53 protein-coding genes and 3 pseudogenes (1 of these 56 running past the window's edge) are annotated in these 53,888 nt (G+C 72.5%); 28 read left to right on the top strand and 28 right to left on the bottom strand.

Features of this window, described 5'->3' with window-relative positions; all coding sequences use genetic code 11:
* Positions 1-12 precede the first annotated feature (12 nt).
* Positions 13-879, bottom strand: a complete 867-nt coding sequence (locus ACQUSR_RS18975; RefSeq protein WP_431043761.1) for an AraC family transcriptional regulator — start codon at positions 877-879, stop codon at positions 13-15.
* A 262-nt stretch (positions 880-1,141) separates the two neighbouring features.
* Here ACQUSR_RS18975 and ACQUSR_RS18970 point away from each other — a divergent pair, with 262 nt between their 5' ends.
* The 3 genes from ACQUSR_RS18970 (at position 1,142) to ACQUSR_RS18960 (ending at position 4,345) form a co-directional block, all read left to right on the top strand.
* A complete protein-coding gene (locus ACQUSR_RS18970) occupies positions 1,142-2,674 on the top strand; it encodes an alpha/beta hydrolase (RefSeq protein WP_431043760.1) in 1,533 nt (510 codons plus the stop codon).
* Positions 2,671-3,852 carry a serine hydrolase domain-containing protein gene (locus tag ACQUSR_RS18965; RefSeq protein WP_431043759.1) on the top strand — a complete coding sequence of 394 codons (1,182 nt, stop codon included), beginning with the start codon at positions 2,671-2,673 and terminating at the stop codon, positions 3,850-3,852. The genes ACQUSR_RS18970 and ACQUSR_RS18965 overlap by 4 nt, the downstream gene beginning before the upstream one ends.
* Positions 3,853-3,946: 94 nt before the next feature.
* A complete protein-coding gene (locus tag ACQUSR_RS18960) occupies positions 3,947-4,345 on the top strand; it encodes an Ig-like domain-containing protein (protein ID WP_431043758.1) in 399 nt (132 codons plus the stop codon).
* Positions 4,346-4,576: 231 nt separating this feature from the next.
* Here ACQUSR_RS18960 and ACQUSR_RS18955 read toward each other — a convergent pair whose 3' ends face one another.
* Positions 4,577-5,395, bottom strand: a complete 819-nt coding sequence (locus ACQUSR_RS18955; RefSeq protein WP_431043756.1) for an AraC family transcriptional regulator — start codon at positions 5,393-5,395, stop codon at positions 4,577-4,579.
* 49 nt (positions 5,396-5,444) lie between these two features.
* Here ACQUSR_RS18955 and ACQUSR_RS18950 point away from each other — a divergent pair, with 49 nt between their 5' ends.
* A complete protein-coding gene (locus tag ACQUSR_RS18950; protein ID WP_431043755.1) occupies positions 5,445-5,900 on the top strand; it encodes a DUF2000 family protein in 456 nt (151 codons plus the stop codon).
* A 94-nt stretch (positions 5,901-5,994) separates the two neighbouring features.
* Here ACQUSR_RS18950 and ACQUSR_RS18945 read toward each other — a convergent pair whose 3' ends face one another.
* Positions 5,995-6,552: a DUF3291 domain-containing protein gene (locus ACQUSR_RS18945; RefSeq protein WP_431043754.1), complete on the bottom strand. Its 558-nt coding sequence runs from the start codon at positions 6,550-6,552 to the stop codon at positions 5,995-5,997.
* A gap of 277 nt (positions 6,553-6,829) precedes the next feature.
* Between ACQUSR_RS18945 and ACQUSR_RS18940 the strand changes: the two are divergent.
* Positions 6,830-6,964: pseudogene (locus ACQUSR_RS18940) on the top strand (IS5/IS1182 family transposase); the annotation flags it as partial.
* A gap of 42 nt (positions 6,965-7,006) precedes the next feature.
* A complete protein-coding gene (locus tag ACQUSR_RS18935) occupies positions 7,007-7,801 on the top strand; it encodes an SDR family NAD(P)-dependent oxidoreductase (RefSeq protein ID WP_431043753.1) in 795 nt (264 codons plus the stop codon).
* 124 nt (positions 7,802-7,925) lie between these two features.
* Here the strand turns inward: ACQUSR_RS18935 and ACQUSR_RS18930 are convergent, their stop codons facing one another.
* Positions 7,926-8,231: a putative quinol monooxygenase gene (locus ACQUSR_RS18930; protein ID WP_431043752.1), complete on the bottom strand. Its 306-nt coding sequence runs from the start codon at positions 8,229-8,231 to the stop codon at positions 7,926-7,928.
* A gap of 175 nt (positions 8,232-8,406) precedes the next feature.
* Between ACQUSR_RS18930 and ACQUSR_RS18925 the strand changes: the two genes are divergently transcribed.
* Positions 8,407-8,757 (top strand): MerR family transcriptional regulator, encoded by a 351-nt coding sequence (locus tag ACQUSR_RS18925; RefSeq protein ID WP_431043751.1) that lies wholly within the window; start codon positions 8,407-8,409, stop codon positions 8,755-8,757.
* Positions 8,758-8,849: 92 nt separating this feature from the next.
* Here ACQUSR_RS18925 and ACQUSR_RS18920 read toward each other — a convergent pair whose 3' ends face one another.
* Genes ACQUSR_RS18920 through ACQUSR_RS18910 form a run of 3 tightly spaced genes read right to left on the bottom strand, consistent with a single transcriptional unit; the run spans position 8,850 to position 10,172 of the window.
* Positions 8,850-9,008: a hypothetical protein gene (locus tag ACQUSR_RS18920; protein WP_431043750.1), complete on the bottom strand. Its 159-nt coding sequence runs from the start codon at positions 9,006-9,008 to the stop codon at positions 8,850-8,852.
* A gap of 53 nt (positions 9,009-9,061) precedes the next feature.
* A complete protein-coding gene (locus ACQUSR_RS18915) occupies positions 9,062-9,349 on the bottom strand; it encodes a DUF397 domain-containing protein (protein ID WP_431043749.1) in 288 nt (95 codons plus the stop codon).
* Entirely contained in the window at positions 9,318-10,172 is an 855-nt protein-coding gene (locus ACQUSR_RS18910; RefSeq protein ID WP_431043748.1) for a helix-turn-helix domain-containing protein, read from the bottom strand. Before ACQUSR_RS18910 ends, ACQUSR_RS18915 begins: the two co-directional genes overlap by 32 nt.
* Positions 10,173-10,332: 160 nt before the next feature.
* Here ACQUSR_RS18910 and ACQUSR_RS18905 point away from each other — a divergent pair, with 160 nt between their 5' ends.
* The 3 genes from ACQUSR_RS18905 to ACQUSR_RS18895 are packed head-to-tail and all read left to right on the top strand — an operon-like array spanning position 10,333 to position 11,206.
* Positions 10,333-10,491, top strand: a complete 159-nt coding sequence (locus ACQUSR_RS18905) for a hypothetical protein (RefSeq protein ID WP_431043747.1) — start codon at positions 10,333-10,335, stop codon at positions 10,489-10,491.
* Positions 10,488-10,727, top strand: a complete 240-nt coding sequence (locus ACQUSR_RS18900; RefSeq protein WP_431043746.1) for a hypothetical protein — start codon at positions 10,488-10,490, stop codon at positions 10,725-10,727. The genes ACQUSR_RS18905 and ACQUSR_RS18900 overlap by 4 nt, the downstream gene beginning before the upstream one ends.
* Positions 10,724-11,206 (top strand): hypothetical protein, encoded by a 483-nt coding sequence (locus tag ACQUSR_RS18895; RefSeq protein WP_431043745.1) that lies wholly within the window; start codon positions 10,724-10,726, stop codon positions 11,204-11,206. The genes ACQUSR_RS18900 and ACQUSR_RS18895 overlap by 4 nt, the downstream gene beginning before the upstream one ends.
* Before the next feature lie 9 nt (positions 11,207-11,215).
* Here the strand turns inward: ACQUSR_RS18895 and ACQUSR_RS18890 are convergent.
* From ACQUSR_RS18890 to ACQUSR_RS18865, 6 genes and pseudogenes are all read right to left on the bottom strand, one after another.
* Positions 11,216-11,476, bottom strand: a pseudogene (locus ACQUSR_RS18890) (winged helix-turn-helix transcriptional regulator); the annotation flags it as partial.
* 10 nt (positions 11,477-11,486) lie between these two features.
* The gene (locus ACQUSR_RS18885; RefSeq protein WP_431043744.1) at positions 11,487-12,158 is read right to left on the bottom strand and encodes an excalibur calcium-binding domain-containing protein; all 672 of its coding nucleotides are present in this window, start codon (positions 12,156-12,158) and stop codon (positions 11,487-11,489) included.
* A 180-nt stretch (positions 12,159-12,338) separates the two neighbouring features.
* Positions 12,339-12,959, bottom strand: coding sequence for a hypothetical protein (locus ACQUSR_RS18880; RefSeq protein WP_431043743.1), 621 nt, complete (start codon positions 12,957-12,959; stop codon positions 12,339-12,341).
* Positions 12,960-12,978: 19 nt separating this feature from the next.
* A complete protein-coding gene (locus tag ACQUSR_RS18875; RefSeq protein ID WP_431043742.1) occupies positions 12,979-13,452 on the bottom strand; it encodes a hypothetical protein in 474 nt (157 codons plus the stop codon).
* 203 nt (positions 13,453-13,655) lie between these two features.
* Complete coding sequence (locus ACQUSR_RS18870; protein WP_431043741.1) at positions 13,656-16,622, bottom strand: FAD-binding and (Fe-S)-binding domain-containing protein; 2,967 nt, start codon at positions 16,620-16,622, stop codon at positions 13,656-13,658.
* A 23-nt stretch (positions 16,623-16,645) separates the two neighbouring features.
* Positions 16,646-16,870 (bottom strand): hypothetical protein, encoded by a 225-nt coding sequence (locus ACQUSR_RS18865; RefSeq protein ID WP_431043740.1) that lies wholly within the window; start codon positions 16,868-16,870, stop codon positions 16,646-16,648.
* Positions 16,871-17,105: 235 nt separating this feature from the next.
* Between ACQUSR_RS18865 and serC the strand changes: the two genes are divergently transcribed.
* Entirely contained in the window at positions 17,106-18,224 is a 1,119-nt protein-coding gene (gene serC / locus ACQUSR_RS18860) for a phosphoserine transaminase (protein ID WP_431043739.1), read from the top strand.
* 96 nt (positions 18,225-18,320) lie between these two features.
* On the opposite strand, the gene ACQUSR_RS18855 is transcribed toward serC, so the two are convergent.
* Together ACQUSR_RS18855 and ACQUSR_RS18850 are read right to left on the bottom strand one after the other, a co-directional pair.
* The gene (locus tag ACQUSR_RS18855; protein ID WP_431043738.1) at positions 18,321-19,160 is read right to left on the bottom strand and encodes an ABC transporter permease; all 840 of its coding nucleotides are present in this window, start codon (positions 19,158-19,160) and stop codon (positions 18,321-18,323) included.
* Positions 19,157-20,170 (bottom strand): ATP-binding cassette domain-containing protein, encoded by a 1,014-nt coding sequence (locus ACQUSR_RS18850; RefSeq protein ID WP_431043737.1) that lies wholly within the window; start codon positions 20,168-20,170, stop codon positions 19,157-19,159. Before ACQUSR_RS18850 ends, ACQUSR_RS18855 begins: the two co-directional genes overlap by 4 nt.
* A 94-nt stretch (positions 20,171-20,264) precedes the next feature.
* Here ACQUSR_RS18850 and ACQUSR_RS18845 point away from each other — a divergent pair, with 94 nt between their 5' ends.
* The gene (locus tag ACQUSR_RS18845; protein ID WP_431043736.1) at positions 20,265-21,032 is read left to right on the top strand and encodes a TetR/AcrR family transcriptional regulator; all 768 of its coding nucleotides are present in this window, start codon (positions 20,265-20,267) and stop codon (positions 21,030-21,032) included.
* 12 nt (positions 21,033-21,044) lie between these two features.
* The gene (locus ACQUSR_RS18840; protein ID WP_431043735.1) at positions 21,045-21,683 is read left to right on the top strand and encodes a PPOX class F420-dependent oxidoreductase; all 639 of its coding nucleotides are present in this window, start codon (positions 21,045-21,047) and stop codon (positions 21,681-21,683) included.
* A gap of 142 nt (positions 21,684-21,825) precedes the next feature.
* On the opposite strand, the gene ACQUSR_RS18835 is transcribed toward ACQUSR_RS18840, so the two are convergent.
* The gene (locus ACQUSR_RS18835) at positions 21,826-22,896 is read right to left on the bottom strand and encodes a hypothetical protein (protein ID WP_431043734.1); all 1,071 of its coding nucleotides are present in this window, start codon (positions 22,894-22,896) and stop codon (positions 21,826-21,828) included.
* A 151-nt stretch (positions 22,897-23,047) separates the two neighbouring features.
* Between ACQUSR_RS18835 and ACQUSR_RS18830 the strand changes: the two genes are divergently transcribed.
* The 4 genes from ACQUSR_RS18830 (at position 23,048) to ACQUSR_RS18815 (ending at position 26,365) form a co-directional block, all read left to right on the top strand.
* Positions 23,048-23,563: a hypothetical protein gene (locus ACQUSR_RS18830; RefSeq protein WP_431043733.1), complete on the top strand. Its 516-nt coding sequence runs from the start codon at positions 23,048-23,050 to the stop codon at positions 23,561-23,563.
* Between the two features lie 222 nt (positions 23,564-23,785).
* Positions 23,786-24,406 (top strand): Uma2 family endonuclease, encoded by a 621-nt coding sequence (locus ACQUSR_RS18825; RefSeq protein WP_431043732.1) that lies wholly within the window; start codon positions 23,786-23,788, stop codon positions 24,404-24,406.
* Between the two features lie 97 nt (positions 24,407-24,503).
* A complete protein-coding gene (locus tag ACQUSR_RS18820) occupies positions 24,504-25,184 on the top strand; it encodes a GDSL-type esterase/lipase family protein (protein ID WP_431043731.1) in 681 nt (226 codons plus the stop codon).
* 182 nt (positions 25,185-25,366) lie between these two features.
* Complete coding sequence (locus ACQUSR_RS18815; RefSeq protein ID WP_431047683.1) at positions 25,367-26,365, top strand: aldo/keto reductase; 999 nt, start codon at positions 25,367-25,369, stop codon at positions 26,363-26,365.
* Positions 26,366-26,701: 336 nt separating this feature from the next.
* Here ACQUSR_RS18815 and thpR read toward each other — a convergent pair whose 3' ends face one another.
* The 3 genes from thpR to ACQUSR_RS18800 form a co-directional block, all read right to left on the bottom strand.
* A complete protein-coding gene (thpR, locus tag ACQUSR_RS18810) occupies positions 26,702-27,277 on the bottom strand; it encodes an RNA 2',3'-cyclic phosphodiesterase (protein WP_431043730.1) in 576 nt (191 codons plus the stop codon).
* A 65-nt stretch (positions 27,278-27,342) separates the two neighbouring features.
* The gene (locus ACQUSR_RS18805) at positions 27,343-28,707 is read right to left on the bottom strand and encodes an MFS transporter (RefSeq protein ID WP_431047681.1); all 1,365 of its coding nucleotides are present in this window, start codon (positions 28,705-28,707) and stop codon (positions 27,343-27,345) included.
* 326 nt (positions 28,708-29,033) lie between these two features.
* Positions 29,034-29,516, bottom strand: coding sequence for a MarR family winged helix-turn-helix transcriptional regulator (locus ACQUSR_RS18800; RefSeq protein WP_431043728.1), 483 nt, complete (start codon positions 29,514-29,516; stop codon positions 29,034-29,036).
* Between the two features lie 162 nt (positions 29,517-29,678).
* Here ACQUSR_RS18800 and ACQUSR_RS18795 point away from each other — a divergent pair, with 162 nt between their 5' ends.
* Positions 29,679-29,882: a ribbon-helix-helix protein, CopG family gene (locus ACQUSR_RS18795; RefSeq protein ID WP_431043727.1), complete on the top strand. Its 204-nt coding sequence runs from the start codon at positions 29,679-29,681 to the stop codon at positions 29,880-29,882.
* 39 nt (positions 29,883-29,921) lie between these two features.
* Here ACQUSR_RS18795 and ACQUSR_RS18790 read toward each other — a convergent pair whose 3' ends face one another.
* The gene (locus tag ACQUSR_RS18790; protein ID WP_431043726.1) at positions 29,922-31,391 is read right to left on the bottom strand and encodes an NCS2 family permease; all 1,470 of its coding nucleotides are present in this window, start codon (positions 31,389-31,391) and stop codon (positions 29,922-29,924) included.
* A 156-nt stretch (positions 31,392-31,547) separates the two neighbouring features.
* Here ACQUSR_RS18790 and ACQUSR_RS18785 point away from each other — a divergent pair, with 156 nt between their 5' ends.
* Positions 31,548-31,835, top strand: a complete 288-nt coding sequence (locus tag ACQUSR_RS18785) for a DUF2530 domain-containing protein (RefSeq protein WP_431043725.1) — start codon at positions 31,548-31,550, stop codon at positions 31,833-31,835.
* Between the two features lie 22 nt (positions 31,836-31,857).
* Here ACQUSR_RS18785 and ACQUSR_RS18780 read toward each other — a convergent pair whose 3' ends face one another.
* Entirely contained in the window at positions 31,858-32,625 is a 768-nt protein-coding gene (locus ACQUSR_RS18780) for a calcium-binding protein (RefSeq protein WP_431043724.1), read from the bottom strand.
* Positions 32,626-32,822: 197 nt separating this feature from the next.
* Between ACQUSR_RS18780 and ACQUSR_RS18775 the strand changes: the two genes are divergently transcribed.
* Positions 32,823-33,641: an SAM-dependent methyltransferase gene (locus tag ACQUSR_RS18775; protein ID WP_431043723.1), complete on the top strand. Its 819-nt coding sequence runs from the start codon at positions 32,823-32,825 to the stop codon at positions 33,639-33,641.
* 116 nt (positions 33,642-33,757) lie between these two features.
* Here the strand turns inward: ACQUSR_RS18775 and ACQUSR_RS18770 are convergent, their stop codons facing one another.
* The 3 genes from ACQUSR_RS18770 to ACQUSR_RS18760 all read right to left on the bottom strand — a co-directional run bounded on the left by ACQUSR_RS18770 (position 33,758) and on the right by ACQUSR_RS18760 (position 39,646).
* A complete protein-coding gene (locus ACQUSR_RS18770) occupies positions 33,758-34,489 on the bottom strand; it encodes a Clp protease N-terminal domain-containing protein (RefSeq protein WP_431043722.1) in 732 nt (243 codons plus the stop codon).
* Between the two features lie 85 nt (positions 34,490-34,574).
* Positions 34,575-38,015, bottom strand: a complete 3,441-nt coding sequence (locus ACQUSR_RS18765; protein ID WP_431047679.1) for a sacsin N-terminal ATP-binding-like domain-containing protein — start codon at positions 38,013-38,015, stop codon at positions 34,575-34,577.
* Positions 38,016-38,731: 716 nt separating this feature from the next.
* Positions 38,732-39,646 carry a DUF3027 domain-containing protein gene (locus tag ACQUSR_RS18760; protein ID WP_431043721.1) on the bottom strand — a complete coding sequence of 305 codons (915 nt, stop codon included), beginning with the start codon at positions 39,644-39,646 and terminating at the stop codon, positions 38,732-38,734.
* Between the two features lie 503 nt (positions 39,647-40,149).
* Here ACQUSR_RS18760 and ACQUSR_RS18755 point away from each other — a divergent pair.
* From ACQUSR_RS18755 to ACQUSR_RS18740, 4 genes and pseudogenes are all read left to right on the top strand, one after another.
* Positions 40,150-41,631, top strand: a complete 1,482-nt coding sequence (locus ACQUSR_RS18755) for an MFS transporter (protein ID WP_431043720.1) — start codon at positions 40,150-40,152, stop codon at positions 41,629-41,631.
* Between the two features lie 26 nt (positions 41,632-41,657).
* Positions 41,658-42,173, top strand: a complete 516-nt coding sequence (locus ACQUSR_RS18750; protein WP_431043719.1) for a hypothetical protein — start codon at positions 41,658-41,660, stop codon at positions 42,171-42,173.
* A 715-nt stretch (positions 42,174-42,888) separates the two neighbouring features.
* Positions 42,889-43,494 (top strand): annotated as a pseudogene (locus ACQUSR_RS18745) (futalosine hydrolase); the annotation flags it as partial.
* A gap of 226 nt (positions 43,495-43,720) precedes the next feature.
* Positions 43,721-44,575, top strand: coding sequence for a 1,4-dihydroxy-6-naphthoate synthase (locus ACQUSR_RS18740; protein ID WP_431043718.1), 855 nt, complete (start codon positions 43,721-43,723; stop codon positions 44,573-44,575).
* Positions 44,576-44,671: 96 nt separating this feature from the next.
* Here the strand turns inward: ACQUSR_RS18740 and ACQUSR_RS18735 are convergent, their stop codons facing one another.
* The gene (locus ACQUSR_RS18735) at positions 44,672-45,055 is read right to left on the bottom strand and encodes a cold-shock protein (RefSeq protein ID WP_431043717.1); all 384 of its coding nucleotides are present in this window, start codon (positions 45,053-45,055) and stop codon (positions 44,672-44,674) included.
* Between the two features lie 168 nt (positions 45,056-45,223).
* Between ACQUSR_RS18735 and ACQUSR_RS18730 the strand changes: the two genes are divergently transcribed.
* Entirely contained in the window at positions 45,224-45,484 is a 261-nt protein-coding gene (locus ACQUSR_RS18730) for a hypothetical protein (RefSeq protein ID WP_431043716.1), read from the top strand.
* A gap of 118 nt (positions 45,485-45,602) precedes the next feature.
* Here the strand turns inward: ACQUSR_RS18730 and ACQUSR_RS18725 are convergent, their stop codons facing one another.
* Both ACQUSR_RS18725 and ACQUSR_RS18720 read right to left on the bottom strand, forming a co-directional pair.
* Positions 45,603-46,229, bottom strand: a complete 627-nt coding sequence (locus ACQUSR_RS18725) for an HAD family hydrolase (RefSeq protein WP_431043715.1) — start codon at positions 46,227-46,229, stop codon at positions 45,603-45,605.
* A 172-nt stretch (positions 46,230-46,401) separates the two neighbouring features.
* Positions 46,402-47,901 (bottom strand): hypothetical protein, encoded by a 1,500-nt coding sequence (locus ACQUSR_RS18720; protein ID WP_431043714.1) that lies wholly within the window; start codon positions 47,899-47,901, stop codon positions 46,402-46,404.
* Positions 47,902-48,055: 154 nt separating this feature from the next.
* Between ACQUSR_RS18720 and ACQUSR_RS18715 the strand changes: the two genes are divergently transcribed.
* Together ACQUSR_RS18715 and ACQUSR_RS18710 are read left to right on the top strand one after the other, a co-directional pair.
* Positions 48,056-51,352: a helicase-associated domain-containing protein gene (locus ACQUSR_RS18715; protein WP_431043713.1), complete on the top strand. Its 3,297-nt coding sequence runs from the start codon at positions 48,056-48,058 to the stop codon at positions 51,350-51,352.
* Between the two features lie 136 nt (positions 51,353-51,488).
* Entirely contained in the window at positions 51,489-53,141 is a 1,653-nt protein-coding gene (locus ACQUSR_RS18710; protein ID WP_431043712.1) for a DNA repair helicase XPB, read from the top strand.
* Positions 53,142-53,186: 45 nt separating this feature from the next.
* Here ACQUSR_RS18710 and ACQUSR_RS18705 read toward each other — a convergent pair whose 3' ends face one another.
* Complete coding sequence (locus tag ACQUSR_RS18705) at positions 53,187-53,393, bottom strand: hypothetical protein (RefSeq protein ID WP_431043711.1); 207 nt, start codon at positions 53,391-53,393, stop codon at positions 53,187-53,189.
* A gap of 323 nt (positions 53,394-53,716) precedes the next feature.
* On the opposite strand from ACQUSR_RS18705, the gene ACQUSR_RS18700 reads away from it, so the two are divergent.
* Positions 53,717-53,888, top strand: the start of a protein-coding gene (locus ACQUSR_RS18700; RefSeq protein WP_431043710.1) for a HelD family protein. The gene runs 1,934 nt beyond the window's last position; only the first 172 of its 2,106 coding nucleotides appear in the window; it begins with the start codon at positions 53,717-53,719; its stop codon lies off the right edge, out of view.

Here is a 53,888-nt window from a genome sequence, read left to right as displayed (position 1 = left end):
GCGGTTATTCACTCAGACCGCGGTTCGCTCCACGGGGATCCACAGCTCCGCGTCCGCCTGTGCCGCGTCCTGCGACAGCCGGGTCCGCAGGATCTCGGGCCCGGGCCGGCTCCGGTAGGGATTGGACGGGAACCACTGCGTGAACACGTCCCGCCACAGGTGCTGGAGCGCCTGCGGAAACGGTCCGGAACTCTCGAAGACGGCCCACGTCCCGGCCGGGACGGTGAGCGATTCCATGTCCTCGGGCACGGCGGCGCGGGTCACCACCCCGTGGTAGTAGTCGAGTTCGGTTCCCTCCGCCCGACTCGGGTCGAGGTTGTCACTCACCCCCACGATCCCCTCCGGCTCCTGATCGGACAGGCTCTGGATGCGCTGCAGCGTCTCCTGGCCGATGCCCCGGATGAAGTCGGCGATGGCCGGGTTCATCCCCTCGTGCACGAGGGGGACGCGCGCCTTCCTGCCAACCACACGGAACTCGTCCTTCTCCACAATCCGGTATCGCATGCTGCTTCTCCCTTCAACGGTGAGGCGGAAGGACAACCGTGGCTGGGACCGCAGACTCGCACCGGACCGCCTGGCCTCGCCGGGACCGATGCCGTGCATGACGCGGAACGCACGCGCGAACGCCTCCCCCGACGTGTAGCCGTACCGCACCGCGACCTCCAGCAGCGTCCGATCCCCGGCCAGCACCTCGGCACCGGCGACGGTGAGCCGTCGGCGCCGGATGTACTCCGACAGCGGCATCCCCGCCAGCGCGGAGAACAGCCGCCGGAAGTGGTACTCCGACGTCACCGCGATCCGCGCCAGGTCGGCCACCTCGATCCGCTCATCAAGTCGGCACTCGATGTGCTCCATGGCCTGGTTCAGCCGCTCCAGCACCCCGGTCTCCTTCCCTTTCGATCACTCACGTTAGGAAGGACCCACCCTGCCGGACCCGACATCCTGTGCCCGGCCCGATCGGGTACGACGCGAGGAGCGCTCAGGTGGAGAACTCTCCGCGCCTGACGGCGGAGACGACCTCGGCACCCCGGGCGGCGTCCATGGGGAAATCCCCCCTTTCCGCATGCTGCTGGCCGGATGGCCCCTGGTCGGCGATGTTCCTTACGGTCGGACTGTCCGTCACTTCGGCCCTGGGAACCACATGCGCATCACGTCCCTGCTCGCGGCCGGACTCGGCATCGGCGTCCTTCTCGCCGGTGCCGTCCCCGTCGCAGCGCAGCCCGTCACGCCCTCCGCCCTGACGTGGGGCTCCTGCCCCCAGGCACAGAAGGAACTCGTCGAAGCCGGTGCAGAGTGCACCCACTTGACTGTTCCCCTCGACTACGCCGACCCCGGCGGCCGCACCATCCGCATCGCGGTCTCCCGCGTCAAGGCCAAGGACCAGGCGCACCGGCGAGGCATCCTGCTGTCGAATCCCGGCGGGCCGGGAGGGCCGGGGCTGGCCACCACGGTGGGGCTGCGCGCGACGCTGAAGGAGGTGGCCGACAGGTACGACCTGATCGGGTTCGACCCGCGTTTCCTTGGCGAGAGCACCCCGATCCAGTGCGGTCCGGCGGGCGCTCCCGAGCAGCCCCGCACGACGACCTCCCCCCGCCTGGACTTCGAGGACACCGTGCGACGCTCCCGGTCGACGGCCCTGCGCTGCGCGCGACACGACGACAACGCGGCTCTCCTGCCGCATGCTTCGTCCCGCAACGTCGCCCGCGACATGGACGCCATCCGCGCCGCGCTCGGCGAGCGGAAGCTGTCGTACTACGGGGTCTCCTACGGTGCCGACCTGGGCGCCGTCTACACCCAGATGTTCCCCCAGCGGGCCGACCGCATCGTCCTCGACTCCTCCACCGATCCCGACGCCACCCAGTACGAGCTGTTCCGGCGGGCGGGCCGGCCGCTGGAGGAGGGGCTGGACGAGTGGGCGGCCTGGACCGCCCGGCGTGCAGACACCTACCGGCTCGGCCGCACCGGCCCCGAGGTGCGCGCGACGGTGCAGAAGCTGCTCGACGGCGCCGAGCACCGGCCCGTCGGCATCGCCGGCACCCGGCTCGGCGCACCACTGCTGCGCCTGTTCCTACGGCAGTTCGTGCAGCACCAGGAGAACGACGCGGCCCTCGCCCGTACGGTACGGACCCTGGTCGACGCGGCCGCGGGCAAAGAGGTCGAGCCGAATCCGGAACTCGCCGGCATGCTGGACTTCCTCAACTCACCCGACGTCGCCGACTCGATGACCGGCGGAGCCGTCTTCATGTGCGGGGACGCCGGCTGGCCGGCGGGCGGCTGGCCGCGGAACCCGGAGACGTACTGGCGGAACATGGTGCGCAGCCGTGGTGACCAGCCCGTCTTCGGACCGCTCGTCAACGACATGACCGCTCCCTGCGCGTTCTGGCAGACCACGCCCCGGGAGTCCGCAGTCCGTATCGGCAACGACGTGCCTGTGCTCATGCTCCAGGCCCGCAGGGACAACAACGTCCCCTACGACGGGGCCCTCGCGCTGCACCGGAAGCTGCGGGGATCCCGCCTGGTGACGGCGGACATCCGCTCGCACGGCGTCTTCGGACGCGGCGCCGAGGGCCGGACAGCGGTGCCATGCGCCGACCGGGCGGTGGCCGAGTACCTGGGCGGCGGCGCCCTGCCCGTCACCGACTTCACCTGCCCCGCACCCGGCGGGACGCGATGACGCCCAACCGGCGGGCAGTCGTGACGGCGGCGGCCGGTGCCGTTCTCGCGGGCGGTCTCAACACCGATGCGGCGGCCGCGGCTCCGGGTGACGACCGGCTGCAGCGCAGCACCGATGCCATCCGGGACGCCGGTGCCACCGGCGTCCTCACCGTGCTGCGAAACGCACGGCACCGCACCGCGGCCCGCTCCGGAGTGGCGGACCTCCGTGCGGGTGACCCGGTGCCCTGGGACGCGTACTACCGCATCGGGAGCGAGACCAAGACCTTCACCGCCGCACTCGCGCTCCAGCTCGCCGGCGAGGGCAGGATCCGCCTCACGGACACCGTCGAACACTGGCTTCCCGGGCTGGTCCGGGGCAACGGCAACGACGGCCGCCGGATCACCGTCGTCAATCTGCTGCGGCAGACCAGCGGACTCAACAACTACGTCGACCTGTCCGACTTCACCGCCGCGGCCTACCGCGCCACCCGCTTCCGGCCACCGGACACCGCCGAGCAGCAGGTGGCGGCTGCTCTGCGCAAGCCGCCCGCCTGGCTGCCCGGCCGCGACGACCCCGCTGGTGAGCGGCGCTGGGCCTACTCCAACACCAACTACGTCGTCCTCGGCATGCTCTTGGAGAAGGCCGGCGGGCACTCCTGGGCCCAGCTCCTCCACGACCGCGTCATCGAACCCCTCGGCCTGCGCCGTACGTTCACCGCCGGCACCTCGCCGTACGTGCCGCAACCCACCGCCACCGCGTACACCCGCTTCCCCGGCGACCCACGGCCCACCGACACCACTCTCGCCGCAGCGGGAGGAGCCGACGGCGGCATCATCAGCACCCCACACGACCTGACCACCTTCCTGCGAGCCCTGATGGGCGGCCGGCTGCTGGGCCCCGAGCAACTGGCGGCGATGAAGCAGACGGTCCCCGCACCCGGATGGGTCCTCGCCCCCGGCGTCCGATACGGCCTCGGCATCGCCTGGCGCCCGGTTGCCGACAGCGCCTCCGGCATCTGGTTCCACGGCGGCACCCATCTCGGCGTGGTCTCCGAGAGCGGCGTCACCCCGGACGGCGGGCGAGCCGCGGCAGCGGCGGTGTTCACGCTGGATACGGACGAGGCCCGCAGCCGGGCCCAGGCCCTGGCGGGCCTCCGACTGGTGAACGACGCGCTGACCGGCCCCGGGAACGACTAGGGCCAGTCCGGCGGGGAGGGCGCGCCGGCATCGCGCATACCTGCTGCTTGGCTCACCCACGCCACCCGAATCGCTGAAGAAGCAGCTCGGAGAAATGAAGAAGCAGCAGAACCCCTCCGGCCAATCCGGCCAATCCGGCCAGACCGGCCAATCGGCTCAGCCGACCGAAAAGGAAGCCGTCAGGCTCATCGCTCAGGCGGCGAAGGGCTCCGTTGGCGGCCAGGCGAGCGGCACGGCCAAAGCGACCCTCGTCGACAAGGACGGCACGCCGATCGCCGGCGAGACGATCGTGTTCGAGATCGACGGCAGCGAGGTCGGAACCGCCACTACTGATGCCAATGGCGTCGCGGAATGCCCCTCCGGATCCAAGCTTGGGGCCCCCTTGACCTGGGGAAAGGCGGTCGCCAACGGCTATACGGCCACCTATCGCGGCAGTAAGAAGTACAAGCCCGCGAAGGCCAACGCCATCGTCGAACCCGCCGTCTTCGGATAGGCGGGATCCCACGCACGAGGGTGTGTCGCTCGGGGACCAGCACGGACCATCAGTGTGGGAACCGCTCTTGCCGAGCGGGTCATGAACGAAACCAGAGGCGAATGGCCGCGACGGTCAAGGTGCCGTAGAACGCGACTTCATTGCGGCGCGTGTAGATCGTCTTATCAAAGCCGGTGGGCCGACCGTCCGCACTTCCGCGGTGCTGGCGGTTGGCACGCTGGCGGACCGGAATCAGTTGTGGGGTATCGCCCCACTGGCCGGGGGCGAGGCGTAGCGCCCGGGGGTGACGCCCATGAGCCGTTTGAAGTGCCGGGTCAGATGCGACTGGTCGTAGAAGCCGGCCGCGGCCGCCACCTCTGCGGAAGGCCGGCCGTCGAGGAGTAGCCGTCGGGCGCGGTCGACCCGGCGGGCCATCAGGTACTGGTGCGGGGCGATGCCGAAGGCGGCGGTGAACGCCCGCACCAGGTGCGTGGGGTGGGCGTGCACCAGTTTCGCGGCCTCGTCCAGGCTCACGCCGTGGAGCAACCGTTCGTCGAGGAGCTCACGCAGGCTGTGGGCCACGCCGCGGGCGGCCTGCGGTGGGTGGGCGACGAGCCGGGGCCGCAGGTGGCCGCGCAGCCGTTCCCCGATCAGGGCGAGGCGGCTCTCCGCTTCCAGTTCGTCGCCCCTGCGCGACAGGGCCGAGTGCAGTTGCCCGACTCGCCGGCGCAGCAGGGCGTCGATCATGTCGGGGCCATCCACCGCCGGGCCGATGAAGCTCTCGTCCAGCTGGGTCATGTCCAGATAGAGCACCCGCTTGCGGAAGCCCTGGGAGGTGGCCGGTGAGCCGTTGTGCGGTACCTGCGGGGGGAGCAAGGACACCGTGTCATGCGGGGTACCGCGCTCGCGTCGGTTCAAGTCGTAGCGGACCGCACCGTCGTCGACGATCAGCAAGGTCCACACGTCGTGGACGTGCATCGGGTACGCGTGCTCGGTGAAATGGGCGTGGAAGACCTCCACGACACCCGGGATCTGCGGGCGCCACGCGGAAACCTCTTGCGGTGCCACCATGCCAAGAACGTACAAGAAGGTGCGACGGGGTGGTTGGCAGTCTCAAAGCATGACGATCGAGAACTCGCCCGTGAACACGCCCGTAGACACCCCCGTACGCTTCGACACCAAGATCGCCGTTCTGCTGCGCGAGGACCTGGAACCCTGGCAGCGACTGAACGTGACCGCGTTCCTGGTCAGCGGTCTCGGCTCGGAGATCCCTGAGGTCATCGGCGAACCGTACGCCGACGCCGACGGCACCCCGTATCTGCCCATGTTCCGCCAGCCCGTCCTGGTCTTCGAAGGGACGAAGGAGACACTGACCGCCGCACACGGCCGCGCCTTGTCCCGCTCGCTCCCCCGGTCGGTGTTCACCTCCGACCTCTTCGCCACCGGAAACGACCGGGACAACCGCGCGGCGGTACGGGCGGTGCCGAAGGATCAGTTGGATCTGGCGGGTATCGCCGTGTACGGGCCGCGCAACGCGGTCGACAAGGTACTCAAAGGCGCCCGCATGCACCCATGAGCACCGCCGGAACGCGCTGCGGCAGGCGCCAGGGCGGGCAGCGGGCCCGGGGGCGGGAGCCGGCGGGCCGTTGGGAGTCGTTCAGGCTTCCTTGTCAGCGAACCTGGTCGCTCTTCGGCCCGATGCCTTTGATCCTGGTCGGAGTTCCGTCCGGGGCGAACGCGTGGTGGAAGGTGAAGGCGTGCGGTGCGGAGCCGTGGTCGTGGAGGTGTTCCAGCCTGGACACCCCGTCCTGCCAGGTGGGTGTCACGCCGTCGGCGACCCACCAGAAGACGTAACTCGGGTGTCCTGTCCTCTCGAACCAGTCGTAACGCCTGTTCAGCGCCTCTCGGTGCAGACCGGTGTAGATGGCGTCGAAGGCTGGGCTCAGGCCGGTCCAGAGTGAGAGGGTCGCGTCCAGGGCGATGGTTTCCACCGTGCGGCCCTTGCCGTACCAGGTCGGTACGGCGAACTCTCCCCACGCACCCCAGTCCAAGTCGAAGTGTGTGCCCCGGTCGCGGTCTGCCGGTTCGGCACGAGCGAGGTATCCGGGGTGCTGGGTGATCTTCGGGTAGACGGCCTCGCCGGTGTCGTGGAGTTCGCGCGTGAGAGGTGCGGGATCGGCGAGAGGTGACTTCAGGACGCCGAAGGTGTACAGCGCAAGATGGGGCATGCGTCTCTCCCTGGTTGGGGGTGCCTGGGGTGGACCCGGTTCGGCGGCTTGGGCATGGGGCGAGGATTCGTGGGGCGTGACCAGCTCATCCCGTCGCGGGTGGCTCAGCCCGAAGGAACTCCTGTGCGACCGTGGGCGATCGCCGAAGACCAGGTGAAGGTAGCTGCCTCTGCAAGCCCTGTCGAAGTTGCGCTTTCCCTGCCCAAGTGCCCTCTTGCACCGGCCATTTCGGGGGTCAACGCTGCGGCCGGTCCCGCCTCGTTCACACCGCTGCAGGCGGGACCTGCCGCCGCGGTTCGGGAAGTGGAAGACCTGCCATGACCGGCATCGGAGATGATCAGCTGACGGCACATGGGAGAGGGGCCTGCGGGCTGTTCAGGCCGACGCCGATGCGGAGGGCCGGATCGACTGGGCTTGACCTTGACGCCAGCGGCAGGCTTCGACAATCACCGGCATGAAGCACGCCAACGACACCGACAACCAGCAGAACGAGCAGAACGACGGAGCCCTGCACGGCAAGGTCGCCGTGGTCACCGGGGCCGGCACTGGCATCGGCCGGGCCACCGCCCGAGCCCTGGCGCGCGCGGGCGCCAGCGTGGTGGCCGTCGGACGCCGCGCGGAACCGCTGGACGAGACCGCCGCCGGCCACCCGCGCGTTCACCCGCTGCCCGCCGACATCACCGCCGCCAGCGGGCCCGAGGACATCGTCCGGCACACCCTGCACGACCACGGCCGACTCGACATCCTGGTCAACAACGCGGGCATCGTGCGCGGTGGCACGTTCGGCGACGTCACGCGCGAGCTGTTCGAGACCCAGATGGCCACCAACGTGATCGCACCGACCCTGCTGGCCCAGGCCGCGCTCCCCGCGCTGGAGGCCGCGGGCGGCGTGATCGTCAACGTCAGCACGGCGGTGGGGCAGCGCGCCTGGCCGGGCCGCTGGGTCTACGGCTCGACCAAGGCGGCGGTGGACCTGCTCACCCGCAGCTGGGCGGTGGAGCTGGCGCCGCGTGGCGTGCGTGTCGTCGCCGTCGCGCCGGGGGCCGTCGAGACCCCGATCGCCGACCACTCGGGTTTCACTCCCGAGCAGCGGGCCGAGGCCCGGGCCTGGCAGCTTGCGCACACCCCGCTCGGCCGGATCGGCCGCCCCGAGGAGGTGGCCTGGGCCATCACCCAGCTCGCCTCGCCCGGGGCCTCGTTCGTCACCGGGGTGGTGCTGCCGGTCGACGGCGGCGCGGTGGTCGGCTGACCGTTCCGGCGGCGCGTCTGCCAGTGAGCAGCATGCGCTAAAGGACATGCGATGAACTGAGGCGCGTCGCCCCGTTGCTCTCTCGAATCTGCTACGGAGATCTTGGGGTGGTGGGCGGGCGGAGCTACAGCAGGCCCTTGATGGTGTCTCCAGCCGGGAAGGCTTCCATGACAGCGATATCGAGGGGCTCGGCGAGTGCATCGGTGATCGCGGTGGCAATAGCGCCGAGAGCCTGGCCTTCGCTGTGGGCGTCCAGGCTGGCCTGGTCGGCCCACTTCTCCACCACTGTGACTCGGTCTGCTCCGGCGTGGACGGCATACAGCTGACAGCCGTTCTCAGAGTGAACGGCCAGGGAGTGCTCCGCGAACGCGTTCAGAACCTCCTCGCGGCGGCCGGGCTTGGTCTTGATCGTCGCAATGACGACGGGCATACAGTTTCCTCCTGTGCGCTGGGCAGGGAACGTTATGAGAATCCGCTATCGTACCGATCTTCGGCTTTGTTGATCGAACGAGAGTGCCGGTCAATTGTCACGAGGGCGGGGTGCTGGCGCGTCGCCGTGGCCGACCCGCCGGACAGGCCCTAGAACGGGGCGCGGAGGTGGGACGGTGCGCATCGGGGAGCTGGCGCGGGCGACGGGTGCGACGCCGCGCGCCCTGCGCCATTACGAGCAAGCGGGGTTGATCAGCGCCGACCGCGCGCACAACGGCTACCGCGAATACCCGGACGGGGCGGTCCAGCGGGTCCGCAACATCCGCCATCTGCTGGACGCCGGGCTCACACTCGAAGACGTCCGGTGTTTCCTGCCCTGCCTGGACGGTGACCTCACCAGCGCCCCGCCCGGCCCCGCGGGCCTGCGGGTGGCACGCAACCGGCTCGCCGTCCTGGAGGCCCGGATCGCCGCCCAGACGGAGGTACGGGACCGGCTGGCCCACGCCCTGCGCGACTTGGAGCCCTAGGGGGTGTCGGCCGTACCGATCGTCGCCCGGGTCCGCTGCCTACCCGGGATGGGTGAAGCGGACCACGACGTCTGACCCTGCGGGATGACGGGTCAAGGCCTGGCCTTGTCGAGGACTTCGGACACAGGCGGAAGCTCCCGGTACGCCGTGAGCTGCCGGAGCGTCGGCGCGATGCGCTCGCGCGGGCGCACGGACGCCACCCCGGCGGAGAGTTCCAGGATGCGGCGCCGGATGCGCTCGGCGACCGGCATGTACGGGAACGTGGGCAGGCGGCGCGCTCGGGGCGAGAGGGCGCCCGGGCGTCTCAGGCGGCGAACTCTCCGCGCTTGATGGCGGAGACGAACGACGACCAGCCGTCGGCCGAGATGACGAGCGCCGGGCCGTCCGGGTCCTTGCTGTCTCGGACGGGGACGACGCCCTGGGCGTGGGTGAGTGCGCGGGAGAATTCGACGCAATGGCCGCCGTCGCCGTCGCTGTACGACGACTTGACCCAGGTGAAGGTGCGGGAGAACTCGACGCACTCGCCCCCGTCGCCACCGCTGTAGGACGACTTGACCCACTCAGCGCCGCTCAGGTCCAGATCGGTGCTCATTGCGGTATTCCTCCAGCAGGGACTCGATCAGATTCAGCGAACCGTCCGGAGACAGTGCGTGCGCCCTCAGCCGATCATAGATGTCCACGTACGACGCAACTGTCTTGGCAGAGTCGTAGAGTTTGCCGCCCTGCGGCCCATCTGAGTAGAGCACGGTGGGTGAGTCCGTGAACTTCAGCAGCGTGAACGGCATCATGGCATTCGCCACCGGCGCCCCCGCCGAGAACGGCATGACCTGAAGGTCGACGTACGGTGACGCGGACGCCGCCAGCAGGTACTCAAGCTGGCCAGCCATGGTCTCGGCGCCGCCTACGACCGTTCGCAGACATGCCTCATGAAGGATGACCCACAGGAACGGCGGGGTGTCCGACTCGAATACCTCACGCCGACGCAGACGCGCTGCTACCTTGCCCTCGATCGCCTCCGCACTTGCGATGGGGTTGGACACCCGGAAGATGACCCGCGCGTACTCCTCCGTCTGGAGCATGCCCGTCACAAGGTTCGCCGAGTAATTCAGTATCCGCGAGGCCTTCCGCTCCAGATTGAGGTACGGGACGAACCAGCTCGGGTGATCCCCTTCGTCGATCCTCTGAAGGAGCCCCGAGAAGAGCGCGCCCGTCCCGAATGCCAGGTCGCATCCCTCAGCGAACTTCTCGCTGGCCAACAGCTTTCCGGTCTCGACCATGCTGACGTAGCCGTACGAGTACCCCGCGGCCTTGCCGAGGTGCTCCTGCGTGAGCTTGCGGGCCTGACGTACCTGCCGGACGTCACGTCCGAAGCGTTGCAGCGGATTTAAGTGTTCAGGCGGGTTCGACTCATCCACGGCTGCGACCTCCCGTTACCTGAGCACGCGTGACGCAGGGCAGGGTTCTTACCTTCAGCGTCAGCGCTTAAGTATCCCAATCCTACGGGAAGTTGCGTTGTCCTGGTGAGCAGTTGACTACACCCGGTGCCCACCGGGCCGAGCCGCACCAGGAGCACAGATGGCAGACCCGACGACGCCCCCACCGCCGCCAAACGTACAACCGCAGACCGGCGGCAGCACGGACCTCACGACCACCGAGGACCTGTTCGGCAGGCACGCCGACGACCTTGCCGCGCAGATCCGCGACCACCTGGCGCGAGGGGAGGCGAGGAAGTGACCCGCGCGACCTACCGGTTCCGTGCGTACACGATCGCACCGGACACCGAGCCCGACGCCGAGCCGCACACGTACGCCATGACGTGCGTCGTATGCGAGGAGATCGGACACCGCAGCGAGGACGCCGACGACGCGCACGACTGGGTCGTCCGGCATCTCAAGGCCAACCCCGAGCACCTCTCCTACCGGGAGCACGTCACCCGCCCGTACCGCGCCATCCCCGGGGAGTGGCTGTGAGCACTCCGCCGATCGCCAAGGGCGCCGACTGGATGCTGAGCGCGGAGACCGCGGAAGGGGCGCCGGAAGGGATCTTCGGGGCGCAGTGCCTGCGGTGCGGGGACGAGTGCTGGCTGGACGACGACCGGCGGCCGGTCGAGGCGTGGATGATCGACCACACGCGGACCGACCCGGCGCATCACCAGTTCCGGTTCACCGCCGAGCGCTTCTGCCGGGTGGGCCCCGTGCCGCCTCCCCGGCACGGGGCGACGCAGGTGGTGCCCGCGGTTCCCGCCCACCGTCAGGTGGCGACCGCTCCCATGAGCCGCCTGCCGGCGGGCACCCCCGCCCACGCGCGTCCGCGGGCCCCTCGACGCGCCGCGAAAGCCATCAGGCGCGCCCTGGCCCGCGTCGGGCGTTGCGCGGGCCCGCTGTTCCTCGTATTGCTCACCATCGGGTCCACCGCCATCGGCGCCCTCTTCGCCAACGGCAGCCGCTGAACCGCGTCCTCACCCGCGAGCGGCGTCGTACCGCTCGCGCGCCCGCCTGCACCCGTCCGACGTTCTCCTGGCTCCAGTGGGCCAGCCGCCCGCACGTGCCGGGCGGCCTCCTCGCCGAGCGGGGTCAGGGAATAGTCGACGCGGGGCGGGATCACCGGGTGCGCGTCCCGGTGGACGAAGCCGTCGCGCTCCAGGGTCTGCAAGGGTCTGGGCGAGCGTCTTCTCGCTGACGCCGCCGACCTTCCGGCGCAGCTCACTGAAGCGGTGCGTGCCGCCTCGTTCAATTCTCCTCGCAGCCGATGCCGTCACCGTCGGCGTCGAGCCGGTGCGGGTCGTTGTCGCCGACCCAGACGGGGCCGTCGAGGTCGTCGCAGTCGACGTCGGGCATGCCCGCGGGCGGTCCCGGCGGATACGTGGTGCCGGGCGGTGGGGGCTCTGTCGGACTGGTCGCCTCTCGTATGTCGGCGGCGACGATGACGCCGGCCCTGACCGTGTACGTGCCCCCGAACGACCGTATGGTGCCGTCCCTCTCATGGGCGTCGAGGGTGACCGTGACGGTGTCGCCGCGGACGTCGACGATGTGGACGGTGTCCCGGACCGTGTCGGCGAATCCCTCCTTGAAGGAGGTGTACGTGCCGCCGCTCAGGTTCTTGCCGCCTAGGTCCCACGCCCGGCGGTAGTCGCGCGCGTTGATGGCGTCGAAGTACGCCTCGACGGTGGACCGGGCGTCAGGCGTCGGCGTCGCCGTCTGCTTCGGCGGAGGCGAAGGGCGCGTGGGAGAGGGGGTCGGCTCCGCGGTCGTCGTGGTGACCGTCTGGGTGCTCGTGACCGTCTTCCGCGTCTCCTCCGGCTTCCCCTCGCCGTCGGAACCGCAGCCGCTCACCCCTGCCACCGCCACCGCCATGGTCCCCGCCAGGACGCATGCCCGGCTTACGGAGAGGATCCTGCTCATCGGCATCACCTCGCGGAACGAGATTCGCGCTCCCTGACAGTGTGCGCGGCCCGGTCCGGGAGCGCTCGTGGATCACCAGGGCGTAACGCTCGGAGCCCAACCGGTTCCGACCGCGCGGCCCCCATCGGTGCCGCACTCGCGATGCGGGAACGGCCGCGCGGGCTTGCGCGGCCAGGCTCCCTACGAGCGAGCGGGTTCGGCCGAGGAGACCAGCGGGCCGATCTTCTTCCGGACGCTGTCCGGCCCTACGACCATCGATACGGACTTTCGGTTACGCGATGTCTTGGCCACCGAAATCGCACCACGGACGTTCGTGGCGGATTCTGCGCTCTGCGACGTGTATTCAACGACCATCGCGTCCTTTCCACAGGAAAGAGACGCCCATGGTCGGGACGCGCCCGAGCCGGCAGCGGACGCCATCGCGTACGGGCCGAACGGAAGCTCGGACGAACCCGCCGCGTCATCCGTCTTCGGCCACGCAGCGAGAACCTGAAGCGAGGTCCTCTCACCTTCCGAGGAGACAACCGAAAGGCCGCATTTCTCCCCTTGGGTGTACACGATGATCCGGTCGGGCCCCTTATGGAACTCGGCGAGTGCGTGCAATTTCTCCGACGGAACGCCAATGTCCTGTCCCGCCAAGGGGTCACCACTAAGAGCAATCTCAGGACTGCTCTGAAGTCGCGACGACCGCTCCAGCGAAGGTGGAGCGGAACTGTCCGTCCCGCTCTCACCGGATGTGCAGGCGAGGCAAGAAAATCCGAGAACGGTGCCGATGGCCGCGAATCGCAGCATCCTGCTCATCAGCTGACTCCCGAGCTACCTACTTCGCCCACTGATTGAAGCACACCCCGACAGGCTTCATCGCGTACCCGTCCCCCTTCTTCTTGCCGTCCTTGTAGACCTTGAAGGTGTACTGGTCATACAGGGGGTAGGCCTCGACGTAGCCGTACTTGCCCTTGGGCACCTCGAAACGGGTCTGGTTCTCCACGGTGTAAGTGCGGTTCACCTTGAAGCCGACACCAGCGGAGACCACTCCGACTTCCACCTTCACGTCAGCGCTCACCTCGGCCGATACGGCCTTGGAGACGGTCAGCACCAGGGTGGTCTTCCCCTGGCCGCTCGTCTTTCCAATCTTCGTCAGACCGCAACGCTCGCCGACGTATTCGACGTTCTTGAGCTTCGTCCCGCTCGCCCTCGCTACGGTGCTGGAGTCAGCCGGGGCTGCCACGGCCGCCGGGCCAAGGCCCAGAGATACCGCACACGCCAGCCCACCGACGACAGTTGTCCGGTTCATGAACTTTCCCCCAAAAAATCAGCCCTCTCCTGGTCAGGGAGCGGGCCGGTAAGTAGTGGCTGCGGAAAGTTATGACGAAATCCCGGCAGACGTCAATCCGCGATTCCCAAAGACGTCACCAATTCGCTTTCACTGGTGCGACGTTGGAGAGTTCTGCCACGGAGGGAAGGCGCGCCCCGGCCCCGGGATTCCCGTTCCGGACTTCAGCCGAGCCCCTCGGCCAGCAGCTCCGCGAGATGGCGCGCCCGCCGTCCACCCGCCAGGTGCTCGATCTGCGTACGGCACGAGAAGCCGTCCGCGAGGACCTCCGCCTCGGTCGGCGCGCTCCGTACGGACGGCAGCAGCTGCTCCTCCCCGCAGGCCACCGACACCTCGTAATGTCCGTGCTCGAAGCCGAAGTTCCCCGCCAGGCCGCAGCAACCGCCGCTCAACTCACCCACCAGACCCGCCCGTTCGCGCAGTCTGCGCTCCGCGGCGTCGCCGAGCACCGCGTGCTGGTGGCAGTGCGTCTGACCGACGACCGGGCGGTCCAGGCGCGGCGGCCGCCACCCCGGCGCGCAGTCCTCCAGCGTCTGCGCGAAGGTCCTTACGGACGCGGCGAGTCGGGCGGCGCGCGGGGCGTCGGTGCCCAGCAGTTCCGGCAGGTCCGTCCGCAGCGCGGCGGTGCAGCTTGGCTCCAGGCCGACGATCGGCAGGCCCGCGTCCAGGGCCGGTGCCATGGTGTCGAGGGTGCGCCGCATGACCTTGCGGGCGCGGTCCAGCTGTCCTGTCGAGACCCAGGTCAGGCCGCAGCACACGGCCTTGGGGGGTAGGACGACCCGTAGGCCCGCGTCCTCCAGTACGGCGACCGCCGCCCGGCCGACCCGCGGGGACAGGTACGTGGTGAACGTGTCCGGCCACAGGACGACGGTGGGCGCCCCTGCCCCCACTCCCGCTCCCACTCCCGCTCCTGCCCTCGCCGCCGCGGCCCGCGTGCGCCACCACCTTGTCAACGGTTCCCGCGCCAGCTCCGGAATCGGGCGTTCCGGTGTGATGCCGGCGATCCGTTTCGCCAGGGCCGCCGCCGGGCCCACGCCCGCCGCCGCGTTCACCACCGGAGCCATCCGGGCGGCGGCCGCGGCCCGCAGCCACACCGGCAGCCAGCCCAGCGCGTAGTGCGCGGCCGGGCGGAGCCGTCCCCGGTAGTAGTGGTGCTGGAACTCGGCCTTGTACGTGGCCATGTCCACCTCCACCGGGCAGTCGCTGCGGCAGCCCTTGCAGGACAGGCACAGGTCGAGCGCCTCCCGTACCTCCTCCGCGCGCCAGCCGCCGGTGACCACCTCGCCCGCGAGCATCTCGTGCAGCAGCCGGGCCCGGCCGCGCGTCGAGTGCCGCTCCTCGCCGGTCACCCGGTACGAGGGGCACATCACGCCACCACCGGCCGCCGCCGTCGTCGTACGGCACTTGGCGACTCCCACGCAGCGCCGCACCGCCGCCGAGAAGTCCCCGCCGTCGCGCGGGTAGCCGAACGCCACCTCCACCGGCTTCCCCGGCAGCACCGCGAAGCGCAGGTTCTCGTCCAGCGGGCGCGGGCGGACCAGCACTCCGGGGTTGAGGCCGCCCGCCGGGTCCCACAGGTCCTTGACGTGCTCGAAGAGTCGGACCAGCTCGGGGCCGTACATCCGCGGCAGCAGTTCGGCGCGGGCCAGCCCGTCGCCGTGCTCCCCGGACAGCGAGCCGCCGTGCGCGACGACCAGGTCCGCGACGTCGCCCGAGAAGGCGCGGAAGCGGGCGACGCCGTCCGGGCTCAGCAGATCGAAGTCGATACGGACATGGACGCAGCCGTCGCCGAAGTGCCCGTACGGGATGCCGTGCAGCCCGTACTCGGCCAGCAGCGCCCGGAAGTCCCGCAGATACACGCCGAGCCTGGCGGGCGGCACGGCGCAGTCCTCCCAGCCGGGCCACGCCTCTCCCCCGTACTCGGCTCCCCCGCCGTCCGGGCCCCGGGCCGCGCCGTCCGGGACCCGGGTCGCGGTCCCGGCGGCGTCCTCCCGTACCCGCCACAGAGCGCGCTGCCCCGCCGGGTCGGTGACGACCGCGACGCCCGTCGTGCCGTCGACGCAGGCCCGCACCAGCTCCTCCGCGCGGGCGCGCGCCGCGGCCGGGCTGTCGCCGCCGACCTCCACGAACAGCCAGGCGCCGCCGTCCGGCAGGCCCGCGGCCCCGGCGACCAGCTCGGTGACCAGGTCGGCGGCCATGCCCTCGACGGTCAGCGGGCCGTACGGCAGCAGGGTGGACGCGGCGTCGGCGGCCGCGCCCTCGTCGGGGTAGCCGAGCACGGCCAGCGCCCGGGCGCGCGGCGCGTCCACCAGGGTCACGACGGCTTCGGTGAGCACGCCGAGCGTGCCCTCGCTGCCGGTGAACAGGCGCGCCACGTCCGCGCCCCGCTCGGGCAGCAGGGCGTCGAGGGCGTAACCGGAGATACGGCGCGGCAGTTCGGGGAAGCCGGTGCGCAGCAGGGCGAGGTGGCGGTCGGTGAGGGCGCGCAGGCCGTCGCGCAGCCGGGGCGGCAGACCGTCGAGTCCACGGGCCAGGGCGAGCCGTTCGCCGCCGTACGTGAGGACGTCGAGCGCGCGCACGTTGTCGGCGGTGGTGCCCCAGGCCACCGAGTGGGAGCCGCAGGCGTTGTTGCCGATCATGCCGCCGAGCGTGCAGCGGCTGTGGGTGGACGGGTCGGGGCCGAAGGTCAGCCCGTGGGCGCCCGCCGCCGCCCGCAGCGTGTCCAGGACGAGGCCGGGCTGGACGACGGCCGTACGGGCGGCCGGGTCGAGGTCGAGCAGGCGGTTCATGTGCCGGGTGAAGTCGAGGACGACGCCGACGCCGGTGGCCTGCCCGGCGATCGACGTACCGCCGCCGCGCGGCACCACCGGCACGGCGTACTCCCGGCACACGGCCAGGGCCGCCGCGACGTCGTCGGCGTCCCGGGGCGCGACGACGCCGTCCGGCACCCGGCGGTAGTTGGACGCGTCCATGGTCACCAGCGCCCGGTCGGCGGCGGCGAAGGAGACCTCGCCGCGCACGGCCCGCCGCAGCGCCCGCTCCAGCTCGCGCCGCCGCCCGTCGCGCTTGCCTTGGCCCTTGCCCTCGCCGCCCTCGCCGCCCTCGCCCTTGCCTTCGCTCAGCTGTGCCATGGCTCCAGCGTGCCCCGCCGGGGTCACCCCCGGCTGTGGGAACCGCCGAACTGCCCGAAGTGCTGCAACACGTCCTCGGCCGGGTCGTCGATCTGACCGGTGTTGACCAGCGTGAAACGCGAACCGTTGTGCGAGTGCTGCGGGGACTCGTCGGCCTGCGCCGATCCCGCGGGCAGGGCGAGGCCCGCCGTCATGGCCGCGGCGGTGACCGCCCACCTGGCCGGGGTCCGGAACCGCTTACCGTTCATCGTGCGCACTCCCTTGCGTCTCCCGCACGGCCCGTGCCGCGCATCGGTCTGGTTATCGATCTGTACGGCAAGAAGTCACGGCAGATCATCCGACCCGGCTGTACGGGAGGAGTCGCGGCAGGTCATCCGATCCGGCGCCACCCGCGGCCCGGACACACCGCCCGCAGCCCGGACACACCGTCTCAGCCGCTGGACCGTCGGCCATGCCACGAGGTGCGGCGGATAGGCTTCCGCCGTGGCTGAGATCCGGATTCCCGCTGACATCAAGCCCGCCGACGGTCGCTTCGGCTCGGGCCCCTCGAAGGTGCGGACAGAGGCGCTCAGCGCCCTGGCCGCCACCGGCACCTCCCTGCTGGGCACCTCCCACCGCCAGGCCCCGGTCAAGGACCTGGTCGGCAAGGTGCGGGACGGCGTGAGCTCGCTCTTCTCGCTCCCCGAGGGCTACGAGGTGGTGCTGGGCAACGGCGGCTCCACCGCCTTCTGGGACGTCGCGACGCACGGCCTGATCGAGAACAAGTCGCAGCACCTGTCCTTCGGCGAGTTCTCCTCGAAGTTCGCCAAGGCCGCGAAGCTCGCGCCCTGGCTGGCCGAGCCGACCGTGATCTCCTCCGAGCCCGGTACGCACCCGGAGCCGGCCGCCGAGGCGGGCGTGGACTCCTACGCCCTCACCCACAACGAGACCTCGACCGGTGTCGCGCTGCCGCTGAAGCGGGTGGCGGGCGCCGACGAGGGCTCGCTGGTGCTGGTGGACGCGACGTCCGGCGCGGGCGGGCTGCCCGTGGACATCGCCGAGACCGACGTCTACTACTTCGCGCCGCAGAAGTCCTTCGCCGCCGACGGCGGCCTGTGGCTCGCGGTCTTCTCGCCCGCCGCCCTGGAGCGCGCGGCCCGGATCCACGCGTCCGGCCGGCATATCCCGGAGTTCTTCTCGCTGCCGACCGCCATCGACAACTCGCGGAAGAACCAGACGTACAACACCCCGGCACTGGCGACGCTCTTCCTCCTCAACGAGCAGCTGGAGTGGCTCAACGGGCAGGGCGGCCTGGACTGGGCGGTGCGCCGCACCGCGACCTCCGCCCGCGCCCTGTACGGCTGGGCCGAGGAGTCCAAGTACGCCACGCCGTTCGTCGCCGACCCGGCCAAGCGGTCGCAGGTCGTCGGCACGATCGACTTCGTCGACGAGATCGACGCCGCCGCGATCGCCAAGGCGCTGCGCGCCAACGGCATCGTGGACACCGAGCCGTACCGCAAGCTGGGCCGCAACCAGCTGCGCGTGGCGATGTTCCCGGCCGTCGACCCGGCGGACGTCGAGGCGCTGACGGCCTGCGTCGACTACGTCATCGAGCGGCTCTAGTCCGCACCGGTCCCCCACTTCCAACGGCGGGCGGGCGCGCACCTGTGTGGTGCGCGCCCGCCCGCCGTGCGCATACGGCACGCCGGCTGCCGCGAGTCAGCGGCTCTGGCGCTGGAAGCGGCGCACCGCCAGCGGCAGGAACACCGCCGTGATCGCCAGCGGCCAGACGACCGCCATCAGCAGCGCGTGGCCCTCCACCCAACCGCCGCCGCCCGGCTGGGGGTTCCCGAACAGGCCGCGTACCGCGTTCGCCGTCGACGAGACGGGGTTCCACACGGCGACGGCGCCCAGCCAGTCCGGCATCTTCGACGGCGGGGTGAAGACGCTGGAGATCATCCCGAACGGGAACGCCACCGCGAAGAGATTGCCCGCGGTCTCCTGATTGGGCACCAGTAGGCCGAGGTAGACCCCGACCCAGGTCAGCGCCGAGCGCAGCAGGAGCAGCAGGCCGAAGGCGGCCAGGGCGGCGAGCGGACCGCGGTCGGGCCGCCAGCCGACGGCCAGGGCGATGGCCGCCAGGACGGCCAGGTCCACGGCGGCGCCGAGGACATCCGCCACGCCGCGCCCGCTGACCACGGCGGACGGCGCCATCGGCAGGGAGCGGAAGCGGTCCATCACGCCCCGTTCCCTGGTGACGGCGACGACCACAGCGGTGCTCATGAAGCCGTTGGCCATCGTCATGGCGAACATGCCGGGCAGCGCGTAGTCCTTGTAGTCGACGTCGGTGCCCTCGGCGACCGTCATGGCGCTGCCGAAGACGTAGACGAAGAGCAGCACCATCACCACCGGGGTGCCCAGTTGCCATGCGATGCCCGAGGGCTGGCGCACGAGGTGGGTGAGTTCACCGCGGACGACGGTCAGGCAGTCGGCGACCGCCCAGTAGGCGCGGCGCTCGCGGCCGTCGACGGCGTCCCGCAGGTCCAGTGCGCTGCTCATGCGGCGGCCTCCTTCCTGCTGTACGAGGGTTCGTGGTGCGGGGCTTCGTCGTCCGGGTCGGCGCGGCGGCCGGTCAGCCGCAGGAAGACCTCGTCCAGGGTCGGGCGGCGCAGCCCGATGTCCTCCAGGGCCACCCCCTCGTCCCGGAGGGTCCGCGCCACGTCGATGAGGGCGTCGACCGGCGCGGCCACCGGTGCCGACACCCGCCGGGCCGCTCCGTCCGGCTCCGGTTCGGCGCCGCCGTCCGCCACCCGCGCCACGGCCCTGACGGCGGCCGGCATGTCGGCCGCGTCCCGCACGATCACCTGCACCTGGTCGCCCCCGACGGCCCGTTTGAGCGCGTGCGGGGTGTCGTCGGCGATCTTCCGGCCGCGTTCGACGACCGCGATACGGTCCGCGAGCTGGTCGGCCTCGTCCAGGTACTGGGTGGTGAGCAGGACGGTGGTGCCGCCCGCGACGAGCGAGCGCACCGCCTCCCACACCTCGTTGCGGCCGCGCGGGTCCAGTCCGGTGGTCGGTTCGTCCAGGAACAGCACCTCGGGGGCGAGGATCATGCTCACCGCGAGGTCCAGCCGCCGTCTCATGCCGCCGCTGAACTCCTTGACGCCCCGGTCGGCGGCCTCCGCCAGCCCGAACCGGTCCAGCAGTTCGGCGGCCCGCCGCCGCGCCCCCCGCTGGTCGAGGTGGTACAGCCGCCCGAACTGCGTCAGGTTCTGGCGGGCGGTCAGCCCCTCGCTGAGCGCGGCGTACTGGCCGGCAAGACCGATCCTGCGGCGCACCCGGCGGGGCGCGCGCGCCACGTCGAAGCCCGCGACCTCGGCGCGGCCGCCGTCCGGCCGGACGAGGGTGGACAGGATGCGCACCGCCGTGGTCTTGCCCGCGCCGTTGGGCCCGAGCAGCCCGTACACGGTGCCGCGCGGGACGGCCAGGTCGAGGCCGTCCAGGGCGCTGTGGTCTCCGTACCGCTTGCGCAGCCCTTCGGCGAGGACCGCGGATCCGGGCGAGCTCACAAGAGCCTCCCTCTCAACTGAGTACAGTGTATGCAGATTCCGAGCAGCGTACACCGTACCCAGTTTTTGTCCAGGGCGTTACGATGACCGGGAGATGACCACCGAACACAGCGGCAGCGGAGATGTGTCCCGCAGCCTGGAGCTGCTCTGGGGCATGGCGCAGCGGCCCAGCCGCGGCCCCAAGCCCGGCCTGGCACTCGACCGCATCGTGGCCACCGCCGTCCGGATCGCCGACGCGGAGGGACTGGCCGCCGTCTCGATGCGCCGGCTCTCCACCGAACTCGGCGTCGGCACCATGTCGCTGTACCGCTACGTCCCCGGCAAGGCCGAACTGCTCGACCTGATGCTGGACCACGTCAACGGCCTCGACGCCGACGCCCATGCCCCCGGGCTCGGCTGGCGCGCGGTGCTGGAGCGGGTGGCGCGCGGAACCTGGGAGCTGCACGGGCGCCACCCCTGGCTGCTCCACGTCGACCAGGGCCGCCCCATCCTGGGGCCCAACGCCATGGCGGGGCTGGAGTTCGCGCTGCGGGGCCTGGACGGCCTGGGCCTGTCCGACCGCGAGATGATCAACGTGCTCGTCGCGGTCGACGGCTACGTCACCGGCACCGCGCGCAGCCACCTCAACGCCGTACTGGCCGAGAAGCGCACCGGCGTCAGCAACGAGGACTTCTGGAACGCGCAGGCACCGGTCCTGGAGAAGGCCATCGCCAGCGGCCGCTTCCCCACCCAGGCGAAGATGAGCATGGACGCCTTCTCGGGGACGGGCGAGGAGATCTTCGAACTGGGGCTGACGAGCCTGCTGGACGGGCTGGAGAAGTTCATCGAGGCCCGCCGGAGTGACGAATCGGGCGTTGTGTGACTCCATGGAGGTATGACGACTCCGGCACACCCTGAACCCGGAGCGGGCCCCGAGCACGGCCACCCACAGCACGCCTCACCGGGCCCGGTCCCGTCCGAGCTCAGCATCTCTCGGTTCACCAAGCAGTGGGCCGTCCTGCTCACGACCTACAAGCGGGACGGCACCCCGGTCGGCACCCCGGTCAACATCGCGGTCGAGGGCGACCACGGCTATTTCCGCACCTACGGCAAGTCGGGCAAGGCGAAGCGGCTGCGCCGCGACCCCGACGTGGAGATCGCGCCGTGCACCGTACGCGGCAAGCCGACCGGCCCCGGGGTGAAGGCCCATACGCATCTGCTCGACCAGGGCGGCGGCGAGGACAAGCACGCGGCCAGGCTGCTGACCCGCAAGCATCCGCTCGTGCACGGCGCACTCGTGCCGCTCGCGCACAAGCTCCAACGGGACCGGACGCTGCACTACGAGCTGCGGCTGGTCGCCGAGGACGAGATGGCGGCCGGAGGCCATGTCATGACCTCCGAAGGCCAGATCCTGGGCGAGGCGGACGGCCCCGGCGAGGGCGCGCCCGGCGCCCATGGGGAGGGAGGCTCCACGCGGGGCGGTGGCGCGCCCGGCGAGGACACGGACCGGGACCGCGGCGCGAGCGGAACCTGACGGGGCACAGGGAACGGGCGCGTGCCGTATCGGGCACACGGCCCGTGGGCGCGCGCGTAGCAGTCAAACGGCACGTGAGCTCGCGCCGCCGCGAGGCCAAGGCCCCGCGCGCCGAAGCCAAGCCAAGGCCCCGAGGGGCGCGTCAGCCGCGTCGCCTGCTCCCACCGCCCCGCTTGCCCCGCATCCCCAGGAGCACCAGTGCCACCAGGCCCACCGCCGCCGCTCCGACCAGGATGTCCCGGCTGCTGCCCCAGTCCTCGCCCGCGCCGCCGCCCTCGTCCTCGACGGACGCGCCGCCGCCTTCGAGGCCCTTGTCGTCGCCGTTCTGCCGCTGCTTCGCCGTGGCGTCCGGAAGCAGGTCGCCGTCCAGCCGCACCGCGGTGACCCGGCTGCCGCCGCCCTCCGTGCCGTACATCAAGGTGCCGCCGTCGGGGGTGAAGGCGACCGCCTCACCCTGCCTTTGCAGCGGCATGCCCGGCTCGTCGTCCAGCTTCCCGCCCAGGCCCTTCGCGCCCCACCGGTACTCCGACACCGAGAAGTAGCCGCGGAGCACCAGACGGCTGGCGTCGGGCGCGAAGGCCCCGTCGGTGACCTCCATGTCGAGATCGGCGACCCGCTTGAAGACGTTCACGCCCGACGGCGACAGCGTCGCCGGGGCCTCGTACAGCCCGGGGTCCTCCTGGCTCTTGCTCGCGATGTAGACCCGGCCGGTCCTCGGATGGACCATCATCGCCTCGGCGTTGCGCGGGCCGCCCTCGTACTGGACGGTGAACTGGGCCGTGTCGACCGCCATGTCCCGCAGCTTCTCCGGTTCCGGGAAGCGGTAGATCCACACCTTGGGCCACTTGCCGCCCATGTTGTCGCCGATGTCGCCGACGTAGACGTTGCCGTCCGGACCGACGGAGACCGCCTCCACGTCCCGCGGGTCGCCGATGCCGCGCAGGGTGACGGTCGCGACCGTGCGCCCGGTCCTGCTGTCCACGGCGTAGACATACGGACCGTCGTCGCTGTCGTTGTGCGTCCAGTAGACGCCGGGGTGGGCCCGGCTGGCCGCGAGCCCGCTGGACTCGGTGATCCGCTCGTCCTCGATCGTGAAGGAGGACGGCTCGTGGTCGTCGGCGGCGGCCGGGGCGGCGGTGGACACGGCGATGGCCACGGCGGCGGGGAGGGCGATCAGCGCGGCGGCGCGGAGCGCGCGGGGAAGCGAACGCATGGGGGCAAGCCTGCCATATCGGCAAAACGAAATAATCCCCGGATTAGGAGACCTGATCCGGGGATTATTTGCGGGAAATTAATCGGGCAATGGCGGCATAGTGGATAGCGTCGTTGCGGGAATTCACGCCACCCCTCTACGGTCTCTGCTCATGAGCGATTACAGCCAAACCTCCTACCCGTCGGGGGCGCCCGCCGGACATTCCGCCGGGGCGGACGACAAGAAGATGGTGATCATCGCGATCGTCGGTGCGGCGATCGCACTGATCGGCTCGCTGATCAACTGGTCGGTGACGGACAAGGCCACCGGCGATATCGGCGGCGTCAAGGGCACCGATGGCGACGGCGTGATCTCGCTGATCACCGCCCTGGCCGCCGCGGCGCTCTTCATCGGCGCCATGGTCGCGAAGAAGCACATACTCCACGCCGTCGGCGCGGTGGTGTCGCTGGTGACGCTGGTCATCGGCGGCATCGCCATGGCCAACCCCGACCGCGTGGTCGTGTCCTACTTCATGGACGAGGGTGCGCCCAACGAGAAGGCAGCCGAGAAGGTCGCCGAGCAGCTCGAGTTCTCCGCGGGCCCGGGCGTCTACATGGTCCTGGTCGGCGCGCTGCTGAGCCTGGTCTGCGGCTTCCTCGCGTTCAAGAAGGCCAACTCCGGCCGCTAATTCCACATTCGGGCGGCATCTGCCCGTTTCCCCGGAATCCGGTGGCTCGCATTCTTAGCCCATTACGTGGCGAAGAATACGGGCCACCGGATTTCTCCATTCTTCACCGCACCCACCCACCGCGTTCACATGACGTGAACGGTCCGGCGAACTTCACCCTTCGGAGGGATGACAGCGCAAACCCGCCCGGTAGGCTGGCTTGGTCGGCAAGTATCCCGCCCCATGGCGACGTCAATGATCTTCGGACGCGATCCCGAGTGGACTCCGCCCAAGGAGTGGCCGATCCCGCCCGTAGGCGGATACACCGCCGATGACCTGGACCGGCTCCCGAACCTGCCTCGGCACACAGAGCTGATCGACGGGAGCCTCGTCTTCGCGAGCCCGCAGACGGTGTTCCACATGCGCGCCATCCGATTGCTACAGGCATCCCTCCTGCACGCGACACCGCCTGCACTGGACGTGTACAGCAGGATGACGGTCACCCTCGGCCCGCGTAACCGGCCGGAGCCAGACGTGCTCGTAGTGGAGAGCGAGGCGTGCACGGAGCTCAAGGAAACTACTTTCCAGCCCGAGGACGTCGTCCTCGCTGTCGAGGTGGTCTCGGAAGACTCCGAGGCGCGGGATCGCGACACCAAGCCACTCAAGTACGCCGAAGCGCGAATCCCCCACTTCTGGCGCGTCGAATTGGACGAGGAAACGGAGCTCCCGGTCGTCCACGTCTTCGAGCTGGAGCCCACCACCAAGGCTTACGTAGCGACCGGCATCCACCGCGAGCAGCTCAAGGTCTCCGTCCCCTTCCCCGTCAAGATCGACCTGACGGCCATCAACCGCCGCCAGCCGTGACCCGCGGGGGCGCGCTCGCCCCCGGCCAGCCGGAAAGCCGCGCCCAGCCCCGAGCCCCGCGTCCGTGTCCCCGTCCGCCCGCGTGCATACTTCACCGATGCGCATCATGTTCGTCGGTGACTCGATGACCATCGGCAGTGCCGGCGACTTCACCTGGCGCTACCGCATGTGGGAGCACCTCAACGCCACCTTCGGCGGCCCGTACAAGATCGTCGGGCCGCGCTGCGAGGTGTACGACAAGCACGCCGACGCCCCCGTCTCGCACGACTACGGCGACCCGGCCTTTCCCGCCCGCGCCCGCCGCCACCTCGCCGGATGGGGCGAGGGCTGGCTCCATATGGCACCTCTCATAGGGGACGCCATACGCGACCACCGCGCCGACACGCTCCTGATCTCCCTCGGCCTGATCGACCTGGGCTTCTACACCGACGCGGAGCAGACGGCCGCCAACGCGCGCCGCTTCCTCACCGAGGCGCGCACCGCCAACCCCGGCATCCAGGCCGTGCTGCTCCCGGTCATCCCGAACATCCGGGCCGAGGCCGACGCGTTCTTCGCCGCCGAGTGCGCCCGTCTCAACGAACTCCTCGCCAAGGCGGTCGCCGATCTCGACTCCCCGGCCTCCCCGCTGCTGCTGGCCTCGCGCCCGTCCGCGTACGACATCCACCGCGACACCTACGACGGCACGCACCCCAACGCGAGCGGGGAACGGCGGATCGCGGGCGCCTTCGCCGAGGCGATGCACCAGGCGTGGGACGTGGGCGCGCCGTACGCGTCCTGAACCTGCCGGTCTGAGCCCTGCCGGTCCCGACCGAGCCGGTCCCAGCCGCACCGGTCCCAGCCGCACCGGTCCCAGCCGCACCGGTCCCAGCCGTGCTGCCCCTGCGCGGTGCGTCCATCGTGCGAGCACCCTGCCCCGTGGACCTTGCCTAGAGCCCACTCCAAGGCGTTGGCTGGATGACCATGAAGTACACGCAGCTCGGACGCACCGGACTCAAGGTCAGCCGACTGGTCCTCGGCACCATGAACTTCGGCCCGCAGACGAATGAGGCCGACAGCCACTCGATCATGGACGCCGCGCTCGACGCGGGCGTCAACTTCTTCGACACCGCCAACGTGTACGGCTGGGGCGAGAACAAGGGCCGCACGGAGGAGATCCTCGGCTCGTGGTTCGCCAAGGGCGGCGGACGCCGCGACAAGACCGTGCTGGCGACCAAGGTCTACGGCCACATGAGTGGCGATGACGAGTCGCCCTGGCCCAACGAGGACAAGCTCTCCGCGCTCAACATCCGCCGCGCCGTCGAGGCCAGTCTCAAGCGGCTCGGTACGGACTACATCGACCTCTACCAGTTCCACCACGTGGACCGGGACACGCCGTGGGACGAGATCTGGCAGGCGGTCGACGTCCTGGTGACGCAGGGCAAGATCCTGTACGCCGGATCGTCCAACCACGCGGGCTGGCACATCGCGCAGGCCAACGAGACGGCCCGGCGGCGCGGTTCGTACGGGCTGGTCAGCGAGCAGTGCCTGTACAACCTGGCCGAGCGGCGCGCGGAGATGGAGGTCATCCCGGCCGCGCAGGACTACGGCCTCGGCGTCATCCCCTGGTCCCCGCTGCACGGCGGACTGCTCGGCGGCGCGATCCGCAAGGAGCAGGCGGGCGGGGCGGCCCGTACCGCGTCCGGGCGGAGCGGCGACGCGCTGCGGGACTCCGCGATCAGGGACAGGGTGCAGGCGTACGAGGATCTGCTCGACAAGCACGGGCTGCAGCCCGGCGAGGTGGCGCTGGCCTGGCTGCTGACCCGGCCCGGGGTGACGGGGCCCATCGTGGGGCCGCGCACGGCGGAGCAACTGGAGTCGGCGCTGCGGGCGGTGGAGCTGGAACTGAGCGAGGAGCTGCTGGCGGGGCTGGACGAGATCTTCCCGGGCCCGGGTCCGTCGCCGGAGGCGTTCGCCTGGTGACCGTGCGTTCGCGACGACGGTGACGTCCTCGCGTCGACGTCGACGTCCGCGTACGGCGGCCGCGCTCCGGGCACACGCTCAGCGGAGGGCGGCCGCCACGGCGACGACAACGAGGATGACGGCGAACGCGCCACGCAAGATCAGGGTTCGGGTCCTGGGGTCCACCCTCGAAGGTTAACCGGGGCGCTCGGCGGCGAGGGCGGCGGCCCGGCAGCTGGGCTGCCAGGTGCCGGGTGCCGGGGTCCGCGCGGCCGACGACTCCGTGCCGTCGGCGACCCGGCGGCTGCCCGGCCGCCGACGGTCCCGCCGCCTGCCCGGCGGTGAGTGGCCCGGTGGTCAGTGGCCGAGCGGCCAGCGCCCGACCGCCTCGTAGCGCGGCTGCGCCCCGGGCACGCCCGCCTCCGGCGGATGGCTGCGCATCAAGGTCAGCTCACCGGCCGTCCACGTGACGCTCGTGAACTCGGCGAGGGCGGTGACGAACGGCACCAGATCCACTTCCGGCCTGCGGCCACGGCTGCGGGCGATGGTCAGATGCGGGGTGTCGTACGGGCGCTGGTCCTCCATCGCCACCCCGGCCCGCCGCGCCCCGGCCGCCGCCGAGTCGGCGAGCGACCGCATCGTGGTGCGGTCGCCTTCGGCGCCGACCCACATCACGCGGTGGCCGAACCGCCCACCACGCGCCAGGCACAGCTCGTAGGGGTCGTGGCGCCGCGCGGCACGGGCGAGCCGCTCATGCAGTCCGGGGAGCAGTTCCTCGGCGACCTCGCCGTAGAACGCCAGCGTGAAGTGCCAGCCCGTCCGGTCGGCCCACCGCAGGCGCTCCGCCCCGGGGATCCGGTGCAGCGGGTCGACGGCCGTGCCGAGCTCGGCGAGGACGTCGGCCGGAGGCAGCACGGCGGCGAACAGTCTCATACAACGAGTCTCCCTCTCGAACGACTCTCCCTCTCGAACTTCTCTCCCGCGCCGCCGCCGTCGCGTCACGCCCCTGTCAGGGCACGCCCACGCGCCCCCGTGTCCTCGGGCGAATCCCGGGACGTGTCCCCGGCACTGTCCCCGGGGGCCTTCCTGGGGGTCTCGCCGGGGGTCTCCCCCGGGGTCTCCCTGGGCACGAACGCGATCACCCGCCGCCCCCTCCGCAACTCCACCCGCAGCCGCAGGCCCCCGACCCGGGCCAGGACCAGGCCGACCGTAACCGCCGCGAGCGCCGCGACGAGGCCGCCCGCCGCGAAGCCGACACGGGGGCCGTACGCGTCGGTGAGCCAGCCCACCAGCGGGCCGCCGATCGGAGTGCCGCCGAAGAAGACCATCATGAACAGGCTCATCACCCGGCCGCGCATCGCCGGGTCCGTGCCGAGCTGCACGCTGGAGTTCGCCGTGACGTTGAACGTCATCGCGAAGACGCCGATCGGGACCATCAGCGCCGCGAACACCCAGAACGCCGGGGCGAACGCGGCCGCGATCTCCAGCACGCCGAACATCAGCGCCGCGCCGACCAGCAGCCGCTGCCGCGAGCTGGTGCGCCGGGCGGCGAGCAGCGCGCCGGTGAGGGAGCCGACCGCCATGAGCGTGTTGAGCAGGCCGTACGTGCCCGGACCGGCGTGGAAGACGTCGTCGGCGAAGGCGCTCAGCCAGATCGGGAAGTTGAACCCGAAGGTGCCGATGAAGCCGACGAGGACGATCGGCCAGAGCAGATCGGGGCGCCCTGCGACGTAGGCCAGGCCCTCGCGCAACTGGCCCTTGGCGCGCGGCGCACGCTCGATCTTGTGCAGTTCGCCGGTGCGCATCAGCAGCAGGCCGATCAGCGGGGCGCCGAAGGACAGCCCGTTGAGCAGGAAGGCCCAGCCGCTGCCGACAGCGGTGATCAGCACACCTGCGACGGCGGGCCCGATGAGCCGGGCGGACTGGAAGTTCGCCGAGTTGAGGCTGACGGCGTTGCGCAGCTCCCGGGGGCCGACCATCTCGGCGACGAAGGCCTGGCGGGTCGGGTTGTCCACGACCGTGACCATGCCGAGGAGGAAGGCGATGAGGTAGACGTGCCAGACCTGGACCTGGCCGCTGAGCGTGAGGGCGGCGAGCGCGAGTCCGCAGGCGGCCTGCGCGGCCTGGGTGATCATCAGGATGCGGCGCTTGGGGTAGCGGTCGGCGATGACCCCGCCGTACAGGCCGAACAGCAGCAGCGGCAGGAACTGCAGGGCCGTGGTGATGCCGACGGCGGTGGAGGACCCGGTGAGGCTGAGGACCAGCCAGTCCTGGGTGATGCGGGACATCCACGTGCCGGTGTTGGACACGACGGCGCCGGTCGCGAAGAGCCGGTAGTTGCGGACCCGGAGTGAACTGAACATCCCGCGCCGTGCGGTGTCGGCGGTCTCCGGGGAGTCGGCGGTGCCGGTGGTCTCCGGGGAGTCGGCGGTGCCGACGGGCGGGGCGGAGTCGGGGGACGCGGCGGCCGAGCCACGTATGTCGGCGGAGTCCTCGGAGTCGGCGGAGTCGGCGGCCGCGCCGCGTATGTCCGGGGAATCGGCGGTGTCGGCGCCGTCGGCGGCTTCGCGGGCGTCCGCGGCGCCTACCGCTTCGCGGGCGTCGGGGCGGTGGGGTGGATTCGGTGCGGGTGCGGAGTCTGCTCCGGGTCCCGAACTCAAAGGGGTTCGCCTCCTCGCGGCGTGGTCTCCTACAGGTGTGCCAGCTTCTCCAGCACGGGCGCGGCGGCGCGGAGCACCGCTCGTTCGTCATCGGTGAGCTTCGCGGTCTGCTCGGCCAGCCACGCGTTCCGCTTGCGGCGGCTCTCTTCCAGCATGGCCTCGGCCCGTTCGGTCTGCGAGACCACCTTCTGGCGGCGGTCCTGCGGGTGCGGCTCCAGCCGGACCAGCCCCTTGGACTCCAGCAGCGCGACGATGCGGGTCATCGAGGGCGGCTGCACATGCTCCTTGCGGGCCAGCTCACCGGGGGTGGCCGAACCGCAGCGGGCGAGGGTGCCCAGGACGGACATCTCGGTGGGGCTCAGCGACTCGTCGACGCGCTGGTGCTTGAGCCGCCGCCCCAGCCGCATCACGGCGGAGCGCAGCAGGTCCACGGCGGCCTTGTCGTCGGCGGCCGCGGTGGGGGTGTCACTCAGTTCCCCGGCCGGGGGCAGGGGGCGGGACGGTTCCGGCATGGTCTTTAGCGTAACTCATTACCTGCTCTAATAAAAGCGCGATGCCATCCGCGTCGCAGATCCACCCGAACGCGGGATCACCCGTACCCGGAATCACCCATACGAGTGAGGACCCTCCGGAAAGTAACGCGATGGCCCAGGAAGCCCCGCGACCCTGGACGTATGGGATCGAAGGCCGGTACGGGATCGACGGTGCTCAGCCTGCGGATAGACACCGAGCTGCTGGACCGGATCCGGCAACATGCCGCGAAACGCGGAATGAGCGTCCAGGACTACGTGGTCCGGACGCTCATCCGCGATGACTTCGACGAACGCTTCCAGACGTCCGTCGACGAGACCGAGCGGTTCTACCGCGAGGCCACGTGATCCGCCACGTGATCCTCAGCCGCCGCCGAGCCCCCCGTCTCAGCTGACGCCGAGCACCTGCTCGATCGGGTCGAGGAGGAAGTAGACGAGGAAGCACAGCCCCACGGCGCCCAGCAGCCACGGGATCTCCCGCGTCCGCTTGGCCGCGACGCGCAGCAGGATGAACGACAGCACGCCGATGCCGATGCCGTTGGTGATGCTGTAGGTGAACGGCATGGAGATCAGCGTCAGGAACGCCGGGACCGCGATCGTGGAGTCGCGCCAGTCGATCTCGGTGACGTTCGACGCCATGATCAGGAAGCCCACGACGATCAGCGCCGGGGTCGCGGCCTGCGACGGAACCACCTTGGCCAGCGGCGTGAAGACCAGCGCGAGCAGGAAGAGGCCGCCGGTCACCAGGTTCGCCAGTCCGGTACGGGCGCCCTCGCCGACGCCCGCCGTGGACTCCACGAAGCAGGTGTTGGCGGACGCCGAGCCGAGCCCGCCGCCCGCGACCGCGATGCCGTCGACCATCAGGATGCGCCCCATGCCGGGCATCTGACCCTTCTCGTCGTCCATCAGCCCCGCCTCCTCGCCGACGCCGATGATGGTGCCCATCGCGTCGAAGAAGCCGGACAGCAGCACGGTGAACACGAACAGGCAGCCGGTGAGGACACCGACCTCGTCGAAGCCGCCGAACAGGCTGATGTCGCCGATCAGCCCGAAGTCCGGGGTGTCCACGACCTTGTCCGGGACCCGGGGCACGCTCAGCCCCCAGGCCGCGTCCGGGATGGCGGCGATGGTGTTGACGATGATCGCCGTGAACGCGGTCACGGTGATGCCGATGAGGATCGCGCCGCGTGTCTTGCGGACCACCAGGATGAACGTGAGCGCCAGGCCGAGTACGAAGATCAGCACCGGCCAGCCCTGGAGCCGGCCCTCGATCCCCAGACCCATGGGCACGGTGGTGTGCGCGGTGTCCGGGTTGCGGGTCACGAAGCCGGAGTCGACCAGGCCGATGAGCGCGATGAACAGGCCGATGCCGATCGCGATGGCGCGCCGCAGCCCGCCGGGGATCGCGTCCATCACACGCTGCCGCAGACCGGAGGCGACCAGGATCATGAGCACCAGGCCCGCGAGGACCACCATGCCCATCGCGTCCGGCCAGCTCATCTTGGGGGCGAGCTGGAGGGCGACGACGGCGTTGATGCCGAGCCCGGCGGCGAGCGCGATCGGGACGTTGCCGATGACGCCCATGAGGATCGTCGTCAGACCCGCCATCAGGGCGGTGGCGGTGACGAGCTGGCCGTTGTCCAGCTGGTGCCCGTACTTGTCCTCACCGGCGCCGAGGATGATCGGGTTGAGCACGATGATGTAGGCCATCGCGAAGAACGTGGCCAGGCCGCCGCGGATCTCCCGGGCGACCGAGGAGCCCCGCGCGGTGATCTGGAAGAACCGGTCCAGACCGGTGAGGGACGATGCCGGGGGCGGCTGTGGGGCGTCGACCGGAGCCGGGGCCGATGGGGACATGGGGATGACCTCAGTGGTGCGCGGGCATAAATAAACGGGCCGCTTTGGACATTCATACGAGATCATCCAGTCGGACCCGGGCCGGTTCAGTATGAATGCATAACGCAAAGATCGCTATCTCCGCGCGTAGACGCAAACGGCCCTTAAGCTGTGCGCATGACGAAGTGGACCCCCAAGCACGAGGCGCCGGAGCCCTTGGAGGGCAATGTCGTCGCCACCATCACCGGCGGCACGATCGTGTGGTTCGTCCTCTTCCTCGTCCAGCTCCCCTTCTACGGATGGTTCGACGACCACGACCACCTGTGGTGGCTGTGGACGTGCCTGGCCGGCGGGGGGCTGGGGCTGGTGGGCGTCTGGTACGTACGCAGGCGGGACGCGGCGATCCGCCGGGCCGCCGCCGACGCGGCGGCGACCCAGGACACGGCACCCGGCACCGCGGGCTGACCGCGCGCCTTACTGCACGTCCCTACTGCACGTCGACGAAGTCGCCGGCGGCCTTGGACGGGGCGGTCGTGGACATCCCGGCGTAGCTGTAGCGCCAGTAGCCGTCGGCGGCCGCGGTGACGGTGGTCTTCAAAGCGCCGCCGGTGGTGGACGTCACCGTCTTGACCGTGGTGTAGGTGTCGGTGCCCTTCTTACGGAACTGCAACTGCACCGGCTGGTCCTTGTGGCCCACGTACGCGTGCGTCCTCCAGTCGGCGCGGGTGAGCGTGCCGGTGACCGTGATGGGCTTGCCCTTCCGCACCGGCTCCGGCGAGGCGTTGGCGGTCAGCTTCGAGTACCGCTGGACCTTGAAGGAGCCGACCTTCTCGCTGCTGTAGAAGTCGCCGTCATTGGCGTCCGCCCACGCGTTGACGTACCACGTGCCCGCCGGGCTGTTGTCGTAGAAGTCCGCCCGCGGGTCCATCGTGAAAGCCGCCGAGCAGGTCGAGGTGGCGGCGTCCACCTGGGCGCAGGTCACCGGCGAGCTGGGCTGGGCGAACCCGAACTCCGGGCCGGACACGCCGAAGGAGCTGAGTCCCTTGATGCCGGAGTCGTCCGTGGCCGTCACCGAGACGGTGAAGGTCTTGGCGGCGGTGGTGCCGATCACGACCGGCTTGCCGCCGTTGACGACGACCTTGGTGATCGCCGTGTCGCCGTAGCCGTCCGCCTGAGCCGCCGGAGCGGCCAGGCCGACCGCCGCGGCCGCGGCGACGGAGGCGGTGAACACGGCGACGGTGGTGCGCTTGCGCATCTATCCCCCCACAGGATCAGAAGGCTCCGCCCGCGCCGTGCGCGCATGGCCGCGGCAGAGCCGGAAGTGGACAGAGCATAAGATCTTCACGTTCTGTTCACAAGTCCTCCAGCCGTTCTCACGGGCGCGTTGTGCCCCTGCCACCAAGGGAGTTGGCCTCCCCGCACCATCGGGCAACCGCCAAGTAACCTGAACGCATGACCGGTTACAGCTTCCGCGCGGACGAGATCGACACCAGCAGGCCGCACTCGGCCCGGATGTACGACTACTACCTCGGGGGCAAGACCCACTACGAGATCGACGCGAAGGCCGCCGAAGGCGTCATGGCCGCGTGGCCGGGCGTCCAGATGTGGGCCCGCACCAACCGGGCGTTCATGCACCGCGCCACGCGCTGGCTCGCCGCCGAGGCCGGGATCCGCCAGTTCCTCGACCTCGGCACCGGCATCCCCACCGAGCCCAACCTGCACCAGATCGCGCAGGGCGTGACCCCGGAGGCGCGGATCGTCTACGTCGACCACGACCCGATCGTGCTGACCTACGCGGACGCGCTGCTGAACAGCACCCCCGAGGGCCGCACGGTGTTCATCCACGCCGACGTCGCGCGGCCGGAGTCCATCCTCGACTCCCCGGTGCTGCGGGACACCCTCGACCTGACCGAGCCGGTCGGACTCTCCCTCAACGCGCTGATGCACTTCTTCCCCGACGAGGCCAACCCGCACGGCATCGTCCAGCACCTCCTCGACGCCCTCGCCCCCGGCAGCTACCTCGCCCTCAGCCACGGCGTCCCGGACCCCGACTCACAGGTCCGGGACACCGTCACCGAGCTGTACCGCAGGAGCGGCATGACGGTCGTGGGCCGCAGCAAGAACCAGGTGGCGCGCTTCTTCGACGGCCTCGAACTCATCGAACCGGGCGTGGAGATGGCTCACCGCTGGCGCCCGGAACCGGACACCGACCCGGCGGATCTGGCCCGCACGAAGGTGTCGCTGTACGTGGGAGTGGCCCGCAAGCCGTGAGGCCTCCAGCCGGTGGCCACCCGCCTGCGCACGCCCTGACGGGCTCCGGCCGGTGACCACCCGCCGCGCACGCCCCTGGCGGGCTCCGGCAGGCGGCCACCCGCCACGACCACGGGCTACGAATCACCCGGCAGCATCGCCGCGAGGGCCCTGGTGAGCTCGGCTTCGGCCGCCGCCTTGTCGATCCCGAGGCCGGTGAGCACCCCCGCGCCCCCCTCGAACTCCAGCAGCGCGAGCAGGATGTGCTCCGTCCCGACGTAGTTGTGCCCCATCCGCAGGGCCTCCCGGAACGTCAGCTCCAGTACCTTCTTCGCGCCCGCGTCGTACGGCACCAGCGCGGGCACCTCGCCGCCGCCCGGCGGCAGCGCCGCGGTCGCGGCCTCGCGGACGGCGTCCAGCGCCACGCCCTGCATGAGCAGCAACTTCGCGGCGAGCCCCTCCCGTTCGCCGAGCAGCCCCAGCACCAGATGCGCGGGCCGCACCTCGTCGTGCCCTGCCGAGTGGGCTTCGTTGTGCGCGACCATCAGCACGTTCTTCGCCCGCGGGGTGTACCGGCTGAACCCCTGACCCGGGTCCAGATCCGACACCTCCCCGCCCTTGGGCACGAACCGCTTCTGAGCCGCCTGCCTGGTGACCCCCATGCTCTTGCCGATGTCCGTCCACGAAGCACCGGAGCGCCGCGCCTGATCCACGAAGTGGCCGATCAGGTGGTCAGCCACCTCCCCGAGGCGTTCCGCGGCGATGACCGCGTCGGACAGCTGGTCGAGAGCGTCGGTGTGAACCTTCTTGATGGCCTCGATCAGGTCATCGAGCCGGACCTGATACGTCATGCCGACTGGATTCGTCATAACGCAACCCTAGGTTGACACCCCTGTGAGCGTCAACCCTTGGTTGACACTCCGATCGACCCGCCCGAGCTCCGGGCTCCGGACGTCAGTCGAACCAGCGGGCCTGCGCCAGCTCCTCCGTCCGGGTCAGGTCCTCCAGCAGCGCCGCCGCCTCGAAGCGGCGGTGCCACTGGCCCGCCGCCCAGGCCAGGCCCGCCGCCACGCCCTCCAGGGTGGCCGCGTGCAGGGCCCCGTCCGGGGTGCGGCGCCAGTCCAGCTCCACGCCCTCGACGACCAGTTCGTCGTGCTCCATGTACGTCTCGGGGGCACCCGGAAGCAGGATCCGTACCGCGCCCGGGACCTGGCGCGGTTCGCCGCCGGCCGGCGCCTCGGAGGCCGCGTACAGCTCGCTCAGGCGCCGCACCTGGAACAGGTCCGCCAGGTCCGCCGCGCGCGCGGGGGGTACCGGCAGCAGGGCGCGGCCCGTCGCCAGCGGGATCAGGTCCGGGGTGTCCGCGACGACCGCCTCGGCCGCGTCCACGACCCGCACCTCCCCGTCGACCACCGCCCGAAGGTCGTCCGGCAGGGTGACCTGCTCCGGGTCCAGGTCCGCCAGCAGGCCGTGGATCGCGTGCAGCTGGGCCGCCGTGACCTCGCGGTCGGGATCGGCCAGCCGGGCCAGGAGCTCCGCCGCGCCGCCGGGTTCGTCCAGCAGCGCCGCGACCGAGGTCCGCACGCCCAGCGCGCGCAGCACCTGCTCGTCTTCGAAGCCGGTGGCGTCCGCCTCCTCGTACAGGCCCTCCAGCAGCGGGTCGCCGCCCGCCGCGCGCAGGCCCGCCGGGCGGCGGCCGTCCAGCACCGGATGGCCGCGCAGCCACCACGCGGTGTACGGGCGGACCGTCTCCGCCGTGCCGTCCGGCAGCAGGATCCGCACCGGCGCGGTCAGCGCGTCGCGCAGCGGGGGCTTGGCGAGCATCGCCAGGGCCCGCGGCCAGGCGTCGTCCGCGACCAGCTCCAGGTCGCGGACGGCGACGATCTCCGTGGCGACAGGGGGTACGGGGCTCTCCGGCAGGCGGTCCAGCACGTCCTCGCACCACACGTCGACCGCGTCGAGCAGGCCCGCGTCGTCGGGCTCGGCGAAGTCGCCTTCCCTGGGCTCCAGTTCGTCCGGGTCCAGGACGACGTCCGTGGCCCGTACGAGCGTGAACCCGGCCAGCACGCCCACGGCCGTCAGCGGCTGCTCGCCCCACCGCTCGGCCAGCTCGGGGTCGCAGGAGGGGAGTTCACCCTCGTGGATGACGGCCTCGAAGTCGCTGCCGGGGAAGACGAGCTCGCCCGCCGGGGTCGGCTCGCCGTCCTCGTCGGGAAGCGCCAGTGCCGCCAGCCACGGCTCGTCGCCGGGGGCCAGGCGCGCGTCACGCGCCAGGCCGAGGATCGTCTCGGCCAGTTCGTAGGTGTCCAGGCTCCCCATGTCGTCGTCCCCGTCGTACCAGTGCTCGTCGTCGAGAGAGCCGGCGACGGCGGCCCGGACCTGGGGGGTGGTCAGCACCGCGCGCGGGGTCGCCGGTGTGGCACCGAGCTTCTCCAGCAGCGGGTGCGCGGCGTCGGGGTGCGCGACCTTGAGACCGAGGCGGGCGAGGGTGCGGTGGCGGGCCGCGATGTCGCCGCCGGGCGCGCCGTCGCCGGACGCGCCCTCCTCGGGCTTCCGGTACGGGGCGTCCTCGTACGCGGCATCCCCGTACCCGGTGTCCCCGTACGCGGCGCCCTCGTACGGGGTGTCCTGGTGCGGGATGTCCTCGTACGGGGCCGTCTTCCCCGCCGTCTGACCGGCGCTCATCAGCTCGCCGCTCTCGCCGGGCAGCGGCAGCAGCACCTGCCGGGGCCCGATCGTCGTACGCCTGTCGGCGAGCGGCACCGGCAGGCCGCTGAGCCGGTCGGGGTCCGTGCCCGCCAGCGAGTCGTACAGCCGCCACCACCACGCGGGCGCGCGCTCCACCCCCGCGAGCCGGTCGATCAGCTCGCCGAGCGGCACCCGCGCCACGTCCAGCGCCCGCAGCTCCGCGCGGCGTTCGAGCCCGGCGGGCAGCAGCCCGGGGAACAGCTCGGCCAGGACCTGCACGGTCTCGGCCCCCGCACCCTCCACGATCTCCGCGTCCATCGGCCGCAGCGCGTACGGCTCGCCGCCGGGGCCGCCGCCGAACGCGGCGGAACCGAGCGCTGCGGAGTCGAGGTCCACGGAGTCGTCCCACGTCGCCTCACGGGCCTCCGCGGACGTCTCGCCGCCGGAGGGCTCCGCCGGGGCCGCCGCGCTCGGCAGGAACGGCACGCGCGGCAGCAGCTCCAGGACGCGGGTGCGCAGCCGCGCGTCCAGCTCGCCCCGGCCCAGCGGGCCGGGTACGAGGTCGACCGTGCCGACGCCGACGGGGTGCCAGCCGCGCAGCAGCGCCGCGTACGCCTCGGCCGCGCGCTCCAGCAGGAAGTCCGTGAGCGGGCCGGGCGCGGCGTGCCGGCGGGTCGGTTCGAGCGGGAAGGACGCGATGAGCAGGGCGGGCAGGCCCAGCGGCTCGTCGGTGGGGGTCGGCGCGTGGACCACGGGCGCGGTGCCGGGGCGTACCGGCGCGCCCTCGTCGTCCACCGGCACCGCCCAGGTCACCGACCACGCGGGACGCAGCCGCTCCTCCACCGGGCGGTCCTTGAGCAGCTCGGCGTCCAGCCGGCCGCCCGCGTGCTCGGTGCGCCAGCGGGTGGCGCCGCGCGCGTCCGCGGTGTCCTCGATGACGGCGTACGGGCCGTCCTCGCGCCGCCGCAGGGTCCGTACGCCCCCGGGCGTGTCGACCACGACCTCCGTCAGGCCCGGGAGGGTCAGCAGCAGCGCGTCGTCGATCCCGGCCAGCAGCCGCACGGCCACGTCCTCGGCCGCGCCGTCCCGCAGCGGCAGCACCACGACCGTGTCGTACCCCTCGGGGGCGGCCCCCTCGGCGGGCAGCGGCAGCCGCAGCAGCGGTACGTGACCGTCCCGGCGGCGCAGTTCGTCGGCGAGGCCGGGGCTGGCGTCCGCGGCGGTACGGGCCAACTCGCGCGCCTCGGTGAGGGACCAGCGCACGCCTCCGGTACGGCCGACGACGGCGGGCTCGTCGCTGACGGCCAGGACAGCCGCGAAGCCGACGCCGAAGCGGCCGACGGCGTGGCCGCCCGCCTGCGCCTCGTCGCGCTTGGCGGAGGCGCGCAGGGTGGCCAGCGACTCGACGCCGTGGGCGTCCAGCGGAGCGCCGGTGTTGGCGGCGGCGAGCACGGCGGGGGCGGTGCCGTCGGCGGGGTGCAGGGTGAGCCGCAGCCGGCCGGGGACCCCGGCGCGGGCGGCGGCGTCGGAGGCGTTCTGGGCCAGCTCGACCACGAGCCGGTCGCGGTAGCCGCCGAGCGCCAGGTCCTCCTCGGCGTTGGCGTCCTCCCGGAAGCGGGCGGGCGACGCGGCCCAGGCGTCCAGCACGCCGCGCCGAAGCCGGGCGGTGCCGAACGGGTCCGCGCCCTCGGTCACGCCTCGCACCATCGCCGTGCTGCTCACGTTCGCCTCCGGGTTCCTGGTCAATGGCTCCGGCCCGCGCGGACCGTCCGGGCAAAGTATTGCCTGCGGCAGGGGGGCGCTTCTGGGGGTCCCCCTTGGGGCAGAGCCCCCAGCCCCCGGCGTACCCCCTCCACCGGCCAGGCTCCCGCCCCCGTCGCGGGAGGGCGTCGTCCCCCGAAGAGCTGACTGACCGCCACCAAGCCCGCCGCCGCGGGGCACCGCCGCAGCGTGCGGTCGCGAGGAGGCGGCGCGCGGGGCCGCGCGGACACAACCGGAAAGCACCGGGCGCGCGGGTGCCGTCCTCCGGGCTTTACACGCCGCGGCCCTACGGGCTGCTGCGGGCATGCCGAACGACGGCAGCGGGCGACGGACGCCGCCCGGTGCCGGCCGACCGCAAAGGCTCCGATCACGCGGCACCCGGCCGCACAGGCGCACACCGGTGACCGCTCGCGCGGCACCGCCCGGTCGGCGGCCCGACCGGCACGGTCGGGGGAGCCAGGGCACCGGAGGCGCGGCGCGGCCAGGGGCCGGGCAGCACAGCCACCCGACCTCAGGGCCGGGGCACCAGCCAGCGCAAGCTCAGGGCCAGGGAACCGCGGCCACCGCGACCTCAGGGGCCAGGGCGCCGAAGGCGCGGCGCGGCCGGGGGCCAGCGCCGCGGCCACCGCGACGTCGGGGCCGGGGCACCGGCCGCCGCGAGGTCAGGAGTGGCCGAGTTCCTCGGCTGGTGCGTCCGGCTCCACCGAGCCGCCCGTACGGTCCGGGTGCAGCGCCATCGGCTCCACGACCGTCTCGTCGATCACCGGGGGCGCCGGCCGCGGCGGCTTCGGCATGATCGCCGCCTCCGAGTGGGCGCCGCAGCCGTACGTCAGCGACACCACCCGGCCGTCCGCCGGGCTGAACTCGTTCGCGCACACCCCGAACGCCTGCTTCAGCGACCCGCTGAGCGGCATCAGGAAGCCGCAGGTCACGCAGGAGGCGGGGGCGGCCTGTGCCATCGGGGTCTTGGCGCCGTACGAGTCGTCCCAGCGGTCGGCGGCCGTGTGCAGCCCGTAGCGGGACAGGACCCGCGCGCGCCGCATGCCCAGTTCCTCGGCGACCGCCGCGATGCTGCCGCGCGCGGGCACGGTCGCCTGGGCGGCCGGCGAACCGGCCGTCACCTCGGCGTCCTCGACGTCCGCGACGTCCGCGATCTGCGCCATCTCCTCGGAGACCACGGCGTTCGGCGGCGCGGCGTCCACGCCCGTATAGCCCGGTTCCAGGCGCAGGTCCTCGGCCTCGGTGGGCAGCAGGTCGCCCGGGCCCAGGTCGCCGGGGCGCAGCCGCTCGCTCCAGGGCACCCACTCCGGCGCGAGCAGCGCGTCCGGGCCGGGCAGCAGCACCGTCTCATCGAGGGTGACGACCTTGGCGCGGGAGGCGCGGGCGACCGTCACGGCCCAGCGCCAGCCCCGATAGCCGGGCTCTTCGCACTCGAAAAGGTGTGTGACGACGCGGTCGGCGTCGGCGACGGCGACGACATGCTCGCCGACCGTCCCGGGGAGTGCGGCTTCCTCGGCCGCCTCGCGGGCGAGATCGACGGCCTCGGCGCACAGGCGGTCCGGGGTACGGCTTCGCATCGCAGCACTCACAAGAATCGATTCTCTCCTACGCCGTCTCACGAGTGCGCCAACCGAGCGGCGGGACGGCGGACGGAGCGGACCTGAGGACCGCGTCGACGTCCGCGCCTGATCGGCCTCGGGCGCACCTTGTACTCCCCATTCTGCGGGACAGCGACTCGGTGCGTGGCCAAGAACGACCGCCAGTGGCGCGTTAGGCACGCTACCTTGTCAGGCCCGGTCCCCCTACCCCCGTCCCTACCCACCTCGATCACGAATCCGCCTCGGAGCGCGAAACTCCCCCGGACTCCCCCGTACCGGCTCACGTCGGCGCCGGCCAGGCGGCACCATGGTCAGATGAGTCGGGTGAGTCGGATTCGGGCAGAGGATCGGGCGAAGGACCGGGTGAACGACCGGTGAAGGACCGGCTGGAGGACGGGCTGGAGGACGGCGCGAAGGGCCGGACACAGTCCTGGGCGAGCCGAACAATGGGCCGAACGGTGGGCCGAACGATGGGACGGCCGATGGGCCGGAGGACAAGCCGGAAGACGGGCCGGGTGGCGGGCCGGAGCGAGGGCGCCGACTCCGGTACCGCCGCGCTGTCCCCGGACTGGGGCCGCAAGGGATGGGTCCGCAGGACCGGCCGCGCCCTGCGGCACCCGTTCGCCGCGGCCGCCCGCGGCATCCGCCGCGCCACGCACGCGCACGGCGCGGGCGAATCCGGCCTGAGCAAGCTCATCGAGCTGCACGCCGTGAACTCCGCGGGCGACATGATGGTCACCATCGCGCTCGCCTCGACGGTCTTCTTCTCCGTACCGACCGACGAGGCGCGCGGGCGGGTGGCGCTCTACCTGGCCATCACCATGGCGCCGTTCGCCCTGCTGGCGCCGGTCGTCGGCCCGCTGCTGGACCGGCTTCCGCACGGCCGCCGCGCGGCGATGGCCACCGCGATGCTCAGCCGGGCGGTGCTGGCGCTGGGCATGTCGACGGCCGTGGCGGGCGGCGGTCTTGAGCTGTATCCGGCGGCGCTCGGCGTCCTGGTGGCGTCCAAGGCGTACGGGGTGGTGCGGTCGGCGGTCGTCCCCAGGCTGCTGCCGCCCCGCTTCTCCCTGGTCAAGGCCAACTCGCGGGTGACGCTGGCCGGGCTGCTGGCCACCGGTATCGCCGCGCCGGCGGGGGCGGGGCTGCATCAGATCGGGCCGGAGTGGCCGCTGTACGGGGCGTGCGCGGTGTTCACCGCCGGAACGTTCCTGTCCTTCACGCTCCCCCACAAGGTCGACTCCGCGAAGGGCGAGGCGCGGGTCCAGTTGACCTCCGGCGAGCACCATCTGCACCTGCCGCATCCGGCGCACCGGTCCGGGACGGGCAAGGAGACCAGCAGCGAGGCGGCGCCGCCCAAGCCCCGGCGCCCCGGGCTGCGGACGGTCGGCCCGTCCGTCCTGCACGCGCTCCAGGCGATCGCGTCCCTGAAGGCGCTGTCCGGATTCCTCACCCTCTTCCTCGCCTTCCTGCTCCGTGAGCATCCGCTGGCGGGGCTGAGCCCCGAGGTGTCCCTGGGCGTGGTCGTGGTCGCGGCCGGCGTCGGCAACGCGCTGGGTACGGCCGTCGGGGCGGGGCTGAAGGCGCGCGGCCCGGAGCGCATCATCGTCGTCGTGCTGACCGGGGCCCTGGCCGTGCTGGTGTCGGCCGCCGTCCTGTACTCCACGGTGCTGGTGGCCGCGGTCGCCGCGACGGCCGGCATCTCGCAGGCGCTGGGCAAGCTGTCGCTGGACGCGCTGATCCAGCGGGACGTGCCCGAGGTCGTCCGCACGTCGGCGTTCTCCCGCTCCGAGACAACCCTCCAGCTGGCGTGGGTGGCGGGCGGCGCGATCGGCATCATGCTGCCGCTCAACGGCGTCGTGGGCATGGCCGTCGCCGCCGGGCTCATCGCGCTGGGCGTGGTGGCGACCGTACGGGGGCTGCTCTCGGCCGCCCGGCGCGGCTCGCCGCACCCCCGCGTGGCGTGACGGGACAGGCCCGATAGCCTGCCCGCATGACCGCTGCGTTGATTTCCCGGGGCAAGGGCCGCCGTGCCGCTGTCGCCGCCGGTGCCGTGACCCTGGGGCTCCTCGGCCTCACCGCCTGTGACAAGCCCACCCCGATCGCGACGGTAACGGTCGGCTCGCACTCCGAGAGCTCCGAGGCGACCAAGGGCTGCCACGGAGACGGCAAGGAGCTGTCCCAGAAGGACATCCGCACCTGCCTGAACAAGGAGACCGGCGAGACGATCTCGGTGGAGTCGGGCGAGAAGGTCCGCATCGGCGTGGACCCGGAGATCGCCGACTCGGGCTGGGTGCTCATCGCGGCGGGCCCGGTGATGAACGAGCCGTCGAAGAGCACCTACCGCACGTTCGACGGCGACGCGCTCTTCGAGCAGAAGAACGAGATGGGCCAGCCCCTCCCGCCGAAGGACGAGATCACGATCGCGATCGTGGAACTCGGCAAGGGCAAGGGCTCGAACCAGGGCGTCAAGGCCATGTGGCACTTCAAGCTCAAGCGGGAGTCCTGACGGACGGTCGTCCGCGCCCGCACCGGGCGCGGGCTGTGAGCGCGACGCGACGTGCCGGACGGAGCGGGAGCGCGGCGCGACGTACCGGACCGGGCAGGGGCGCGACGCGACGCAGCGGGGGCGCGACGCTACGTGCCGGGCACAGCGTGGGCGCGGTGTGGCGTGCCGGGCACAGCGTGAGCGCGACACGGCGTGCCGGACCGGGCGGGGGCGCCTGCGGGGCGCGTGACGTCCGCGGGGGCCGAGCCGCCGGAGCACATCGCGGTGGGGCCCGTTGATGCGGGCCGGCGCGCGGGTACTCGTCGTCACCGCCGTCGCCGCGGAGAGCGACGCGGTCGTCCGCGGTCTGGTCGGCGCGCACCCGGGCGAAGCCGTTTCGACGCGCGGCGCCGCGCTGCCCGGGTACGGGCCGGACCGGCTGGTCCGTGTCGCGCTCGGTTCGTCCGCGGGCCGGGCCGACCACGGTGACCGCCAGGCGTCCGCGAGCGCCGCTCGCCTCCCGGACGCCGGCCCCGGTGGGCACGTACCGCCCCCCACGTCCGACGGCGCTCCCGGCCCCGGTCAGCCCGCGTCGGCGGGCGCCGACCAGTTGTCGTGCGGCCGAGCCGAGGCCAGGTCAGATCAGCCCGCGCCCGCGGGCGCCGACCAGTTGTCGTGCGGCCGAGCCGAAGCCGGGTCAGGTCAGCCCGCGCCCGCGGACGTCGACCGCGCTGCCGTGTGCTTCGGCGGCGTCCGGGTCGACGTGCTCGCCGCGGGTGTCGGGCCCGCGGCCGCCGGGGCCGCGGCCGGGGCCGCGTTGGCCGTCGCCGCCGTCCGGGAGGAGCCGTACGACCTCGTCGTGTCGGCCGGGATCGGCGGCGGGTTCCACCCCGAGGGAAGTGGGACCGGTGCACGGGTCGGGGAGCTCGTCGTCGCCGACGCCATCGTCGCCGCCGACCTCGGCGCCGAGACGCCCGACGGCTTCGCCTCCGTCACCGACCTTGGCTTCGGGACCGTGGCGCATCGGCCGCCCGCCGCGCTCGTACGGGCCGTCTCCAGGGCCACCGGCGCCTTGCGCGGGACGGTGCTGACCGTCTCCACGGTGACCGGCAGCGCCGCGCGGGCGACCGCGCTGCGGACCCGGTATCCCAGCGCCGCGGCCGAGGCCATGGAGGGCTTCGGCGTGGCCGAGGCCGCCGCCGCGCACGGCGTGCCCGTACTGGAGATCCGCGCCGTCTCCAACCCCGTCGGCCCGCGCGACCGCGCCGCCTGGCGGATCGGTGAGGCGCTGGACGCCCTGCGGCTCGCCTTCCAGCGGCTGGCGGCCCTGCCGCTGCCCTGGCCCGAGCGTGTTCCGGGACCGGATCCCGGTACACCGGATCCCGGTACGCGGTCCGACCGCGGTCCGCGGCCCGCACGTCATCCGCGGTCCGACCCCGCTCCGCACCCCGAGCCCGCACCGCCGCACGCACCTGCACCGCCACACGCGCCCTTCCGGCCGTCAGCCGCTCCCGCGGCCCCCGCGACCACGCCGGAGCCCCCAGAACAGACCGAGGAGGCCGGAAACCATGGGTGAGCCGCCGCTCAAGATCGCGTATTCGCCGTGCCCGAACGACACCTTCGTCTTCCACGCCTGGGCACACGGCCAAGTGCCCGGCGCGCCGGCGCTGGACGTCACCTTCGCCGACATCGACATCACCAACGGCATGGCCGAACGCGGCGAGTTCGACATCCTGAAGGTCTCCTACGCCGTGCTGCCCTGGGTTCTCGACGACTACGCGCTCTTGCCCTGCGGCGGCGCCCTCGGGCGGGGCTGCGGGCCGCTGGTGCTCACCCGCGAGCCGGGGGACGCCGCCGGGCTCGCCGGGAAGACCGTCGCCGTCCCCAGCGAGCGCTCGACCGCGTACCTGCTGTTCCGGCTGTGGGCGGCGGACCAGGTGCCGGCCGGTGTCGGCGAGGTCGTCGTCCTGCCGTTCCACGAGATCATGCCCGCCGTACGGGACGGCAAGGTCGACGCCGGACTCGTGATCCACGAGGCGCGGTTCACCTATCAGGAGTACGGCCTGCACCGCCTCGCCGACATGGGCGAGCACTGGGAGAACACCACCGGGCTGCCGATCCCGCTCGGCGCGATCATCGCCAAGCGCGCGCTGGGCGAGGAGCGGCTGCGCGCGCTGGCGGAGGCGGCCCGTGCGTCGGTGCGTATGGCGTGGGACGACCCTCAGGCGTCACGCGGCTATGTGCTGGCGCACGCGCAGGAGATGGATCCGGCCGTCGCCGACCAGCACATCGGGCTGTACGTCAACGAGTTCACCACCGACCTCGGCGAGGACGGCTACGCCGCGGTGCGCGGGCTGCTCACCCGTGCCGCGGCCGAGGGGCTGGTGCCGCCCCTCGGCCCGAACGCGCTCGACTTCGTCTAGGGATCTGTCCGAACTTTGTCTACGGGTCCGTCCGAGGCGTGTTCGTCTGCGGATCCGTCCGATGCGTGTCCCGGGGAGTGCCCCCGGGACAGGTCCTCACACGTCCAGCTGGTCGGCCACCGCCCGCAGCATGCCCGCGATCTTGTGGCCGTGCGCCTTGTCCGGGTACCGGCCGCGCTCCAGTTGCTGCGTCACGTTCTCCAACAGCGTGGTGAGGTCCTGCACGATCGACGCCAACTCGTCCGGCTTGCGCCGCTGGGCCGCCGCCACCGACGGGGTCGGGTCGAGGAGGATGACGGAAAGCGCCTGGTCGCCGCGGTTGCCGGCCACGACGCCGAACTCGACGCGCTGTCCCGGCTTCAGGGAGTCGACGCCGTCCGGAAGCACCGACGAGTGCACGAAAACGTCGCCGCCGTCGTCGCGGGAGAGAAAGCCAAAGCCCTTCTCACTGTTGAACCACTTGACCTTGCCGGTAGGCACGTCTCGTCCTCGTCCTCGTCACTCGTCGGAATCACGGAAAAAACAGCTCTGGATAGCACTAGAGCGGGTCCAGGACCCGCCACCACCAAGGCTAATGGTCCGGAGCGTGGTGACAAGACGTACCCGGGTGGTTCCTGCGCGCTTTCGAACCCGACCTACCCTGGTGCGGTGAGTGACACACATCGATCCCAGGAGAGCGCGCCGGGCGACGGGCTCGTGCGCACCGGCGCCATCGTCTTCATCATCGGCGCCGTGGCCACCCTGGCCACCGTCGCACCGCTGCTGCTCGGCGCGGACCCGCTGCCCACGGCGGCGTACCTCGTCAGCATGCTCATGGGCGTCGGGTTCGCGCTGGCGGGGGCGGGGGTGCTGCGGTCCGTCGCCGCGCAGCGCCGCCAGGCACGAGCCTCGCTGGAACGCTCCGCGTAGCGCTTCCGAGCGCCCTGCCCAACGCTTCCGAGCGCCGGGGCCGGTGCCGCCACCGCGTCCGTTCCGCGGCCACCGCGGTACCGATTACGGCGCCCGCCCCGCCCCCGCCTCGGTACCGCTACCGCGTCCGCTCCGCGACGTACTGTTCCAGCCATCCCGGGAACGCCGTCAGGTCGGGCAGCACCACGTCGGCCCCGGCCGTCCGCAGTTCCTCGGCGCCGCACGGCCCGGTCGGCACGGCCACCGACAGCGCGCCCGCCGTGCGCGCCCCGCGTACGTCACCGGTGTGGTCGCCGACGTACACCGCCGCCTCGTGCTCCCGCAGCGCCTCCGCCTTGGCCTCCGCCCACAGCCAGCCGATGACGGCGTCCGGCTCGATGCCCAGGTGCGCCAGGTGCAGCTTGGCGTTCGGCTCGTGCTTGGCCGTGACGACGATCGCCCGCCCGCCCGCCTCCTGGACCGCGGCCACCGCCTCGCGGGCGCCCGGCATGGCGGGGGTGGGGTCGATGGCGTGGCGCGGGTACAGCGACCGGTACAGGTCGCCCGTCTCCGCTATCCGGTCCTCCGGGAACCAGTGCGCGAGCTCCTGCTCCAGCGGCGGGCCGAGCCGGGTGACGGCCAGGTCCGCGTCGATGAACGTGCTCGTCCGCGCCGAGAGCTCCTCGTACGCCGCTTTGATGCCGGGCCGTGAGTCGATCAGGGTCATGTCGAGGTCGAAGCCGACCGTCAGGGGAAGCGCAGCCATGCGGGCCATTCTGCCGTGGGGCCCGCCGGTGCCCGCGGCCTCGTCCTGCCTCCCGCCTCGCCGGCCGCCTCACCCGCGGAGGGCGAAGATCAGCCATTCTTCGGTGCCGTCCACCCTTCGGTACGGTCCGCCCCGCGACACGGGGTACGACGCCGGTCGGCGGAACGGTTCGTCAGCCGCGCGGCCGCCTCGACCGCCACACCAGGAACAGCGCCGAGGCGACGGCCGCCGTGCGGACGACCACCGGCCACATGTCGCGCAGCGCGTCACCGATGCCGTCCTGCGGGATCGGCTCGCCCCACCGTCCGTCCACCCGACCCCACACCCAGACGATGCCGCACGCCGCGACGAACCCGGGGACGCCCATGACCGCCAGCTTCGCCTCCTTGCGGCTCAGTCGGCCGCCGGTGTAGGCGATGAGCCAGCCGCAGGCGAGGACGATCACGTTGCCGATGACGGCGCCCGCGACGAGCAGGGCGATCGCCACCAGCAGCAGCGGGCCGACGCCTCCGCGCGCGGCGGGCGCCGACGCCTCCGCCGACGCCTCCGCCTGTCGCCCGCCGCGGCGGCGGCGCAGAGCGCGGCGCAGCAGGCCGGGCCCGGGCCCGCGTCCACCGGCGTCGGCCGCCGCGCCACCCCCGTACGCGCCGTCCGGCTCCTGTTCGACGGCTTCGGCGGCTCCGGGGGCTCCGGGGGCTCCGGCGAACTCGCCGTCGGCGGTGGGGTCGGTGTCGTCGTCGCGGCTGGTGCGGCCAGTGCGATCGGTGCGGTCGTCCTCGCCGGGTGGCGGAGCGAGTAGCTCCGGGACCTCGATGCCGCCGGCGAACCCCTCGACCGCCCCGAGCGGTGTCTCGCGCTGTGCCGCGAACGGGCCCGGGTCCGTCCGCCACCAGTCGGGGTCGGACTCCCGGGAGCTCAGTTCGTCCTCGCCCGCGAGGTGCGGCGACGAGGCGGCGCGCGAACGGTCCGCCTCCGGTGCGGACGGCGCGCCCCCGCCCGCCCGCGGGCCCGGCACCGCCCTGCGGGTCAGACCACTGCGCTCGGCGAACCCGGCGAGGCGCTCGCGCGCGGTGCGGGCGGGGTTGCGTCGAGGCTCGGCGGACTGGCCGGGCCCCGGGCGGTCCGGCCCCGGATGAGCCGACTCGGGCTGGGGCTGGACGGGGATGCCGGGGGCGGCCGCGGCCCCGGGCGGCGGGGCCGTACGGCCAGCGTCGTCTCCGCCATCGCCGTGCCCCTGGAACGGAGTGCTCGCGGAGGACGAACCGCCGGGGCCTCCCCCGGAGAACGTGCCCCTGAGCCGGTCCGTGACGCCGCGGCCGCGCCCGCCGTCGCGGCTCGCCGCGCCGCCCCTCCTCGCGTCGTCGCCGTACCCACCGCCGGGCGCGCCGCCACCAAGCGCGGCGCCGTCGCGGGCGTCCGGCGCCGGGTCGGTCCGCGCGGCACCGCCCGCGTTCGCCACGACCTCCGTCGGGGTGCCCAGCTTTCCGAGGATCCGCTTGACGCCCGCCTCGCTCTGCCCGCCCGCACCCGCCCCGGCCCGCCGCTGGTCGATCTCGGCGCGCAACGTGGCGACGAGCCGCATGCGGTCGCGGGAGGGCAGCCCCTGCTGCTGGGCCAGGTCGCCGACCTTGCTCAGATAGTCGTATACGAGCCGATCGCTCTCGATCCCCACCAATACCCCTGCGGACGCGCGCCGTTGGTGTCCCGCCGTTCCGGAACCGCTCCGACCGTACCGCGCCCACCGCTTTCCCCGGCTGTACGCGAGCCCGGCCGCGCGTGTACGCGACCTCGGCCGCGTGCCCCGGCCACCCGCTACTGTGGGTCGAATGACCACCTCGCGGACCTCGGGAACGCCACGGACGCCGGGGAACGGAAACGGCCGGGGCGGCGGACGGCCGAGCGGACGGAGCGGCGGCCGGGCCGGTGGGCGCACCGGCGGCAGCGCGCCGCGCACGCTCGCCGAGGAACTGCGCACCCGCCCGGACAGCGCCCTGGCGATCCTCCTGCGCGCCCGGCCCGACCTGCTCTCGCCCGTCCCGAACGATCTGACGCAGCTGGCCACCCGGGCCGGTACCCGCGCCTCCGTCATCCGGGCCGTCGAACGCCTCGACCGGTTCACGCTGCAGACGGCGGAGGCGCTGGCGGTCGCCCCCGACCCGTGTCCGTACGCGACGCTGCACGCGCTGATGACGGGGGACGCGGGGGACGGGACGGAACACCACCCCGTCCCGGACCGGGACACCGACCGCGACACCGGCCGCGACACCGACGCGGCAGGCGGCACCGCTGCGCCACGCGGCACCATCACGGCGCAGGACACCGACCGCGACACCACCGCGCCGGCCGACAGCGCTGCGGCACGTGACACCACCGCGGCACGCGACGCCGCCGGGACCGCCCCGCTGCCCGCCGCCACCGTCGCTGCCGTCTCCGCGGAGCTGCCGCGCGCGGTCGCGATCCTGCGCGCCCAGGCCCTGGTCTGGGGCGGTGACGACCGGTTGCGGCTGATCCGTACGGCACGGGAGCTGCTCGCCCCCAGCGCCGGGTCGCCGTCCCCGACCGGCCTCGGCCCGACCCTCGCCGAGGCGACGGCGGGCATGTCGCCCGGGCGGCTCCAGGAAACGCTCGCCGCCGCCGGGCTCCCCGCGACCCATGATCCGGTGACCGCGGTCGCGGCGCTGACCTCCCTCTTCGAGGACCGGACGCGGATGGCGGCGTTGCTCGCCGAGGCGCCACCCGGGGCGTTGGCGGTGCTGGCCCGGCTGACCTGGGGGCCGCCGTACGGGGAGGTGTCCGTCAGCTCCCCCACCCCGCCCGTGGAGTGGCTCATGGCGCGCGGCCTGCTGCTGCCGTCCGGCCCCCGCCATGTGGTGCTGCCGCGCGAGGCCGCGCTGCATCTGCGCGCCGGGCGCGCGCACCGCGCGCCGGAGCCGCTGCCACCGCCGGTCACGCCCTCGACCGAACACCGTCCACAGGCTGTGGACGCGACGGCGGCCGGCCAGGCGTACACGGCGCTGGCCACCGTCGAGGAGCTGCTGAAGCGCTGGGAGAGCGGCGGGCCGCTGGTGCTGCGCGCGGGCGGGCTGAGCGTCCGCGACCTGAAGCGGACCGCCACGGCTCTGGACGTGACCGATCCGGAGGCCGCGTTCTGGACGGAACTCGCCTACGCGGCCGGGCTGCTGGCCTCCGACGGCGACGCGGACGAGCGCTTCGCGCCCACCCCCGAGTACGACGACTGGCTGCGCCTGCCCGCCGAGGAGCGCTGGACCGCGCTGGCCACGGCCTGGCTGGCGGCGACCCGCACGGCAGGGCTGGTCGGCCACCGCGACGCGAAGGGCCGCACGCTGTCCGCGCTCGGCCCCGACCTCGACCGTTCCCCCGCCCCCGAAGTCCGGCGCCGCGCCCTGGAGCTCGTCGCCGCCCTGCCGCCGGGCACCGCTGCCACCCCGGACGCACTGCTGACCCGGCTGCGCTGGGAACGGCCGCTGCGCGGGGCGGGCGGAGCGCGTACGGCGACGGGCACGGCGAGCGGCGGCGCTTCGGGGCGGGGGCGCACGGCCACCGCAGGTGGCGCGGGCGGCGCCGTGGACGCCGCGTCGGCCGCGGCCCGCCCTGGCGTACGCGGCGCCTACGCGGCCCCCGCCGCGCCGGAATCGGCCACGACGGAATCGGCCGCGTCGACCGGCCGCACCGGCCGCGTCGCGGGGATCACTGCCGCGGAACCCACCACGACCGCCGCGACCGCCGAGCGGGCCGGATCCCCCGAGCCCGAGGACCTGCGCTCCCGCCTCGCGCGCTGGGCGCTGACCGAGGCGGAACTGCTGGGCGTCACGGGCCGGGGCGCGCTCTCGTCCCACGGCCGCGCCCTGCTGGGCCCGCTGCGGGAGGACCCGTACGCCTCCGCGCACGGACTCGCCGCGGGCCAGGTCGCCGCGGTCGGCCCCGCGGACCGCGGCGCCGTGTCCGGAACCGCCTCGCCCGGCCCCGCCGGCCACGGCGTGCCCGCCGGCCCCACGCGTGGCGCCGAAGCCCAGGCCGAAGCGCACGCCCAGGCCGGAGCACACGCCGAGGCCGACGCCATCACGGCCGCTGCCGAGGCCGCCGTCGCCGCGACGGCCGCGGCGACCGGCCTGTCCCCCGCCGCGGCCGCCGCGGCCGCGGCGCACGCGGCGCGGCTGCTGGCGCCGCTCCTCCCCGAGCCGCTCGATCACGTCCTCCTCCAGGCAGACCTGACCGCCGTCGCCCCCGGCCCGCTCCGGCGGCCGCTCGCCGAAGCGCTCGGGGTGCTGGCCGAGGTCGAGTCCAAGGGCGGCGCGACCGTCTACCGCTTCACGCCCGGCTCCGTACGCCGTGCGCTCGACGCCGGCCGGTCGGCCGCCGACCTGCACGCCTTCCTCGCCGAGCACTCCCGTACGCCGGTCCCCCAGCCGCTGAGCTATCTCATCGACGATGTGGCCAGGCGCCACGGCCACCTGCGGATCGGCGCCGCCTCCGCGTACCTGCGCTGCGACGACGACGCGCTGCTGGCCGAGATCCTGGCCGACCGCCGCTCCGCACCGCTGCGGCTGCGGCGCCTCGCGCCGACCGTGCTGGCCGCCCAGGCGGCCCCCGACGCGCTGCTGGAGGGCCTGCGGGCGATGGGCTACGCGCCCGCCGCCGAGTCCGCCGAGGGCGATGTGCTGGTCACGCGTGCCGACGCCCACCGCACCCCGCCGCGCACGGCGCCCGTCCCCGTACCCGACGGGCCGCCGGTGCCCGACGACACGCTCCTGGGCGCGGCGGTGCGCGCCATCCGCGCCGGTGACCTGGCAGCGACGGCCCCGCACAAACCGGTCCCCGCCCCCTCGCCCGGCGCCGCCCGGGCCGCCGCCCAAGCCTCCGGCGACCTGCCGCGCACCAGCGCCGCCGACACCCTCGCCACCATGCAGGCCGCGGCCCTCACCGGCACCGCCGTATGGATCGGCTACGTCAACGCGGACGGCGCGGCCAGCCAGCGCGTGATCGCCCCGATCCGGGTCGAGGGCGGCTTCGTCACGGCTTACGACCACACGGCCGACGAGGTGCGCACGTATCCGCTGCACCGCGTCACCGGTGCCGCCGAACTCGCCGACGAGGCGACCTGACCCGTCCGGGCCCGTTCGCGCTGCGACCCCGTTCGCTCCCCCGATGGTGGACACTGGGGATTTGGCCACCCCGGCACCCGGCCTCCCGGCCGCCCCGCACCCCGGCCTCCCGACGGAACGGAAAGGGCACCCGCGCGTGAACGGACCCCTCATCGTCCAGAGCGACAAGACGCTGCTCCTGGAAGTCGACCACGAGCAGGCCGACGCGTGCCGCCGCGCCATCGCGCCGTTCGCGGAGCTGGAGCGGGCGCCCGAGCACATCCACACCTACCGGTTGACCCCGCTGGGGCTGTGGAACGCGCGGGCCGCCGGGCATGACGCCGAGCAGGTCGTGGACGCGCTGGTGTCCCACTCCCGCTATCCCGTTCCGCACGCGCTGCTCGTCGACATCGCCGAGACGATGGACCGGTACGGGCGGCTGCGGCTGCTCAAGCACCCCACCCACGGGCTGGTGCTGGAGACCACCGACCGGCCGGTGCTGGAGGAGATCCTGCGGTCCAAGCGGATACAGCCGCTGGTCGGGGCCCGGATCGACCCGGACACCGTCGTCGTCCACCCGTCCGAGCGCGGGCAGATCAAGCAGGTGCTGCTGAAGCTGGGCTGGCCCGCAGAGGACCTGGCCGGATACGTGGACGGGGAGGCGCACCCCATCGAGCTGCGCGAGGACGGCTGGGCGCTGCGCCCCTACCAGAAGCACGCCGTCGAGGGCTTCTGGCACGGCGGGTCCGGCGTCGTCGTGCTGCCCTGCGGCGCGGGCAAGACGCTGGTCGGCGCGGGCGCGATGGCGACCGCCAAGTCGACCACGCTGATCCTGGTCACCAACACCGTCTCGGCCCGGCAGTGGAAGCACGAGCTGGTCCGGCGGACCTCGCTGACCGAGGACGAGATCGGTGAGTACAGCGGTACGAGGAAGGAGATCCGCCCGGTCACCATCGCCACGTACCAGGTGCTCACGACGAAGCGGAAGGGCGTCTATCCGCACCTGGAGCTGTTCGACTCCCGTGACTGGGGCCTGATCATCTATGACGAGGTGCACCTGCTGCCCGCGCCGGTCTTCAAGTTCACCGCCGATCTGCAGGCGCGGCGCCGGCTGGGCCTGACCGCGACCCTGGTCCGGGAGGACGGGCGCGAGTCCGACGTCTTCTCGCTGATCGGGCCGAAGCGGTTCGACGCGCCGTGGAAGGAGATCGAGGCGCAGGGCTATATCGCGCCCGCCGACTGTGTCGAGGTCCGCGTCAACCTGACCGGCTCCGAGCGGCTGGCGTACGCGACGGCCGAGACGGAGGAGAAGTACCGCTTCTGTGCCACGACGGCCTCCAAGCGCACGGTCACCGAGGCGCTGGTGGCCAAGCACCGGGGGCAGCAGACGCTGGTCATCGGGCAGTACATCGACCAGCTGGACGAGCTGGGTGAGCATCTGGACGCTCCCGTCATCAAGGGCGAGACGACGAACGCGCAGCGCGAGAAGCTCTTCGACGCGTTCCGGCAGGGCGAGATCTCGGTCCTGGTGGTGTCGAAGGTCGCCAACTTCTCCATCGACCTGCCCGAGGCCACGGTCGCCATCCAGGTCTCGGGTACGTTCGGCTCCCGCCAGGAGGAGGCACAGCGGCTGGGCCGCGTGCTGCGCCCGAAGGCGGACGGACACCCGGCGATCTTCTATTCGGTGGTCGCGCGGGACACGATCGACCAGGACTTCGCGGCGCACCGGCAGCGGTTCCTCGCCGAGCAGGGGTACGCGTACCGGATCGTGGACGCGAGCGCGCTGCTCGCGGCGGACGAGGACGTCTGACCGGCGGGAACGGACCCCGTAATCAGTCCGTACCCGTACGACTACTCACTTCGCGCGCCGGACCCCGTTCCGGGCGTCGTTCCGTGCCTCGTCGCCGTACTCGCCGAGGAGGACCACGCTGAAGGCCGTCGTCGCGAAGACCTTGACCGCGCGTATGGCGTTGCCGAGCAGATGGCGGGGATGGCCCTCGGTGTCGGTACGGAAGGCCGTGGCGCCGTGGGCGGACGTGTGGGAAATGGTTGCTGCACTCATGTCTTCAAGGATGGCTCTCACCCGTCCGGAGCACATCGGTCTGCCGGTGTAATCGCCGGTGAGCGTCCGTACACCCAAAGGGCCATGCCGTCCCCTACGGGAGGCTGACCGGAACCCTGAGACAGGGCCGGGGTCCGGGTGCGTCCCCCGAAAATCGTTCGCCCGCCCGTCACCCGCTGGCTAGAATCGCCGCTCTTGCCCGCCTCCCACCCGGCTCGTCTCAGCGCTGCCCCGGGAGAGCCACCGCCCGGACGGAAACCGGTCGGCTGATCCCACGCACCGTTCACGCACCGTCGATTCGTGTACCCGCCGGAGGCCCCGCCGTGCCCTCGCACGCCCCTGACCAGCAGCAAGCCGCACCCGACGCCCTGGCGCGCGAGCGCGCCCACCTCGCCGACTCCCGGGCCGCGCTCCGCGCCATGCGCGCCGACGTCGAGGCCCTCGACATCACCGATGTCACGGCGAACTGGGTCAACGCGGAGGTCCTCCAGCGCC

The organism is Streptomyces sp. P1-3 (assembly GCF_050613155.1).
Taxonomy (GTDB): Bacteria; Actinomycetota; Actinomycetes; order Streptomycetales; family Streptomycetaceae; genus Streptomyces.
This window is presented reverse-complemented; position numbering and strand designations above follow the sequence as displayed.

Bases quoted from the DNA above. Each gene is read 5' to 3' on its own strand.
- ACQUSR_RS18970 (WP_431043760.1), top strand. From the start codon at position 1,142: ATGCGCATCACGTCCCTGCTCGCGGCCGGACTCGGCATCGGCGTCCTT.
- ACQUSR_RS18820 (WP_431043731.1), top strand. From the start codon at position 24,504: ATGCGCATCATGTTCGTCGGTGACTCGATGACCATCGGCAGTGCCGGC.
- ACQUSR_RS18885 (WP_431043744.1), bottom strand. From the start codon at position 12,158: ATGAGCAGGATCCTCTCCGTAAGCCGGGCATGCGTCCTGGCGGGGACC.
- ACQUSR_RS18770 (WP_431043722.1), bottom strand. From the start codon at position 34,489: ATGACGAATCCAGTCGGCATGACGTATCAGGTCCGGCTCGATGACCTG.
- ACQUSR_RS18935 (WP_431043753.1), top strand. From the start codon at position 7,007: ATGAAGCACGCCAACGACACCGACAACCAGCAGAACGAGCAGAACGAC.
- ACQUSR_RS18880 (WP_431043743.1), bottom strand. From the start codon at position 12,959: ATGAGCAGGATGCTGCGATTCGCGGCCATCGGCACCGTTCTCGGATTT.
- ACQUSR_RS18875 (WP_431043742.1), bottom strand. From the start codon at position 13,452: ATGAACCGGACAACTGTCGTCGGTGGGCTGGCGTGTGCGGTATCTCTG.
- ACQUSR_RS18830 (WP_431043733.1), top strand. From the start codon at position 23,048: ATGAGCGATTACAGCCAAACCTCCTACCCGTCGGGGGCGCCCGCCGGA.
- ACQUSR_RS18950 (WP_431043755.1), top strand. From the start codon at position 5,445: ATGACGATCGAGAACTCGCCCGTGAACACGCCCGTAGACACCCCCGTA.
- ACQUSR_RS18815 (WP_431047683.1), top strand. From the start codon at position 25,367: ATGAAGTACACGCAGCTCGGACGCACCGGACTCAAGGTCAGCCGACTG.
- ACQUSR_RS18840 (WP_431043735.1), top strand. From the start codon at position 21,045: ATGACGACTCCGGCACACCCTGAACCCGGAGCGGGCCCCGAGCACGGC.
- ACQUSR_RS18740 (WP_431043718.1), top strand. From the start codon at position 43,721: ATGGGTGAGCCGCCGCTCAAGATCGCGTATTCGCCGTGCCCGAACGAC.
- ACQUSR_RS18965 (WP_431043759.1), top strand. From the start codon at position 2,671: ATGACGCCCAACCGGCGGGCAGTCGTGACGGCGGCGGCCGGTGCCGTT.
- ACQUSR_RS18750 (WP_431043719.1), top strand. From the start codon at position 41,658: ATGACCGCTGCGTTGATTTCCCGGGGCAAGGGCCGCCGTGCCGCTGTC.
- ACQUSR_RS18870 (WP_431043741.1), bottom strand. From the start codon at position 16,622: ATGGCACAGCTGAGCGAAGGCAAGGGCGAGGGCGGCGAGGGCGGCGAG.
- ACQUSR_RS18920 (WP_431043750.1), bottom strand. From the start codon at position 9,008: ATGCCGGTCGCCGAGCGCATCCGGCGCCGCATCCTGGAACTCTCCGCC.
- ACQUSR_RS18930 (WP_431043752.1), bottom strand. From the start codon at position 8,231: ATGCCCGTCGTCATTGCGACGATCAAGACCAAGCCCGGCCGCCGCGAG.
- ACQUSR_RS18825 (WP_431043732.1), top strand. From the start codon at position 23,786: ATGGCGACGTCAATGATCTTCGGACGCGATCCCGAGTGGACTCCGCCC.
- ACQUSR_RS18845 (WP_431043736.1), top strand. From the start codon at position 20,265: ATGACCACCGAACACAGCGGCAGCGGAGATGTGTCCCGCAGCCTGGAG.
- ACQUSR_RS18780 (WP_431043724.1), bottom strand. From the start codon at position 32,625: ATGCGCAAGCGCACCACCGTCGCCGTGTTCACCGCCTCCGTCGCCGCG.
- ACQUSR_RS18955 (WP_431043756.1), bottom strand. From the start codon at position 5,395: ATGGTGGCACCGCAAGAGGTTTCCGCGTGGCGCCCGCAGATCCCGGGT.
- ACQUSR_RS18705 (WP_431043711.1), bottom strand. From the start codon at position 53,393: ATGAGTGCAGCAACCATTTCCCACACGTCCGCCCACGGCGCCACGGCC.
- ACQUSR_RS18715 (WP_431043713.1), top strand. From the start codon at position 48,056: ATGACCACCTCGCGGACCTCGGGAACGCCACGGACGCCGGGGAACGGA.
- ACQUSR_RS18785 (WP_431043725.1), top strand. From the start codon at position 31,548: ATGACGAAGTGGACCCCCAAGCACGAGGCGCCGGAGCCCTTGGAGGGC.
- ACQUSR_RS18905 (WP_431043747.1), top strand. From the start codon at position 10,333: ATGGCAGACCCGACGACGCCCCCACCGCCGCCAAACGTACAACCGCAG.
- ACQUSR_RS18725 (WP_431043715.1), bottom strand. From the start codon at position 46,229: ATGGCTGCGCTTCCCCTGACGGTCGGCTTCGACCTCGACATGACCCTG.
- ACQUSR_RS18855 (WP_431043738.1), bottom strand. From the start codon at position 19,160: ATGAGCAGCGCACTGGACCTGCGGGACGCCGTCGACGGCCGCGAGCGC.
- ACQUSR_RS18790 (WP_431043726.1), bottom strand. From the start codon at position 31,391: ATGTCCCCATCGGCCCCGGCTCCGGTCGACGCCCCACAGCCGCCCCCG.
- ACQUSR_RS18865 (WP_431043740.1), bottom strand. From the start codon at position 16,870: ATGAACGGTAAGCGGTTCCGGACCCCGGCCAGGTGGGCGGTCACCGCC.
- ACQUSR_RS18915 (WP_431043749.1), bottom strand. From the start codon at position 9,349: ATGAGCACCGATCTGGACCTGAGCGGCGCTGAGTGGGTCAAGTCGTCC.
- ACQUSR_RS18835 (WP_431043734.1), bottom strand. From the start codon at position 22,896: ATGCGTTCGCTTCCCCGCGCGCTCCGCGCCGCCGCGCTGATCGCCCTC.
- ACQUSR_RS18805 (WP_431047681.1), bottom strand. From the start codon at position 28,707: ATGTTCAGTTCACTCCGGGTCCGCAACTACCGGCTCTTCGCGACCGGC.
- ACQUSR_RS18960 (WP_431043758.1), top strand. From the start codon at position 3,947: ATGAAGAAGCAGCAGAACCCCTCCGGCCAATCCGGCCAATCCGGCCAG.
- ACQUSR_RS18755 (WP_431043720.1), top strand. From the start codon at position 40,150: ATGGGCCGGAGGACAAGCCGGAAGACGGGCCGGGTGGCGGGCCGGAGC.
- ACQUSR_RS18945 (WP_431043754.1), bottom strand. From the start codon at position 6,552: ATGCCCCATCTTGCGCTGTACACCTTCGGCGTCCTGAAGTCACCTCTC.
- ACQUSR_RS18775 (WP_431043723.1), top strand. From the start codon at position 32,823: ATGACCGGTTACAGCTTCCGCGCGGACGAGATCGACACCAGCAGGCCG.
- ACQUSR_RS18765 (WP_431047679.1), bottom strand. From the start codon at position 38,015: ATGGTGCGAGGCGTGACCGAGGGCGCGGACCCGTTCGGCACCGCCCGG.
- ACQUSR_RS18760 (WP_431043721.1), bottom strand. From the start codon at position 39,646: ATGCGAAGCCGTACCCCGGACCGCCTGTGCGCCGAGGCCGTCGATCTC.
- ACQUSR_RS18795 (WP_431043727.1), top strand. From the start codon at position 29,679: ATGGGATCGAAGGCCGGTACGGGATCGACGGTGCTCAGCCTGCGGATA.
- ACQUSR_RS18800 (WP_431043728.1), bottom strand. From the start codon at position 29,516: ATGCCGGAACCGTCCCGCCCCCTGCCCCCGGCCGGGGAACTGAGTGAC.
- thpR (WP_431043730.1), bottom strand. From the start codon at position 27,277: ATGAGACTGTTCGCCGCCGTGCTGCCTCCGGCCGACGTCCTCGCCGAG.